Annotated in this window: 46 protein-coding genes, 1 tRNA gene and 2 pseudogenes; 23 read left to right on the forward strand and 26 right to left on the reverse strand. The window is 41.3% G+C overall.

Annotation, left to right across the window (positions count from 1 at the left end; translation table 11 throughout):
• Window positions 1-59: 59 nt before the first annotated feature.
• Window positions 60-1,367, reverse strand: a complete 1,308-nt coding sequence (locus DP117_RS09165) for an RNA-guided endonuclease TnpB family protein (protein ID WP_169218011.1) — start codon at window positions 1,365-1,367, stop codon at window positions 60-62.
• Window positions 1,368-1,424: 57 nt separating this feature from the next.
• On the opposite strand from DP117_RS09165, the gene tnpA reads away from it, so the two are divergent.
• Together tnpA and DP117_RS09175 are read left to right on the forward strand one after the other, a co-directional pair.
• On the forward strand, window positions 1,425-1,829 hold the full coding sequence (gene tnpA / locus DP117_RS09170) for an IS200/IS605 family transposase (RefSeq protein ID WP_169218012.1): 405 nt from the start codon (window positions 1,425-1,427) through the stop codon (window positions 1,827-1,829).
• Between the two features lie 130 nt (window positions 1,830-1,959).
• Window positions 1,960-2,685, forward strand: coding sequence for a 16S rRNA (uracil(1498)-N(3))-methyltransferase (locus DP117_RS09175; protein WP_169218013.1), 726 nt, complete (start codon window positions 1,960-1,962; stop codon window positions 2,683-2,685).
• Between the two features lie 40 nt (window positions 2,686-2,725).
• On the opposite strand, the gene DP117_RS09180 is transcribed toward DP117_RS09175, so the two are convergent.
• Together DP117_RS09180 and DP117_RS09185 are read right to left on the reverse strand one after the other, a co-directional pair.
• Window positions 2,726-2,798 (reverse strand) — tRNA-Phe (locus DP117_RS09180).
• Between the two features lie 77 nt (window positions 2,799-2,875).
• Entirely contained in the window at window positions 2,876-3,745 is an 870-nt protein-coding gene (locus DP117_RS09185) for a metal ABC transporter permease (RefSeq protein WP_169218014.1), read from the reverse strand.
• A gap of 96 nt (window positions 3,746-3,841) precedes the next feature.
• On the opposite strand from DP117_RS09185, the gene DP117_RS36915 reads away from it, so the two are divergent.
• On the forward strand, window positions 3,842-4,255 hold the full coding sequence (locus DP117_RS36915; RefSeq protein ID WP_169218015.1) for a metalloregulator ArsR/SmtB family transcription factor: 414 nt from the start codon (window positions 3,842-3,844) through the stop codon (window positions 4,253-4,255).
• Between the two features lie 383 nt (window positions 4,256-4,638).
• Here DP117_RS36915 and DP117_RS09195 read toward each other — a convergent pair whose 3' ends face one another.
• The 4 genes from DP117_RS09195 to DP117_RS09210 form a co-directional block, all read right to left on the reverse strand.
• Complete coding sequence (locus DP117_RS09195; RefSeq protein ID WP_169218016.1) at window positions 4,639-5,517, reverse strand: carbohydrate ABC transporter permease; 879 nt, start codon at window positions 5,515-5,517, stop codon at window positions 4,639-4,641.
• Window positions 5,518-5,645: 128 nt separating this feature from the next.
• The gene (locus tag DP117_RS09200; RefSeq protein ID WP_169218017.1) at window positions 5,646-6,296 is read right to left on the reverse strand and encodes a Uma2 family endonuclease; all 651 of its coding nucleotides are present in this window, start codon (window positions 6,294-6,296) and stop codon (window positions 5,646-5,648) included.
• A gap of 111 nt (window positions 6,297-6,407) precedes the next feature.
• Entirely contained in the window at window positions 6,408-7,316 is a 909-nt protein-coding gene (locus tag DP117_RS09205) for a sugar ABC transporter permease (protein WP_169218018.1), read from the reverse strand.
• Between the two features lie 354 nt (window positions 7,317-7,670).
• Window positions 7,671-8,909 (reverse strand): ABC transporter substrate-binding protein, encoded by a 1,239-nt coding sequence (locus tag DP117_RS09210; protein ID WP_339381131.1) that lies wholly within the window; start codon window positions 8,907-8,909, stop codon window positions 7,671-7,673.
• 271 nt (window positions 8,910-9,180) lie between these two features.
• Between DP117_RS09210 and DP117_RS09215 the strand changes: the two genes are divergently transcribed.
• Window positions 9,181-10,695: an MFS transporter gene (locus DP117_RS09215; protein ID WP_169218019.1), complete on the forward strand. Its 1,515-nt coding sequence runs from the start codon at window positions 9,181-9,183 to the stop codon at window positions 10,693-10,695.
• Window positions 10,696-10,924: 229 nt separating this feature from the next.
• Here the strand turns inward: DP117_RS09215 and DP117_RS09220 are convergent, their stop codons facing one another.
• From DP117_RS09220 to cofH, 5 genes are all read right to left on the reverse strand, one after another.
• Window positions 10,925-11,659: an alpha/beta hydrolase gene (locus tag DP117_RS09220; protein WP_169218020.1), complete on the reverse strand. Its 735-nt coding sequence runs from the start codon at window positions 11,657-11,659 to the stop codon at window positions 10,925-10,927.
• A gap of 126 nt (window positions 11,660-11,785) precedes the next feature.
• Window positions 11,786-12,301 (reverse strand): flavodoxin FldA, encoded by a 516-nt coding sequence (gene fldA, locus DP117_RS09225; protein ID WP_169218021.1) that lies wholly within the window; start codon window positions 12,299-12,301, stop codon window positions 11,786-11,788.
• An 858-nt stretch (window positions 12,302-13,159) separates the two neighbouring features.
• A complete protein-coding gene (locus DP117_RS09230) occupies window positions 13,160-14,659 on the reverse strand; it encodes a family 10 glycosylhydrolase (RefSeq protein WP_169218022.1) in 1,500 nt (499 codons plus the stop codon).
• Between the two features lie 650 nt (window positions 14,660-15,309).
• A complete protein-coding gene (gene psb27, locus DP117_RS09235; RefSeq protein ID WP_169218023.1) occupies window positions 15,310-15,708 on the reverse strand; it encodes a photosystem II protein Psb27 in 399 nt (132 codons plus the stop codon).
• 240 nt (window positions 15,709-15,948) lie between these two features.
• Window positions 15,949-17,085, reverse strand: coding sequence for a 7,8-didemethyl-8-hydroxy-5-deazariboflavin synthase subunit CofH (gene cofH, locus DP117_RS09240; protein WP_169218024.1), 1,137 nt, complete (start codon window positions 17,083-17,085; stop codon window positions 15,949-15,951).
• A 113-nt stretch (window positions 17,086-17,198) separates the two neighbouring features.
• On the opposite strand from cofH, the gene DP117_RS09245 reads away from it, so the two are divergent.
• Entirely contained in the window at window positions 17,199-19,025 is a 1,827-nt protein-coding gene (locus tag DP117_RS09245; RefSeq protein ID WP_248277596.1) for a glycosyltransferase, read from the forward strand.
• Here the strand turns inward: DP117_RS09245 and DP117_RS09250 are convergent, their stop codons facing one another.
• The 3 genes from DP117_RS09250 to DP117_RS09260 all read right to left on the reverse strand — a co-directional run bounded on the left by DP117_RS09250 (window position 19,026) and on the right by DP117_RS09260 (window position 21,317).
• Window positions 19,026-19,610: a YdeI/OmpD-associated family protein gene (locus DP117_RS09250; protein WP_169218097.1), complete on the reverse strand. Its 585-nt coding sequence runs from the start codon at window positions 19,608-19,610 to the stop codon at window positions 19,026-19,028.
• Window positions 19,611-19,747: 137 nt separating this feature from the next.
• Window positions 19,748-20,353, reverse strand: coding sequence for a DUF3318 domain-containing protein (locus tag DP117_RS09255; RefSeq protein WP_169218026.1), 606 nt, complete (start codon window positions 20,351-20,353; stop codon window positions 19,748-19,750).
• Between the two features lie 247 nt (window positions 20,354-20,600).
• Window positions 20,601-21,317, reverse strand: a complete 717-nt coding sequence (locus tag DP117_RS09260; protein ID WP_169218027.1) for an SDR family oxidoreductase — start codon at window positions 21,315-21,317, stop codon at window positions 20,601-20,603.
• A gap of 110 nt (window positions 21,318-21,427) precedes the next feature.
• Between DP117_RS09260 and DP117_RS36070 the strand changes: the two are divergent.
• Window positions 21,428-21,742, forward strand: a pseudogene (locus DP117_RS36070) (helix-turn-helix domain-containing protein); the annotation flags it as partial.
• A 57-nt stretch (window positions 21,743-21,799) separates the two neighbouring features.
• Window positions 21,800-22,150, forward strand: a pseudogene (locus tag DP117_RS36075) (response regulator); the annotation flags it as partial.
• 84 nt (window positions 22,151-22,234) lie between these two features.
• Here DP117_RS36075 and DP117_RS09270 read toward each other — a convergent pair.
• The 3 genes from DP117_RS09270 to DP117_RS09280 form a co-directional block, all read right to left on the reverse strand.
• Complete coding sequence (locus DP117_RS09270) at window positions 22,235-22,684, reverse strand: response regulator (RefSeq protein WP_169218029.1); 450 nt, start codon at window positions 22,682-22,684, stop codon at window positions 22,235-22,237.
• Between the two features lie 39 nt (window positions 22,685-22,723).
• Window positions 22,724-25,018 (reverse strand): ATP-binding protein, encoded by a 2,295-nt coding sequence (locus DP117_RS09275; protein WP_169218030.1) that lies wholly within the window; start codon window positions 25,016-25,018, stop codon window positions 22,724-22,726.
• A gap of 169 nt (window positions 25,019-25,187) precedes the next feature.
• Window positions 25,188-26,735, reverse strand: coding sequence for a serine/threonine-protein kinase (locus DP117_RS09280; RefSeq protein WP_169218031.1), 1,548 nt, complete (start codon window positions 26,733-26,735; stop codon window positions 25,188-25,190).
• Between the two features lie 228 nt (window positions 26,736-26,963).
• Here DP117_RS09280 and cbiT point away from each other — a divergent pair, with 228 nt between their 5' ends.
• A complete protein-coding gene (cbiT, locus tag DP117_RS09285) occupies window positions 26,964-27,566 on the forward strand; it encodes a precorrin-6Y C5,15-methyltransferase subunit CbiT (protein ID WP_169218032.1) in 603 nt (200 codons plus the stop codon).
• A 104-nt stretch (window positions 27,567-27,670) separates the two neighbouring features.
• Complete coding sequence (locus tag DP117_RS09290; RefSeq protein WP_169218033.1) at window positions 27,671-28,558, forward strand: phosphatidate cytidylyltransferase; 888 nt, start codon at window positions 27,671-27,673, stop codon at window positions 28,556-28,558.
• A gap of 46 nt (window positions 28,559-28,604) precedes the next feature.
• On the opposite strand, the gene DP117_RS09295 is transcribed toward DP117_RS09290, so the two are convergent.
• The 3 genes from DP117_RS09295 to pilM form a co-directional block, all read right to left on the reverse strand.
• Window positions 28,605-29,366 carry a pilus assembly protein PilO gene (locus DP117_RS09295; protein ID WP_169218034.1) on the reverse strand — a complete coding sequence of 254 codons (762 nt, stop codon included), beginning with the start codon at window positions 29,364-29,366 and terminating at the stop codon, window positions 28,605-28,607.
• Entirely contained in the window at window positions 29,363-30,133 is a 771-nt protein-coding gene (locus DP117_RS09300; protein ID WP_169218035.1) for a PilN domain-containing protein, read from the reverse strand. The genes DP117_RS09295 and DP117_RS09300 overlap by 4 nt, the downstream gene beginning before the upstream one ends.
• 121 nt (window positions 30,134-30,254) lie before the next feature.
• Entirely contained in the window at window positions 30,255-31,370 is a 1,116-nt protein-coding gene (gene pilM, locus DP117_RS09305) for a type IV pilus assembly protein PilM (RefSeq protein ID WP_169218036.1), read from the reverse strand.
• A gap of 146 nt (window positions 31,371-31,516) precedes the next feature.
• Between pilM and DP117_RS09310 the strand changes: the two genes are divergently transcribed.
• Window positions 31,517-32,815, forward strand: coding sequence for a sugar ABC transporter substrate-binding protein (locus DP117_RS09310; RefSeq protein WP_169218037.1), 1,299 nt, complete (start codon window positions 31,517-31,519; stop codon window positions 32,813-32,815).
• 130 nt (window positions 32,816-32,945) lie between these two features.
• On the forward strand, window positions 32,946-33,203 hold the full coding sequence (locus DP117_RS09315; protein ID WP_169218038.1) for a hypothetical protein: 258 nt from the start codon (window positions 32,946-32,948) through the stop codon (window positions 33,201-33,203).
• Window positions 33,204-33,645: 442 nt separating this feature from the next.
• Here the strand turns inward: DP117_RS09315 and mgtE are convergent, their stop codons facing one another.
• The gene (gene mgtE / locus DP117_RS09320; RefSeq protein WP_169218039.1) at window positions 33,646-35,046 is read right to left on the reverse strand and encodes a magnesium transporter; all 1,401 of its coding nucleotides are present in this window, start codon (window positions 35,044-35,046) and stop codon (window positions 33,646-33,648) included.
• A gap of 561 nt (window positions 35,047-35,607) precedes the next feature.
• On the opposite strand from mgtE, the gene DP117_RS09325 reads away from it, so the two are divergent.
• A complete protein-coding gene (locus DP117_RS09325; protein WP_348982994.1) occupies window positions 35,608-36,786 on the forward strand; it encodes a PAS domain S-box protein in 1,179 nt (392 codons plus the stop codon).
• Window positions 36,787-37,480: 694 nt separating this feature from the next.
• A complete protein-coding gene (locus DP117_RS09330; protein ID WP_169218040.1) occupies window positions 37,481-37,858 on the forward strand; it encodes a hypothetical protein in 378 nt (125 codons plus the stop codon).
• Between the two features lie 200 nt (window positions 37,859-38,058).
• Here the strand turns inward: DP117_RS09330 and DP117_RS09335 are convergent, their stop codons facing one another.
• Window positions 38,059-39,603: a mercuric reductase gene (locus tag DP117_RS09335; protein ID WP_169218041.1), complete on the reverse strand. Its 1,545-nt coding sequence runs from the start codon at window positions 39,601-39,603 to the stop codon at window positions 38,059-38,061.
• Window positions 39,604-39,907: 304 nt separating this feature from the next.
• Here DP117_RS09335 and DP117_RS09340 point away from each other — a divergent pair, with 304 nt between their 5' ends.
• The 4 genes from DP117_RS09340 to DP117_RS09355 all read left to right on the forward strand — a co-directional run bounded on the left by DP117_RS09340 (window position 39,908) and on the right by DP117_RS09355 (window position 44,267).
• Window positions 39,908-40,426, forward strand: a complete 519-nt coding sequence (locus DP117_RS09340) for a pentapeptide repeat-containing protein (protein ID WP_169218042.1) — start codon at window positions 39,908-39,910, stop codon at window positions 40,424-40,426.
• An 81-nt stretch (window positions 40,427-40,507) separates the two neighbouring features.
• Complete coding sequence (gene mtnC, locus DP117_RS09345) at window positions 40,508-41,236, forward strand: acireductone synthase (RefSeq protein WP_169218043.1); 729 nt, start codon at window positions 40,508-40,510, stop codon at window positions 41,234-41,236.
• Between the two features lie 208 nt (window positions 41,237-41,444).
• Window positions 41,445-42,680, forward strand: coding sequence for an LL-diaminopimelate aminotransferase (locus DP117_RS09350; protein WP_169218044.1), 1,236 nt, complete (start codon window positions 41,445-41,447; stop codon window positions 42,678-42,680).
• A gap of 714 nt (window positions 42,681-43,394) precedes the next feature.
• Window positions 43,395-44,267 carry a hypothetical protein gene (locus tag DP117_RS09355; protein WP_169218045.1) on the forward strand — a complete coding sequence of 291 codons (873 nt, stop codon included), beginning with the start codon at window positions 43,395-43,397 and terminating at the stop codon, window positions 44,265-44,267.
• A 147-nt stretch (window positions 44,268-44,414) separates the two neighbouring features.
• On the opposite strand, the gene DP117_RS09360 is transcribed toward DP117_RS09355, so the two are convergent.
• From DP117_RS09360 to hemF, 3 genes are all read right to left on the reverse strand, one after another.
• Window positions 44,415-47,552: a plasmid replication protein, CyRepA1 family gene (locus DP117_RS09360; RefSeq protein ID WP_169218099.1), complete on the reverse strand. Its 3,138-nt coding sequence runs from the start codon at window positions 47,550-47,552 to the stop codon at window positions 44,415-44,417.
• Between the two features lie 106 nt (window positions 47,553-47,658).
• On the reverse strand, window positions 47,659-48,027 hold the full coding sequence (locus DP117_RS09365; RefSeq protein ID WP_169218046.1) for an STAS domain-containing protein: 369 nt from the start codon (window positions 48,025-48,027) through the stop codon (window positions 47,659-47,661).
• Between the two features lie 354 nt (window positions 48,028-48,381).
• Complete coding sequence (hemF, locus tag DP117_RS09370; RefSeq protein WP_169218100.1) at window positions 48,382-49,419, reverse strand: oxygen-dependent coproporphyrinogen oxidase; 1,038 nt, start codon at window positions 49,417-49,419, stop codon at window positions 48,382-48,384.
• Between the two features lie 796 nt (window positions 49,420-50,215).
• On the opposite strand from hemF, the gene DP117_RS09375 reads away from it, so the two are divergent.
• The 6 genes from DP117_RS09375 (at window position 50,216) to DP117_RS09400 (ending at window position 57,203) form a co-directional block, all read left to right on the forward strand.
• Window positions 50,216-50,740, forward strand: a complete 525-nt coding sequence (locus tag DP117_RS09375; protein WP_169218047.1) for an SRPBCC family protein — start codon at window positions 50,216-50,218, stop codon at window positions 50,738-50,740.
• A gap of 419 nt (window positions 50,741-51,159) precedes the next feature.
• On the forward strand, window positions 51,160-52,230 hold the full coding sequence (locus tag DP117_RS09380) for an Mrp/NBP35 family ATP-binding protein (protein WP_169218048.1): 1,071 nt from the start codon (window positions 51,160-51,162) through the stop codon (window positions 52,228-52,230).
• A gap of 110 nt (window positions 52,231-52,340) precedes the next feature.
• Entirely contained in the window at window positions 52,341-53,654 is a 1,314-nt protein-coding gene (gene rodA / locus DP117_RS09385; RefSeq protein ID WP_169218049.1) for a rod shape-determining protein RodA, read from the forward strand.
• A 99-nt stretch (window positions 53,655-53,753) separates the two neighbouring features.
• Window positions 53,754-53,951 carry an NAD(P)H dehydrogenase subunit NdhS gene (locus tag DP117_RS09390; protein WP_169218050.1) on the forward strand — a complete coding sequence of 66 codons (198 nt, stop codon included), beginning with the start codon at window positions 53,754-53,756 and terminating at the stop codon, window positions 53,949-53,951.
• 295 nt (window positions 53,952-54,246) lie between these two features.
• Complete coding sequence (locus DP117_RS09395; RefSeq protein WP_169218051.1) at window positions 54,247-54,906, forward strand: HAS-barrel domain-containing protein; 660 nt, start codon at window positions 54,247-54,249, stop codon at window positions 54,904-54,906.
• 146 nt (window positions 54,907-55,052) lie between these two features.
• Window positions 55,053-57,203, forward strand: coding sequence for a cation:proton antiporter (locus DP117_RS09400; protein ID WP_169218052.1), 2,151 nt, complete (start codon window positions 55,053-55,055; stop codon window positions 57,201-57,203).
• The last annotated feature ends 468 nt before the right edge of the window (window positions 57,204-57,671 follow it).

Raw genomic sequence — 57,671 nt, forward strand, 5'->3', positions numbered from 1 at the left:
CATCTCATCGCTCCCCTTCGGGTGAGCGAGAGGCTTCTGCTGCTTAAGCTAAAAATGAACTACAAGCTAGCCGCCTTCGGCTGAGCTAGCTGTTTCTGACGCTTCACTTGAGCAACTTGCTTGAAACTTCCGCACCAAGTAGAGGTTGACTCATCTACGTCTGTAGAGGCACGTTCCATACCTCTTGCCCTTACGGGTTCGGCAGTTGCTTCACTTGGGGAAACCCCAAGACCGCACTGCCTCACATAGTTGAGCATTACCATTGCTGCCGCTACATCTCTATCGCATTGGTAGCCGCACTTTTCGCAATGATGTGTTCTTTCTGCTAGCGTTTTTTTCTTTTGATGACCACAATTAGGGCAAGTCTGAGATGGCTTAACCTTGGTTGTCGGTACTTCTATATAGAAACCTCCAGCCTCGGTAACTTTGTACTTAATCAAGTCTTTGAGATTGCCAATTCCAACGTCAAGTAACGAACGATTAAGTCCTGACTTTTGACGTTTTCTCTTACCTTTAGACTTGCGAGTCATCCCTTTAAGATTTAACTTCTCAGTCGCTACCAAGCTATAACAGCTAACTATTTGTGTAGAGACCTTGTGTTGCCAGTCAAGTCTATGACGTGCAACTTTAGATTGTATTTTAGCTACTGCTTTATTCGCTTTTCTCCAGCGTCGTGAAGGTTTAACACCTCTTTTTGGTGGTCTTTTTCTACGACTGGTTTTAACTATTTGATTAATTTTGGTTTGAGCGGCTTTAACAAATCTGGGATTCTCAATTACATTGCCATTAGAATCTGCAATAGCATGGTAAGTACCAAAATCTAAACCAATAGCACCTGTATTAGTTTGAGGACGGAAAGGAACACAGTCAACAGTGATTGAAGCATACCATTTCCCTTGCTTAAACATGATTGTGCAAGTTTTAGGCTTACCCCAATCTCTAGCTTGACCGCGCATTTTAACGTTACCTAGATTAGATACTTTTAGATAACCGTTTTTTCCATTTGTGCAAGCTTTCCATCCTGCTGAACAAGGATAAGTCCATCCTTTATAATGACGACTGGGTTTAAATTTGGGATACCCAGACTTGAGTTTAAAAAATCGCTGAAACGCAAAATCTACGCGCTTAACAGTATCTTGCAATGCATGGCTACCAAGCTCTTTGTACTCTTCCCAACACTCTTTAAACTCTGGTAAACAGTTTTGTTGATCAAAATAATCGACAGATTTGCCAAACTTCTTGTAAGAGGTTTTGCGATGCTCAACACAAGCATTATATAAATCCTTATGAAGTCGTCGCCAGTAATGCATTTTATCAGATTGTACCTTTGATGGGTAAAGCCTAAAGGTAATTCGCTTGGTAGCCATAACATATCGACCTGTTTGTTATACTGCGATTATCTCATGCGATTGTAGGCTGTCAATATGACTGCTAGAAAAGGTTCTCATAGTGTTTTTAGTGTGCGGTTACACTTCGTGTTTGTCACTCACTACAGACGAAAAGCTTTAAACGCAGTAATGCTCGACCGATTAAAAGAAATGGTCGAGCAAGTATCGAATAAGATGGACTGTCAATTAATTGAGTTTAATGGTGAATCAGACCATGTACATATCTTGTTGGACTTCCACCCTAAAAACTCGATTGCCGCAGTGGTGGGAAGCTTAAAAAGCTCAACTGCAAGAATGTTAAAAAAAGAATTCCCCGAAGAAGTGAAAAAGTATTATTGGGGTGATGTTTCGTTCTGGTCAAATTCTTATTATGTTTCCTCTTGTGGCGGTGCGCCAATAGAAGTTTTAAAGAAATATATCCAAAATCAAGCTCGACCTTGAAGCGCTATCCTTCCCTACCCCGCCTATGACTAACGTCACGCTAGTCCCTAAGAGGGACGCTACGCAAACGCTATCGGCTGAGGGTAGGGACTGTCGCGCAATACGTTCAAAAATCTAAAATTCAAAATCCATGTCTCAACTCCAACGCATAAGCTTAGTACCCTCCCAACTTCAACAAGAGCAAATTTTGCTCACGCCTCAACAGCAACATTATCTGGGGCGTGTTTTGCGTTTACGAGAAGGCGATCACTTTATTGCAATGGATGGTAAAGGTAAATGGTGGCTGGCGCAGTTACAAGGAGAAAAAGCACAAATTTTAGAATCACTCACGGTGGAAACTGAGTTACCCGTATCCATAACACTGATGGTAGCTTTGCCCAAAGGAAATGGATTTGATGATGTGGTAAGGGTTTGTACTGAGTTGGGGGTTGCTGTTATTGCACCTGTGGTGAGCGATCGCACTTTACTTCATCCTAGTCCTCAAAAACTCGAACGCTGGTTACGCATTGCGCAAGAAGCCGCAGAGCAATCAGAACGCGCCTTTGTGCCTACGATATTAGAACCTGTTTCTTTTATCACTGCTCTTGCCACAGGAACTACAAGTCATCGTTACATTTGTGAGGCTCGTGGCAATTATGCTCATTTAAGAGAAGTAATCAATCAAGTTTCTACCACATCTGAGATGATCATTGCCACCGGACCAGAGGGAGGATGGACTCAAAAAGAAGTGGAGTGCGCTATTGACGCTGGATTTCAACCTGTTTCCCTTGGACGTCGTATCTTGCGAGCAGTCACAGCCCCTATTGTTGCTTTATCTATTGTGGCAGCACAGTTAGAATCAGTGTCACTCAATTGAACACCTGAAAACCAAACTTTTTTGACTACTTTATATAATATGCCAGGAACCAGACTTGAACTGGTGACACGAGGATTTTCAGTCCTCTGCTCTACCAACTGAGCTATCCCGGCGTGGAATCGTTTATTTCCCACGATTACTTAATGTAGCAAAGTCAGATTAATTTTGCAAGTCTTTGCCGAAAAAAAATTTACGCAGCTTTGATTCTCAACTTAACCCAGCTAAAAACTGCCAAAAAGACCACAAACTGAACAAGAACGATACTAGGACCAGAAGCAAGGTTAAAAAGACCCGATACGATTATGCCAGCAATACTGCTTACGGAACCGACAAGCACAGACAGCAACAGGAAAATGTTAAAGTGATGACTCATCAGTTTGGCACAAGAGGCGGGAATCACCAAAAAAGCGTTGACTAATAAAACGCCAACAGCTTTAATTGCCACAGCCACAGCTAATGACAGCAATACAACAAATCCATAACGGTATAACTGAACTGGAATACCCTGCACCTTTGCCACAGCAGGGTTAAGCGTTAACAAAATTTGCTGCCTAAGGGTTGATAATAAGAATAGACTACTTGCAACAAGCACAAGCAGAGTCAAAACCAAATCTGTCAAGTCAATAGCGAGAATATCGCCAAATAGCACACTCATGAGATTACCGCGATATCCTTGAATTAGGCTACTGAGAATCACGCCGACTGCTAACGCGCCTGACAGAACAATACTCAAAACGCTGTCACTCGCTAAATCGGTTTTCTCCATAAAGTAGAGAACAACTAACCCAAAAATAAGTGTGAATGGTAGCAGCATCCAGGTGGGATTTAACTGTAGTATGACACCTAGTGCCACACCTACCAAAGCCGCATGACCAACAGCATGACTAAAAAAAGACAACTGACGTAAGGTGACGAAACTGCCTAGTAAACCGCCAAGTATTCCCATCAAAACAGCACCTGCAATCGCACGTTGCATGAAGGGAAACTGTAGCAATGTCACCAAATCATTGACATTGGCGATCGTAAACTCAGCTATTTGGCAATTATTCAAAAAAATCATATGTTATTTTTTAGGTAAAAATCTAAAAATAGTTTGAGTATATAAGATTTCTTTTTTACTAAGAAATAACTATCAAGTCTTTACATTATTAATAATATGTCAGCCAGAGATACTTTTGCCTATAATGTCACCAATTCTCATTCTCAAAAAGAAACTAGTGAGTATAATTCAGTACCAAATCAACTAGAGAGTGATCATGTGCAATCTGTATCACATGAGGTTCTCAATAGCGATAAAGCTCAACGCATGGCAGAATTTTTTAGCTTTTTAGGCGATGCGAATCGCCTGCGAATTCTCTCTCTTTTGGCTAAAAAAGAACTTTGTGTGAGTGATTTAGCAGCAGTCCTAAATATGAGTGAATCTGCTGTTTCCCACCAACTGAGAAACTTACGGGCGATGCGTTTGGTTACTTATCGCAAGCAAGGTCGTAATGTTTTTTACCAACTACATGACAGTCATGTTCTGCATCTTTATCAAGCTGTTGCTGAACATTTAGATGAACAGGAGTGAAAGACAACCGCACTAAACTTTTAACCAATTCATCAAGTTTCAGACACTCAAGCGCACCTGCGTTATAATGCCTTGACGCATTTTGTGCTGTCGCTTCAACCAAGAATGCCGGATTGTTTTACGAAGTAATATGAAATCCGGATATATACTTACTGTATAGTTCTGTTGCAATCATCGGGTGATACCAAAACGAATTTCAATTCTCCCACATCACGAATTGGATGAGTTAGAAACACGCTACCGTATTAGTATTTTTCGGAAATGTCTAATGATGACGTGTACTAAGTGCATAAGTTGATGAGAGTAAGCACTTACTAACAAGCAGTATATATATTGTATCTTGCGTTCTCATTAATGTATCAAATAAGTCATATTATTTCAGCCTAACCCTTCCCTCCCGTAAACGTTACACTCTCAATAAAATACCTGTTAAAAAATGCATAAATTGCCAAAGCCGGTAAAGTAAACACCATAGAAGCCGCCATAATATAATTCCAATAGCTAATAAATTGACCTTTAAAAGTATTCAATCCCAAAGGAAGAGTAAACATTTCTGGATCAAACACAATAACTAAAGGTAGCAAGAAATTATTCCAACTCGCCATAAATACAAAAACTGCCTGTGCTGCAAGTGCTGGTTTTGCTAGAGGTAAAACAATATGCCGAAAAATTCCCCAAGTATTCAATCCATCCAATTGAGCCGCTTCTTCTAATTCCTTAGGAAAATTCACGAAAAACTGTCGCATCATAAAAATAAAGGTTGCATTCACCATGCTGGGAACAATCATCCCTTGATAAGAATTCAACCAACCTAAGGCTTTCAAAATCAAAAATGTGGGAATGAGAGTTATCTGAGCAGGAACTGCTAATACTGCCAAAATAAGAAAAAACCAGAAGCGTCTACCTCGAAAACGCAATCTTGCCAAAGCATAACCTGCCATTGAGTTGAACAACAAGTTTAATCCAGTGACACTGATAGCTATAACTACGCTATTGAATAACCAGCGAAGAAACAACGGTTCTTGGAAAAAAATTTGCTTGTAGTTGTCGAGAGTAAAGTTTTTAGGTACAAAATTAGGTGTACCGCTAACAATTTCAGAAAGCGGCTTAAAGGATGCTGATAATGCCCAAAGGAAGGGAATAAGGGTGACAACTGCATACAGCGTTAGCAGAATGTATAGCAGTGCTTTCCAAGTTGAGAAGAAACGTATTAAGTTAGTCGGTACAAATAAAGTGTACTCGTTAAGGCTGTCATTAGTCATTAGTCATTAGTCATTGGTAAGGGTTTCAGGTGTTTTTACAAATCTTTATATAGCTCGATTTATTTGCACCTTATTTGCACCTGTCTACTTATCATTTGATTCAGTGTATTCAACGACATCAATATACTCTAAAGTTTTTTGTTAATGAGTTCTCTTACCCAAGCTCGGAAAGCTTTCATACTCTTGTTTCTACCCACAATTTTGCACTGTTGGAGATATTCAGGGATAACTTGATGAAGTGGAAAGTGAGGGAAGATTGGGCTATATGTAGACTCAATATATTTACCGTTTTGCAAAACATTAATTTCTAATTTGCCTTTTTCAAAACGCCACAACTCAGGTACTGCTAATGCTTCATAGATACTAGAATGAGTGCGGGAAGTCACATCAATCTCTAACGCTAAGTCTGGAGGTGGATCTACTGTTAAGTCTAGTCTGTCTTTGCCTCTAACGACTACTTCATTTTGGATATAAAAACAGTTATCAGGTTCGATACCTTTGTTCATTAATTGATTTTTAAAAGTTGTAGAACCTAAAGGCAAAAATTCAATATCTAGTTCTTCAAGGAGTACTTTGACTAAATCGCTAAGAATTTCTTTATTACGCTCATGTTCAGGAAGTGGTGTCATAATTTCGAGCAATCCATTCTCATAGGCTATTCTGGCGGCACGATGTTCCCCCAACTCTTCTAGAATGGCTTCAAATTCTTGCCAACTCACTTCTTTTAACAATATTCTTTGTCCTGGTGGTACTTCTAATTGCTTCAGTTCTAATAACATTTTTGACTCCATTGGTTAATAAAAAATAGCTTAGAACTCTGATGATATAAGCATTTTTATCTCCTGAGTACTAAGTACTGACGAATGACTGCTCGCACTAGAAAGTTTATCTTAGATTTTTTCCCCTCCAAAAAACTGCCGCTGAATCAAAGTGACAACAACAATGACTGCTGCAAGCAAAAAGGCGATCGCCGCTGCATACCCCATCTGCAAGTTACGAAAAACAGCCTGATATATCAGTAAAACTACAGTCAAGGTAGCATTATTTGGTCCACCAGTACCGTTAGAAAAAATGTAGGACTGATCAAACAGTTGAAACGTACCAATCACTCCCATCGTTACCACAAAGAAAGTCACTGGTTTGAGTATAGGAATCGTGATATGAATAAACTGCTGCCAGTCATTTGCTCCATCTAGTGATGCAGCCTCATAAAGTGAACGAGGAATGTCCTGCAATGCTGCTAGGTAAATCACCATGTAAAACGGTGCTGTTGACCAAATATTCATGAGCATAATACCTTTGAGTGCAACTGCTGGATCTCCTAACCAGTTGTAAGTAGGTAGTCCAATAAAAGCCAGAAAATCATTGAGTAGCCCATTCGTGTTGTAAATCCACATAAAAATCAGCGTCAAGACAGCTGAGGAGGTGACTGTCGGTAAAAAGTAAAGGACACGCCACCAGTTTTTCCCGCGAATACCAGAATTCAGCGTCACAGCTAGAATTAAAGCCAAGACAGTTTGGCTTGGGACAACAATTGCAACGTATTCGACTGTATTTTTTAAAGCAATCCAAACGCGTTCATCTTCAATCAGTCGTGTGAAGTTACGCAAGCCTACAAATTGATACTCAATACTGCCAAGAAGTTGAACTTTGTGCAGAGAAAGAAAAACAGCCCAGAGAATGGGTAGAACGACAAACGTGCCCAACACCAGAATAGTGGGCATCATAAACATGTATCCAGCAAAGTCCTCTATTAGATTCGACTTGACGTTTCTTTTTTTCCTTATGATTTCAAACACAAATATACCTCCGAACTCACCCTGTACTATCTTGGCTATAGCGATAGGTGATGCATGATTATTTATGGTAACTCTTTTAATGAATGCATTGATCCCTATTTTGTAGAGAGAGCGTTAAAGCTAGTAAATTTCAAATTCTTTGGTCTACCTATTTTGTTACGACTCGTTTAGAATTGCTTGATGCTTGAAAAGTTTGATGAACAGTTTGAACAGCTTTACCTATATCTAAATAGGCATAGCTCTGATATTTCTTTGATTATGTTAATAATCAGAAATCTCTTGCAAAAATGCTTGAAATGTCATGTTGAGCAAGCGGAAACATCTCTTGAGATTCTTTGCTAAACTAACCTTGTGTCAATCAATTGCTATTGCTTTAATCAATTCATTCGCTTCATCTTGTGCGCGTTGCATAGCCTGTTGTAGCGATTGTTGTCCGAGCAAAGCGCTGACAAACTGGTTGTCAAAATTGTTCGTAATTGCTGCTGGATACTCACCCACTTGCCAAGGCACAGCATAATCTACCCCTGCCACAAGTGCAGTTCGTAGGGAATCTTGATCATAACCCAATTTTTGAGCGATAGATTTACGAGAGGGCAAAGCAAAGCCTGTTTTCGTCCACTTTGTCATACCTTCTTTACCCGTGAGATAAGAAATAAGTTCCCAAGCTTCGGCTTTGTGTTGGGTTTGCTTGTTCATCACGTAAGCAACAGTGAAGAACATTGTGCCTTTATTGTTATTAATTTTAGGTAATTCTGCGGTTGCAAATTCTAGTTTGGGAAAGGTTTCAGTCAGGTAGGGAATTGCCCAGTTCCCCTCAATGACCATTGCAACCTTAGCCTGACCAAACATTTCACTACCTGAGTTTGTGCCAACATCGGATTTTTGAGCTGAGGAGTGGTCTTTTTGATACTGGTCTACCGCTAATTGTAATCCTCGCAATCCGGCATCACTGGCAAATACTGCATAACCATTTTGATCTACAAGTTGCCCACCAAAAGCTTTGATTTTGTAAGCCTGACGCGCTAACTCTGGAATTTCTCCAAAACCATATTGGTCAATTCTGCCATCTCGATTACGGTCTAGTGTTAATTTATTTGAGTAAGCGCGTAGTTCCTCCCAAGTTGTTGGTGGAGTGCTTAACCCTGCAGCAGCAAAAGCTTTTTTGTTGTAAAACAGAGCAAGTGTAGAATAATCTTTGGGAAGACCATAAATATGATTATTGTACTTGAAGCTCTCAAGTAGGGTTTCTTCAAAGTCAACTAGCTCAAATTCAGGAGTAATATAGGCATCAAGTGGTTCTAAAACATTCTGGCTCATGAAGAAAGGAGCCTCAAGAGCATCTAAATAAAAGACATCAGGAGCCGCTTCACCAACGAGCCGGGTTTTCATGACATCCATATATTGGTCGTTGATGACTTCATGCCTGATTTTAATATTAGGATGCTTTGCTTCAAAGTCTTGTAGTAGCTCTTTGAGGAGTTTTTGCTCTGCTGGACTTGCTGTCCAACCACCAAGTTTGATGGTGACTGGGGTTGGTGCAGAAGAGGCGCTAGGAAAAGGTAGATTTTGACAACCAATCACCGAGAGGGTGATGCTCCCAAACAGAAATGTCCAAAGGGTAATGGCGCAGAGCGATCGCCCCAAGGAGACGAACGCCTGCAACAGTCCTAAAAATTTCAACACGTTAGTTTGCTTCACGGCTACATCAGAAATTCTGCCATTTTACATATTGCCTGTGTGATTCAAGATTGATTTTTTCTTAATCTAAATTTTTTCTAAATTTTTGTTGAGAAATGCAAGTTAGAATAGCGAAGAATGACGAAAAAAATTTACAGTGCTGCTTTACCCATCTGTGAAAACAGGTATGAAATCTATCTCGCTAGAAACCGCTGCGCCTCTAGCTCCTAAAATACCCCAGATTGCAATTTCGGAACCGAGTGTTGTTTCTACCTCGACACCGAACCCCGCAATTTCAAAGAAGAATGCCATTCGTATCAGCCTCAGAGCCTCCACTATAGATGCTCTGTTTGCGGCAATCTTCTCAATGACAACCACTAACATTTTACTCAGTAATTTTTTGGTGGAATTAAATGCCAGTCCAGTGGTTGTTGGAATGCTGTCTTCGATCCCAATGCTGGTGAATCTCATTCAGCCCTTGGGTGCTTATCTATCTGAATGCACAACCAGTCGCTTTCGATACTCGCTGTTGACAAACGCGAGTGCTCGACTACTTTGGTTATTTCTAGTCATTGGCATCGCTGCTTTAAGCTTTGGATATATAAATTCTCAGCAATTAATAATTCTAACACTTGTGATTGTCTTGTTCAGTCATATGTTAGCAGGATTAGGAACTGCATCGTGGCTAAGTTGGATGGCACTTCTAGTTCCTCGACAGCTACGGGGAAGATTTTTTGGATTGCGTAACAGTGCTGCTAGTCTCACTAATTTGATTTATGTGCCTTTAGCGGGTATGGCTATCTCAAAATGGCCGGGTGGAACTTTACAAGGTTACGGAGTGCTTCTGCTATTCGGAATTGTGTCGGGACTGATGAGTTTTGGTTGTCAATACTTTCAAGTAGACGTGAATCCACGGACTCAGCACACTTCTGCCCTCAGTTCTTTTGTGAAAAATACCATTTCCAAAGAGACTGATAATTCTTGTAATACTACTGATATACAGCCAGAAACTACAGAAAATCACATTCAGTCTGCAGCTGATTCAAGTGCCATAAAAGGTATATTAAAGAACTCTAATTTTTTAATATTTCTGCTCTATTTCAGTTTGAGGATGCTTGCCTGTAACTTGAGTGCTCCTTATTTCAACTTCTACATGTTAGAGACTATGCATCTGGATGTCAGTTTGGTGACAGTCTACGGCAGTCTTCAGGCAGGGGCAAACTTGCTAATGCTGATTGTCTGGGGCAAGTTATCAGACAAAGTAGGTAATCGTCCAATCTTGATATTAGTTGGGATTTTACTTGCACTCATACCTTTATTTTGGCTGGGGATTGATGTTAGTTTCCTTAGCATTTGGCTGTGGTTACCGCTCCTACACATGCTAATTGGAGCAACTTGGTCAGCAGTTGATTTATGCAGTAATAACATACAGCTAAGCATTGCGCCTGTCAAACAACAATCCATTTATTTTGCAACGGCTGCTGCCGTTGGTGGGATTAGTGGTGCTTTAGGTACAACTATCGGTGGTTTGATTGCACAAAATCCCTTATTAGGAAGTATCCCAGGAGTATTTGCTGTATCTTTTGTGTTCCGACTTGGCTCAATTATTCCCCTTCTCTTTGTTCAAGAACCGCGAGGAAACTCTTTTACTCAAATGATACAAACTCTCTGGATATTTCGTAAAAAGGTAGTTCAGAATTAGACATGGTATCGTGCAACCACTCACCTTTGTATCATTGATGATCAAAAATACATAGCGCTTTATATAGTGCTTTTCAACTCACTTAAATAAACGTGAGTTCGACGGATAGGAAAGTGCAAAAAGCCTGCTATATATGAATTTACTCAGCTGGGCAACAGCAGGCGATAAGCCTCCGGCTTATCGCCTCAAACACCTCCACTTTGTGACCAAAAAGTCAAGAACCTCAAGCTTAAACTTTCAAGCTGGAATAAGCTAAATCTGATGGATGTAGAGATTTCCAAAAGTCGAGAATTTGTTCTCCTACAGGTTGAGGCTGAAAGAAGTGGAAAAAGTGCCGTCCTTGAGGAGATTCCCATAGGCGATCGCCCTCCTTCAAATACGGTAACCATCCTTGCAAGACATCGGGTTCAACAATAACGTCATCTTTACTACCACATACCATTAAGGGAACTGGGACTGGACTTGGAGGCAAACTGAGTTGTTTGAGCAACGAATGAGGCGATAGCGAGCAGTCTAAGTCTTGCTCTAGGATTTTTGTAAGACGTTTAATTGTACATTCATTTTGATAGCCAAAAAGATTATACACAAAAGTCGTAAGAGTTTTCTGGCGATTTAACAAAAATGGATAATGACTATAATAATGAGCTTGCCAGTCAACGGCTGCATCAACACCCACAGCTAACAGAATCAGAGACTTGACTTTTTCTGGATATCGACGTGCATAGAAAAGTCCTAGTAATCCTCCCGTGCTGTGACCAAGAATATGAATAGGTTTGGTGATAGATTTGAGATAATCATGCAGTAGTTCAACGGCAACATCTAGGGAACTTGGTTCATCCTCAGTTTGGCAATATTCCCATATGGCAATTATCGCTTCTTGTGACAGGTAACGTAGCAGCGGTTGAGCAAAACATTGCAAACTAGAGCTTGTATTTAACCAAAGGACATCTGGCTGTTTAGACATAAAATGTACCTGCAAGTTATTAGAGTTGTGAAATTTTCGTTAACAGTGTTAATCGCTAATAGCTATTGAGTCAGAGCAAAAAAAAGCAATTAGCTCTTAACTATTAGCCATTAGCGATGATTTCAGCTAGACACCAAACTCTTTTTTCAGTTGAGCCACCCACGCTTTAATACGCTTACCAGTCAAATCAGATTGGTTATCTTCATCGATAGCCAAACCAACAAATTTCCCATCTCGTAATGCTTTTGAGTCACTAAAATCGTAGCCATCTGTAGACCAATATCCGACTGTAGTTCCGCCACGTTCGGTAATTTTTTCTTCCAAAATGCCTATTGCATCCTGAAAGTTATCAGCATATCCAACTTGATCACCTGTTCCAAAATAGGCTACTTTTTTACCCGTGAAATCAATATTATCTAGCTCTTCATTAAAGTAGCCATCCCAATCGCTTTGTAATTCACCAACATCCCAGGTAGGGCAGCCAATAATGATATATTGATAGTCCGCAAAATCACTATTTTCTGCATCTATGATATTGTGCAAAGTCACTACACTTGCCCCACCAAACTCTTTCTGAATATCCTCTGCTATGGACTCAGTTTTACCTGTTGTTGAGCCAAAAAATAGACCGATTTTTGACATTTTATCCTCCTAAAGTTACATGAAATTCTGATTTTTCTTGACGTAGAGTTCTACATCTGGAGAACTTACGCAAAACTTACCCGGTTTCTACCAAAAATTGTCTGTTTTGCAACTAAATACGAACTCACCAAACCGGGTTTTGGCAGATAGTGCGTAAGTTTAAATCTCTAGGCAATTCAATCATTTAACAGTTAACACTGAACAGTTAACAGTTGTCAGTTACTTGTGATAACTGTTTTGATAGTTTTTTGCTATTAACGAAATCAGGAATGACTGCTGTTATTTGCTACTTTTCTTAAGAAAACTGGCGTTATTGCAGCACTATGAAATGGCAATTCATGCAATTGTCATTTTACACCTACTTTTTTTTGAGAATTTTATTCAACTATTCTAGGAAAAAGCTTACACTAAAATCTAACTTAATGAAAGATAATTTCATTAAAACTTTGCAGTTATAGGGAGTGACGACTTAGCCAAGACGGGGAATTTTCTGCTTTGCGCGTTTTGGGGTGTAATTCTGTGGAGAGACGTTGCATCCAACGCAATACGGTTCGGATAGCCGGGACACAAACCCGGTTTCTAAAACAATACCTTCGCCAAAATTAGAGGGTTAGGGCTAGACAAAAAAGCTAAATTCCTCAGACGGTAAGGGTTTCAGGCTTTTGAATTTGGGTTGAAACCCATAGCCCGAAACCCGCATTCTGCAGGCGTTCCAAAAAATTGGCGCAGGTATTGTAAAAGAAACCGGGTTTTTAAGCACGCCAACTACCCTTAACCGAACTGTATTGGTATCCAACGTCTCTACATGAGTGAAATTTCCAAAAACAATTAACAGCAACGGTATCGTCGTACAGCTGACTACTGCACGCGACAGAACTTACGCTGGTTATCATGTTGTGGATCTTGCCAAGAATAAGCAAAATGACTGACTCCTCTGATTTGCGGTGCAAGTTGGCGGAGTGCTTGCATTTGCACTTCTAATGAAGGACGATTGCTTATTGATTCTCCCCACTTACCAGCTAAAGCTGGAATCACTTGGGTACCAGGTTTTGCGACGTTCAGAACCCGCTGCACCTGTGCTGCAATACAATCAGCACTAGCGCAATTTGCATAAGACATCGGATGCCATTCTATTGTGTTTGGGAACTTATCCCAAGGTTGTAAGCGGGAATCGTATCCTTGACCTACCATTTGGTTACCATCAGGGAAAAATACCGCCCCCACTGGAATATTTCGTTGTTGTGCTGGATAAGCAGCGAGGGCTAAAAAATCTATAATGCCTTGCATTGCGTGAGCAACTGCTAACTGCCACAATTCAAATTGTAGTTGTGGTTGCCTTTGAGCTGGAGGAAGGATTGACTTTTGCTCTTGGGGTGGAGTGCGACCTTGCCACAAAGGTTCTCCTTCTAAAGGATAGAGTTTATCAACCTCATTGACATCTCCAGCTGTGATGTATCCCTTACCCAAAAAGCGTCTAATTAATTCTAATCCTTTGGAATTCAGTGCTCGTCGGAATATAGCTTGTTGGGTTGCTTCACTATACAGCCATAAATCTGTGACTTTCGTGGCGATCGAATCACTACCAGCTTGTCGTGGATAGCGTACGTAGTCGAAGAGTACCCCATCTGGGCGACGGCGCAGCATCTCCTGTAACATTTGATAGTAATCTCTTTTGGCTTGCAGGTTGTAGGGATCGATAAAGACCTGAGAACCATTGTCTACAACATAAAGGCTAGTTTGACCCTTACCATTGCGAGCGATCGCCCTTTCTCTATCTGAACGCTGGGCGTAAGTATAACCAAAATTTGTGGTGAACATCCAGGCGTAGACTTTCAGACCACGTTCCCGCCCTTTTTGAATTGCAGTGGCGAGCAAATCTGTCTTTTCTGTTCCCGGTGTACGAATCACAGAAGGCCAAACAGTCGGGTTAGATCCAGTGGGTAAGAGTACCTGACCATCGTAAAAAACTTCCAAATAAACTTGGTTATAACCTCGGTTGACAATCCTATCCATAAGTTGGTCAACTACACCAGGCTGAACATCACAAGGATACAAACGCAACCAAATTGCTTGTAACCCAGGCCAAGTACGATTACGGCATTCCTGCAATATTTGTGCATGTTGTTGCAACAACTGCTGGTAGCGACTTTGTGCCTTTTGATCGCCTTTGAGTGCTGACAAACGTAAGTTTTCTTTTTCTTGCGCCTGAGCGGTTGATAACTGGCAATACTCAGGAAGTTGGGCTTTTGCTGGCTGATTCTTCAAAAATGGAATTAGCAAACTACTGCTAAAAATAGCAGCAACAAACAGGCGTTGCCAAAAGAATATTTTTGCAACATTCAAAGGACAGTTGGACATACGTACAAGTAGAAAGACAAAACAGCAATCAATCCTAACTTAGGTTACGTAGGATAATGTGTATTAAATTTCATGATTTATAAGTAGAGGGTTTTGAAGCCCACACAGTATTGACTCCCAAACCCCTGTTTCTGTTGCCACATTTTGTTATTCAGTTTTAATCACAAGCAGTTTTCATACAACGTTTTAATGTACAGATTGTTTGTTATGTTGCCATAAACAATCTTGTGGATACCACAAGCCCCTATAGTACCAAATTTCAAAGTATGCCTGTAGCACGCACAGCGATCAAAAATCAAAATCCAATTTATATAATTTTTTTGACTAAATGATGTGACTAAATAAGTAGTCAGAAGTCAGCAGGAGCCAGTGCGGTGGACGGGTCCCCCGGCATAAAGCACCTGGCGTTCAGGAGCCAGGAGTTAGAATCAAGAAGGTGCCCGTGGCGGATGACTTGGGTGTAAGCCCCATCATGACGGCATGCATGGAAGAATAGAGGAGCAAAGCATCTGTGCTGAAAGCCCCAAATTCATTCGTAAAGTGATTATGAATTCTTCTTCATGAAATCATCACGAGTCTAGAGTGAAAGTTCAGCACTCAAAACTTTGAAATCTGGACTCATAACTCTAGACTCTACGTGGAGGTTATGTTTAAGCACCACGCATTAATGCGACTTCTACCCGATCAAACTCCTGCTCTAAGCGCTCTTTGAGTTTTTGTGGTACAGGACGATTTGGATAAGAACTATAGTGTCCAGCTAGAGAGTTAAGAGCGGTTCGCATGGTTGTAAAGGAAGCCAAACCAGAGACAGATCCATCCCGCTGGTAGCGAGCTGCAAAATCATTGATTTTCTTACGCGCTTCTGCTTCAAGTGATACTCTGTCTGGAGAATCTTGTGGTAACTCTATAGCAGTCCTTAATGTATTAACGACAGCTAGAGTATCTTGGCGATAATCTCCTGTTAAACCACCTGGACTACTGTTACAGCCCATCAAACCAAGAACAACAACTAAAACCAGGGCAAGCAGACGTGACCAATAGTGCTTCATAAACTTTAAGTGAAACAATACCTAAATCAACGTCCATCGTATCCTGGATTGGTATCATGGGGATCAGCTCATCGGAGGACACTCCAAACATGAGCATATGCAGGATATGAGCCACTGACAATCAAAATTTTGATCGCTCCGCCGGACGCAGTCCCGGATTGAATTTTGAGAGAAGTTGGAGCGGAGGTTTCCTCCGATCCAATCTTCGGTGATTTTGAATTTTGAATTAATTTGTCCCTCTCATCGGACTGTTTGATACAAAGTATCTCGTTGTTGGTAAGGACGTCCTAGCTTGGTAATCGCAGCTTGCAAGGTTTCAACTTCCATATTTGTACCACCTTGAGCACCTGCCATTGTCGTAATATGTTCTTCCATTAATGTACCACCAATATCGTTGCAACCCCACAACAGAGCTTCTGTTGCACCCGCTAAACCAAGTTTTACCCAACTTGGTTGATGATTAGGAATCCAGTTGCCCAAAAAAATTCGTGCGACAGCAGTTAGTAGCAGTGCATCTGCCAAAATAGGTTGCTCGTGTCTGACACGACGACGTAGAGGTAATGGTGCTTCTTTGCCAACAAAGGGTAATAAAATAAACTCTGTTATGCGAGCAGGGTAGTTTTGATCAATGGCTCTTTGTTGGAGCGATCGCAATTTTTCCAAATGTCTAATTTGTTGTTCTGGCGTCTCAATATGCCCTGATAGCATAGTGCTCGTGGTATGCAAACCTAGGCTATGAGCTGTACTCACAATTTCCAACCATGTTGCTGTATTAATTTTTTCTGGACAAAGAATGCGCCGCACTTTATCATCTAACACTTCAGCGGCTGTTCCTGGCATCGAATCAACACCAGCAGACTGCAAAGCCACAATCACATCGGCATATTTGAGTCCATCTTCTCTTGCAATGAATTGCACTTCTTGGGGAGAAAAAGCATGTAGATGTAGGTGGGGAAACTCTTGCTTAATCTTTTCCACAAGCTTGAGGTAGTAAAGCAAAGATTTTCCGTGTACCTTTGCTTGTGGATTTAAGCCTCCCTGGATACAAATTTCTGTTGCGCCCCGTTGTACCCCATCTATCGCTTTTTCTAAAATATGTGTCCAATCTAACCAGTAAGCACCAACCTCTTTTTCGTCTCGCCGGAAAGCACAAAAACTACAGTGTTGCTCGCAGATGTTGGTAAAGTTAATATTGCGGTTAATAACGTAGGTAACTGTGTCCCCAGCTTGCTGTTGACGCAGTTTATCGGCTGTCGCGTGAATAGCATCAATTGCACTTTGGTCAATTTGTTTTAATAAAATGACTCCCTCTTCAGGCAATAAATCATACCCACTCAAGGCACGAGCAAGAATAGCATCAACAGTTATAGTAACCACAGTTTATCAAAAGCAAACCACACTTCTTATTTTTACAAATTTTTTTCTATAGATAGAAGGGAACAAATAGTGATGAATTATGGGTTATAAGTTATAAGTGTAAATCATAGTTTATGAATTTCATACTTAAAACTCAAAACTCAAAACCTTGCCTTCGAGTGAACACAAGGGTCAAAACTTTATTATTGCTTACGATTTGGCTAGTGATTGGCGTCGGCTTGCGCTTCACTAACTTGACAGCTAAACCTCCTTGGACTGACGAGTTTTCGACTCTAGTGTTTAGCCTCGGCAATAGTTTTTTGCCAGTACCGTTAGATCAGCCTATTTCTGTCGATGTTTTATTACAACCACTACAACCATTACCGACAGCCGGCATACAAGACGTATGGCAACACTTATCAACCGAAAGTAATCATCCGCCGCTTTATTTTATCCTCACTCATTGGTGGATGCGGCTGTTTCCTACAGATGAGGGTTTAGTGTCGTTGTGGGGAGCGCGATCGCTCGCGGCTCTTTTCGGTGCAGCATCTATTCTGGCTGTTTATGCTTTAAGTCAGTTAGCATTTCGCTCCCGTCTTGTCAGCCATTTAGCCGCTGCAATCATGGCGACTTCACCCTACGGCATTTTTTTAGCACAAGAAGCCCGTCATTACACTTTGGCAATTTTGTGGGTGATTGCTTCTGTTGCCTGCTTAGTCATTGCCAGTCGCCACATTCAAAATCAGACTCAAATACCTATCAAGATAGCACTCTCGTGGGTAGGAATTAATGCTCTTGGTATAGCGACTCATTACTTTTTCACTCTCACCCTCTGCTGTGAAGCGTTGGTTTTGCTCTTTCTTGCTTGGCGACAGTGGACAAAGAAGACGAGGGAAAGAGGCAAAGAGGGAAGGAGAGAGGGAGGGAAGGACATTTTCTCACACTCTCTCACTCTTTCACTCCCTTACTCTCTCACTCACCCCATCAACCCCTGGTTCCGCATCTACGCTGTTGCGGTAGGTACATTTATAGCAGGTTTAGTTTGGGTGCCAGTGTTTTTACAGAATAGTTATGGCGGTAAGTTGACAGAATGGATTCAAGGTCCACGTACTGGAATGGCTTGGATTAACCCAATTTTTCAAGCGTTGGCAGCATGGATTACGATGATTTCTTTGCTACCAGTCGAAGCATCACAGTTAGCAGTTGTGATTGTTTCTGGACTATTGATGCTGATTTTTTTCATTTGGGCAGTACCAATTTTGTTACGTGGAATTAAAGTTCATTTTAAACAACCAGAAAACCGTTTGATGGTTCAAGTGTTTACTGGTTTAATTACAGGAGCTATAGCTTTATTTTTTCTTTTTACTTACTTTTTTGGTATTGATCTCACACGAGGTGCTCGTTACAACTTTGTTTATTTTCCTGCTGTGATAGTGTTACTTGGAGCAAGTCTGGCTGTTTGTTGGCGTACTCCGATTTTGGAAAAGGTGAGATGGGGAATAAATGGCAAAAAAGCTGTGATCATTATTTGGTTGATGACATTGATGAGTGCGATCACAGTTGTTTGCAATTTGGGTTATCAAAAGTACTACCGTCCAGATTTGTTTGTGCAACTTGTTGAGCAAACATCCGATGTCCCTGTACTTATTACTACAACTCAGAAAACTCATGTACAGATTGGGGAAATGATGGGGATAGCAAGGGAATATAAAATAAAAAATTCAATACAAAATTCCAAATCCACATCACCGCTATTTTTGCTTGCTCATCAGGACGAAGATCCTAAAACTTCCACCTTTGCCCTCCAAAGTACATTAAAGACACTACCACGTCCTTTTGACTTATGGTTAGTAAATTTTTATGCTCCTCAACCGGAGGAAGTCAAAAACTGTGTTGCTGAAACTCAATCTTTAAGTGCGGTAAACGGCTATGAATACAAACTGTACCATTGTGGTGATTAGTCACCGTGCTAATGGACTTTTGTTTTCTGCTGCTGAACTGATAGTTTGCTCAATTCTGTTCAACCTTGTTTGAGGACGTTTAGCACTGTCAATCCAAAAGAGGATGTTCTTTTTGGATGAGTTACTAAACGTCTCAAAATACTTATTGGCAGTTTCGTTTGCTTCCAATGCTTGCTTTAAGTCTGTCGGGATGATTAACGCTTCGATTTTATCTAACGTAGTCCATGAACCATTTTGTTTTGCAACTTCAATCTTGTTAAAACCAGCCTCAGTCATCAAATTTTGTTCGATGAGTTCTTGAATATATTGCTTATTTAATTTTGACCATACACTTTTTGGTTTTCGGGGTGTAAATATTTGCATGTAACGTTCTTTGTCTATGGATTTCACTTTACTATCAATCCAACCAAAACATAAGGCTTCTTTGACAGCTTCGCTATACTGAACGCTTGGCTTACCACTTTTAAGTTTGTAGTAGATCAACCACACACCAACACAAGTGCGATGATTTTTCTCCAACCATTCCCGCCATTTTTTGCGATCTTCGGCGTAAACGGTTTCTAGTTGCTTATCAAATTGCGACAAAACTCCGAACTTCTCTGAGTTTAGATCATCTATCATAATCCGCTCTCACATTACTTTGACAGCAAACAAACTTAATGCGAAAGGTGAACAAACAACTCATCGACTAGCGTCTGCACGGATAGCCTAAGCCGCCTAACTCACTTATCAAAATTTTCCTGAACACTCACTGATGACAAACCAGCGATCGCCCGTAAATTTTGACTACGAATCAACTCAGTGAAGTCTAATCCAGAACGCCCTTCAATTTTTGCCACCGCCTCAACAGCAGATAATAAGTGCTGTGCAGCTTCAGCTTCTGAGTAACCCCGTCGTTGTGCGACACGAATAGCGGCTTGATCAGCGTTTAATTCTGTTTCTTGGGATCGGTTAGTCCGCCAAATACGAAGTGCAGCCAGCGTAGTTAATCCACCAGCTACAGCTATGCCTACGACATCTGCTTGAGCTGATTCTACAAAAGCGCCTAAAAGACCTGCAACTGCCACACCCTGATAAATGTCAGGTTTAAACCACTTAACTCCTGTCAACCAACTAACAGTCCGTAGTAGTAACATATCGCGCTGTGGTTTCGTTAGGCGACGCCATAAATCGAAATTTATAGAGATAGGTCGTTCTCTATCCCAAGGAAATGGAAAGGAAGCGTCAATGACTTTTGCCTGTTCCGGCTTGAGAACGATTTTTGTCATCATTCTACCAGAGGCAGGCATCACATCTAGCAAACGGCGAATTTCAACGTTTGATTCCATGTTAGCGTTCAGCTTTCAGAAACCTTTTCATATGTGCTTATGCTAAGAATACCTGGTTTACAGGCTTTTAACCAATTCCGCGAAATTCAAAAATCTTAGTGCGGTGGGCGAGGTTGCCGATGAAACAACGAAATCATCCGATGTTCTGACCATAAGCGCCTGTAGAGGCGGTCTGCAATCAGGCGGAGTATAAAACCACACCTGATTGATTCTGATTTCTGTATTCTGGTTTATGGGTTATGAGTGACTATGCTGACTGATTCGCTGGTGTGATCAGCAGACGACCAATATTTACGTTGCTGGGTTGCTCTAGCAGGAATCGAATTGCTCTGGCGATGTCCTCTGCAACAAGCGGTTGTTCTATGGCAACCATTTGCTTTTCCTCTTCGCTCCAGTTTTGGTAAAGGTTCGTCGCTACCTTACCCGGTTCAATACAGCCAACACCAACCCCAGAACCCGCCAATTCTAACCGGAGGCAATCGGTAAACGATTCTATAGCATGTTTGGTACCACAGTAAGCTGCCATTGTGGGGTAGTTCGTCATCCCTGAAATGCTAGACAGGTTGACAATAAATCCATTGCCATGTTGTTTGAAGTGCCTTGCAAATACGTAAGCCATGCGAAAAGCCGCTTCAACGTTGATGCGTACCATCTGGCAAAGTGCTTCAATATCAACGGTTTCTACTAAACCAACGACCATCACCCCAGCATTATTAACCAGTGCATCGGCTCGACCAAACGAGCTAACTGCGTGCTCTAACAACCGTTTGGGTAAGTCTGGATCCGTCACCTCACCAGCAACAAACGTAGCATGGGTAAGACTGGTAGCCAGCTTGCTGAGTTTGTCCTCACTCCTAGCGGTAAGGACGAGATTCATTCCAGCAGCATCCAATTCGCGAGCAGTCGCTTCACCGATACCGCTGCTTGCTCCGGTAATGATTGCAGTTTTGCCCTTTAATTCCATGATAAAAATTTCCTAAATTTAGGTTGACAACCGTGTTTTTTGCAAATCTATCTTGGTAAGAGATACCACAGGCAATCAATAGTTACCAAATAGATACTAATGAAGTTGTTATGAGAGCATCACAGTTGGCAACAGAATATAACTGTCCTGTTGAGGTTACCCTTGAGGTGATTGGTGGCAAATGGAAGTGTGTCATCTTGTGGTGGCTAAGACGAGATGCAAAGCGGTTTAGCGAATTGAGACTTTTGATTCCTGGAATGACTCAGAAGGTTTTGACTCAAAAGTTACGTGAACTGGAACGAGATGGGCTAATTCGTCGAGAAACTTATCGAGAGACACCGCCTCGGGTTGAATACTCGCTAACGCCATACGGTGAGACAGTTCGACCAATCACAGAATTGATGTGTGACTGGGGTAAGTCTCATAGACCAGAGTACAACTTTGGCTATCTTCGGCTGAAAGGCTTACAAATATTGGTGGTGGCGGCTGAGGCTGATGTACGCAATCGCCTACGCACAGTGCTTGAAAAACGTAATGCCCAAGTCATTACAGTTGCCTCACCTCATGCAGCACTCGAAGTGTTGCTTCAACAGCCACCACAAGCGCTAGTCGTTGATATGGGAGCATCGAGTGAAGACAGTTACGCTCTCATGCGTCAAGTTAGAAATCTTTCCGTGGAGCAAGGCGGACAAATTCCAGCGATCGCACTAACTGATCATAATTTAGATCGCTCGCAACTTATTAGAAAGGGGTTTGAGGTTCATTTAGTCGAACCGTTCGATCCCGTGGAATTGGTTGCCACCCTCGCTAGCCTCACTAGTTACTCCCAATGATAGTGTGATTTTGCGACGATTTGTGCTGTTGAGAATTCTTGCTAAGCCTTAAGAACAAGGCTTAGGAGAATCTGAAACAAGTAATTAATCTACACTTGGAGGAGTATTTACCTCCAACCAGTAATCTACAAAAGCCTGAATTGTCTTTTGCAGTTCTTGAGCATCCATTGGCTTGATCAGATAGCCATTTGCGCCTTTCTGGTAGCAAAGTTCAATATCTTTTGGGTTAGATGATGTGGTAAAAACAACAATCGGGATTTCTCTAAAGCTCTTATCTTGCTTCAGCCGTTCCAGGATGTCACGACCATCAATACCTGGCAAATTAAGATCAAGCAAAATAACAGAAGGTCTTGGTGCTAAGTCAGGATCTTGATAATTTCCCTCTTGATAGAGAAACTCTAAAACCTCATCCCCATTAGTACAGCGATATATAGGGTTCGGGACAGCCATCCGCCGCATAAAGCGTTGCAGCATCCTAAAATCCTCATTGCTGTCCTCAACAACCAGCAGTGGTTCATTGAGTTTTGCAGTCATCACTTCAAAAATCGTATTAAAAATAAATATTTTGTTATGTTATTTTACATCATTAGATAGCGTAAAATAGAAGACTGAGCCAATACCTACAATCGATTCAACCCAAATATGACCACCGTGGCGCTCAACAATCTTCTTAGAAATGGCTAATCCAGCACCTGTACCCCCACCGTACTTTTCTTGAGAGTGGAGCCGCTTAAAGAGCTTGAAGATATTTTGGTGGTGGTGTTCTGGAATACCAATGCCGTTATCCTGTACATAGAAGACAACAGGGACTAAGGTTTGCTGTTGATGTTGGAGCAACCTTTTTTCTAACTGTTCATTGATATCCAAATAACCAATTTCAACCCATTTGTCTGGCTTATCATTGTATTTCAATGCATTAATAATTAAGTTACTAAAAACTTCGCTCACAAGAACTGGATCACATTCAATCGTTGGCAAAGGTTTGGAAATACGAATATCTAACTGAGCTGGTGAACGACTGGCACGTATAACATTAATCACTTGGTGGAGCAGTTCGTTGAAGTCAGTTGCTTGCAGGTTGAGTTGGGTTTGTCCCAGCAGGGAAAGTCTCAGGAGTGAGTTAATCAGAGTTTCCATGCGTATGGATAAGGATACCACGGTCTGTAGGTACTCAACTCCATCCTCATCTAGTAGTGGAGCGTAATCTTCCAGCAAAACATTTGAGTAGTTGTAAATACCTCGCAAAGGTTCCTTTAAATCATGAGAAGCAGCGAAAGCGAAAGATGCGAGTTCGCGATTGCTGCGCTCTAACTCTTGATTGATTTTGGCTAATTCATCTGCTTTAGAAAGTACAATGCCCACAATTGCATTCCGCAGGGCGATCGCACTGTCAAGTTCACATGACATCCACGCAAGCGAAGTCAACCGCACTGTTTCTTGCCACAGTTCAAAGGATGCTCGCGGACAAAGGGTCATGCTACCATCAGCATTAATCTGAATTGATTCATTTGGTTGACCTGCCCAGTTTATCGTTTGGATAACTTCAGGACGAAACCACAGGATATAATAGCGCCGAACTTTAGAAATTCGCAACAGCAGCAAACCACTTGCAGTATCTTTGAACGCTATAGCCTCTGGGTAAAGCTTGGGCAGAGAATCTGTGGAAAAGAGATTGTCACTAATTTGAGTATCTACCCACTCTATAAGCGTGCGAACTTCCTCAATATTTGGTGTTGCAGCAACAAGTGTAATGTCATTATCTAAACAAACTGCTGCTCCTTGAGCATTGACGACATCTAGTAAACGAGGCTTGGGGTTAACAAGTGCTTCTCTAAAGTTGTCTGCTTTAGATATGGACTCTATAAAATCTGCTTGTAGCGATTGAAGCTTGATTTTATAGTCTAATTCAGACTGATTGACTTTGTGTTCTAATTCCAATGACACAATCTGTCCTAAAAACTCGCAAATTTTCCGCGTTTCATAAGGAATATACTTGGGTGTTAGATGATGGCACGCAATTAAACCCCAAAGTTTTTGTTCCTTAATGAGCGATATCACCAGGATGGCAGCTACACCCATGTTTTGATGATATTCAACACAGCAAGGGTGAGTACTCCTGAGTACGGACAAGCTTAAATCAATAGGTGTAGAATGCGTTTCAAGATTTTCAGCCGCAATCACTTCTACAGTAGGGGTATTCATATCGGGAATGAATCGAAGTAGACAGCGCTTATAAAGTTCCCTAGCTTGCTGGGGGATATCTGTAGCCGGATAATGTAGTCCTAGTAATGGTGATAAATCCGAACGTTTTACTTCGGCAACTACGGTACCTGCTCCTACATTATTGAATTGATAGACCATCACCCTATCATAATCTGTGACTTTTTGTACTTCTGATACGACGAGATGCAAAAAATCACTCAGGTTTGATGTGTTCCTCATTTTGGCGATCGCCTCTGTTGCCAAAGCATGGAAACTCAAAAAGCTGATTTGGTTGAGAGAATCAGTTGGTTCTAGCTCAAGAATCACAGTACTTCCTGTACGATGAGCAATGCCGTCAAAATATTGCTCACCTTTCAATGTCTGAATTGATAGCTTGAAAGAATTGACGTAACCTTCCTCCTGTTGAAAAAAGGACTCAATAGCTTTCACTTGTTCTGCGTTCAGCAGAGTGCCCAGAGGTTGATCAAGTAGATGGTGTGGCTCTTTACCCAAAAATTCCTGAGTATTATTGCTGACCTGTAGAATTTTGAGCTGAGGACTAAGCGCCAGTAGCACACCATAAGATTGGATCGAGCTAGGTAGATGAATGAGTTCGTGGTGAATCAGGTTAGTAGCTTGGGTATGGGTAACATCTGATTGGCTCATAGCTTGACTTACAAGAACCAAACTTATTTGCTTGACGATACCGTAAGTGAACTACTATATAGTACAGAATAGTACACAAGAGTCGTACACTTCCCGAGCTAGTTTCTTCGATTTAGATGATATTCCAGCCTACGGCACGAAGCGCCCCTCCAGGGGCGCTGCGCTAACGCTAACAGTCTTGCGTCAGCGGTAAACCTAGCCAATCGCTTAATTCATGAGCGAGCCATTCAATTTCTGGTTCCGATTTAATCGGACCATGATTACCACCAATTTGATACTTATGCACTCCTGCCCAGATAATTAATTGAGGTAGAATTTCAACTCTGTTACCTCCAGAGTCTGTTGTAAATGTCTTCGGTGAGTAGACTAACTTAGTGATATCCTGTGTTCGCGCGGAAGCAACATGATTGAATTTCAAGCCAAAAAAATCCCAATTGAAGGTAATTTTTTGCCGATTTAAACGAAGGCGAGTTCGTCTGAATAAAGGAAAGAAAATCGAAGACAGCATCGCAAACCCAGCACTCCAAAAGGGAAGCGAAAATAAAGCAAAGGGTATGTTTGCTGGAAAAGGTGCAGCAAGGGCGTTAATTGTCCAAAAAAGAGTAAAAGAATTCCAAGAAATAGCAAACAAAACCATGAATGTCATCGACGGCTGAAAACCAGTCGGTGGAATTAGAATATCTAAAGAATTTTCATCTTTAGATAGTTTAATTTTGCTTCCTACTGGTTTCGTAATTTTGATAGTTAAAGTATCATACCTAGACTCTTCTTTTGTGTTAAGCTTTTGCGGAACCACTTGTATTTGCTGTTCTTGAGTCTTACTAATCCAATGTTGACCGTTCCAATACCACCAAGTTCCTTTCATCCAGTCGGTGGGGTGCATTTCTTCCGGATGAGGTTGTTGTAAAAGCACCGGATGTTCTAAAGCTGTTAGTGCCTCATGCGCAGAACTCAACCTTCGCTCTAAACTAGGTTCGCTCATCCACTTCAACCACTCACTCAAAGTAGGACTCAAAATAGCCGCCTGCTCAAATTGAATCCGTAAGTCCTTTTGAGGTAAATCTGCTGGTTGTGTTCCTGTGACTAAGTAAATTAAAGTTGTACCCAAGCTGTAGAGATCAGATGCAGGAACCGTGCGTCCACCAAATTGCTCTGGTGGCATATAACCGTAAGTTCCAACTACAGTGATTGTCCCACCTTCACCCGCCGCTACAGTCTGCACCGAGCCAAAATCTACCAAGTATATTTGACCTACACTATTACCAGAGCGATTTGTCAGCAAAATATTACTAGGCTTAATATCTCGGTGGATTATGGGAGGTTTCTGCTCATGTAAGTAAATAAGAATTTTTAAAAGCGCTTTAGCTATTTGTTTGACTTCTGCTTCAGTAAAAGTACGCCCAGCTTTGATGTATTGGTCTAAAGTTTGTGCTGGAATATAAGTTTGTACCAGAGCAAATCCTTTGATATTTGAAGAATTGATCTCAAAATAGTCTAAATAGCGAGGAATAGACGGATGTGCTATGTTTTTGAGAGTTTCAGCTTCTCGCTCAAACAGCTTGAGATCATCCCACTCAAAGTCACTGTTAAAAGACAGTAACTTGACAACTACCATTTCACCAGTCAGAAGATCACGAGCTAAAAGCGTCCGTCGCCCAGCTTTTTTGCCCAGTTGCTGCTGTACTTGGTAGCGTTCGCCTAATACTTGACCATTCATTACGATTACTTATGGATATAAATTTAAAACCTTTTTATTTATTGTATTTTTCTAACCTCGACAAATATATATCTTTAACATAATTGTATGCTTCTTTGCCGTTCCACATTCTAAGTGGCACAACAGAGGGTACTGTCCATGCTTGCCAAGCCTAGTTTTTCTAATTTTGTTGGCTCATAGCATTATGGGCATATTTTGAATTTTGAATGCGTGAACTTTGAATTGCCTATGCCCTCCCAACTTTGGCCTTACATTAGTCCTGGTATTCCAGATGATTTGTTTGAACGCTTGCCAGGAATTCCCCTTAGCAAGCGAGAAATTCGACTGCTATTGATTGCTCAACTGCGTCTTTTACCCAATACCGTATTATGGGATATTGGTGCAGGGACAGGAACGATTCCAATAGAAGTAGGGTTACTCTCTCCAAATGGACAAATCTTCGCTGTAGAACGAGATGAAGAAGTCGCCAACTTGATCCGGCGCAACTGCGATCGCTTTGAGGTGAAGAATGTCGAAGTCATTGAAGGGAGTGCTCCAGAGTGTCTGTATAATCTAAAAGTTGCTCCTGATCGCGTTTGTATTGAGGGAGGACGTTCCATCCAAGAAATCATGAAAGCAGCTTGGCATTACTTGCTACCATCAGGTCGAGTTGTCGCCACAGCTGGTAATCTAGAAAGTCTGTATGCAATTTCTCAAAGCTTTGCCCAGTTGCAAGCGAGAAATATTGAAGTCATCCAGTCGGCTGTGAACCGTTTGGAGACGCGAGGTTCTTCTCAAACTTTTACTGCCGTCAATCCCATTTTTATTCTCAGTGGTGAGAAACTAGATTAGAAAACAAAATAATTGAAGAAAGAGGTACGAAGAAACGAAGATACAAAAATTTCCTCAATCTTCAATCTTCATTTTTTACTCTTCATTTTTTCCTTCTTTTGCCCATGCCTTGGTCTCGAATTGTTAGTGGAATTATTGCAATAGCCCTTGCTTTGACTGCAACCCTTTTAGGTGGATGGTATTACACTCTTTTGTTTGCGGTGATCATTTTTCTCGGTCAACTAGAGTATTTTAATTTGGTGCGAGCAAAAGGCATGGCTCCTGCTGCTAAAACCACGATGTTTGTTAGCCAAGTCTTGCTGATCATTTGCACTTTAGACGGGAACTTAGCTGATGCTGTGATGCCAGTGGCTGGTACTTTTATTTGTTTTTACCTACTATTTCAGCCAAAAATGGCAACAATTGCGGATATTGCCGCTTCTATTTTGGGGCTATTTTATACAGGGTATTTGCCGAGTTACTGGGTACGATTGCGATCGCTCGATGGTGCGACACTCAGCAACCTACCTGTCAGTGATTACCTGTCCACAATTTGGACAAATATAGTACACCGAGACTTTAGCTCTTTACCTAATGGTCTCACAGCAACAGCACTTACATTTGTATGTATTTGGGCTACTGACATTGGTGCTTACATCGTTGGTAAATTTTTTGGGAAAACTCCTTTATCAGATATTAGTCCGAAAAAAACAGTCGAAGGAGCTGTGTTTGGTATTGCTGCTAGTGTTGTTGTCGCTGTGATTGCAGCATATTATCTCAATTGGTCTAAATTCCCGTTGACTGGTGTCGCAATAGGTTTGCTGATTGGCATTGCTGGTTTATTGGGTGATTTGACCGAATCTATGCTCAAGCGTGATGCTGGAGTAAAGGATTCAGGGCAGTTAATCCCCGGTCATGGAGGTATCTTGGATCGTACAGATAGTTATATTTTCACTGCTCCTTTGGTTTATTATTTTGTTACTCTCTTGTTGCCACTAGTAGGAAAGTATTAAGCCATACTAAAGCAACTCTAACTGAGGGAGCGAGTAAACCGAGATGCTACTTAGTATTTGATTGTCGTGCTTTAGCAGCAGCAATTTCCTCTTGACTAAGTGGCATTAATGCCTGTAACTGAAAAGATGTACTAATAAGTGTTGATCCAACCCTACGCACCACAACTTTGTCTTGTTGAGTGACTTCTTCCGGTGCCAAAGTTGATTGATAATCTTTCACCATTAATAAAGGCTGTAACCGCTCTATATTACGGAGAATAGATTGTGTTTGTTCGTAGGTTCCTAAAATTTCAATATTGATACTGCGGCGTTTTAGTTTGTCATTAACCAATGAACCAAAACTACTATCAGTAATAGGTTCAGCCTTTCCAATAGGCACATACTTCCTCAGTTTAGCTTTGACTGCATGAGGAGGAAATTGAGTATTACTAGACTCAACCAAGCGATTTAAATCTAGTAGTAATGTGTCCAAGGTTTTTTCATTAGCAAATAGAGCTAAAACCTGGAGTTGTTGCTGTTTAGAAAGTGCTTGCTCCTGTTGTACTTTGTCAATTTGTTTGATGTCAGATTTCTTTTGGTCAATAGTCTGCTGTAATTCATTTTGTTTTGTTTCCTGCTGTTGAATATTGTCCCATATTGGTATGACAAAATTCATCAGCATATAAGCTGCTCCTGCAAGTCCTAAAACTCCTAAGATAATGCCGCTTACTTTTGGTGTTAAGGTGATGCCAAAAACAACAGGATAACTTGAGGAAGTTGTAGCAAATTCAGTATCTTCTACAAAATTGAAATCATCACCCAGCGTCATCTTGGAATGACTCCTATCTGTTGCATACTGCGAACCCGAGTGACGAGTCCGACTGTACCTTTTTGCTCTAATTCACGAATGAATTCAGAAGCGGGAATATCACTCAAGCTTGATTGAATTGTGTATTTGACAATTTGAGGTGGTTTCATTTGTGAGGTATTGGTAGATTTCGCGCTGGGCGGTAAGGGTGCATCTACTAACTCTGCTGTCACAATTTTTGTTTGTGCAGCTTTGAAGAAACGAGACTGTTGCAAAGTCAACATGAAATCATTGACATCACTAAAAGAGCGAGCAAACCCAGAAATTTCTATACCTCCAGCAGGATTAGGCGCTGATTGTTCTTGTGTTGGTGTAGTGGGTGCAATTTGTTTGATGCTATCAATTTGGACTGTTGTAGGTATGCGATCGCGCACCTCTTGCAACATAGCTGACCAAGGGCGGATTTGGTCAAAAACACTTACTAAAGCTTGAGTTTCTTGTTTAATTTTGCTTGTTTGTGCTTCTATTCTCTGAATATTTTTTATGTTGATTTCTAAGCTTTGGTTTTCCTGCTTCAGTTGTGCGATATTCTGCTCTAATGCACTATTTTTTGTTTGTAAAAACCACCAAGCTGTTCCCACTAAAGCAGGAAACAATAGACCAATGACGACTCCTATATAAACTGGAGTTAAATTGCCAGTAGGTAGAGATATTCCTAATTGTTTTTTTTCAAAATTCTTTTGGTTAGTTTGGCGATTCTTGAGAAAGTTAATATCTATACTGTACATTTTGTATCACCTATCATGCATTCAAACTACATATTGTAAATTTCCAGGATACTTCCAAACATACATTTCTGTTTTTAAATTTTTATCGCTCTGCGGGACGCAGTCCCTAAGTGAATTTTTCTCACACTTCTCGGATTCCTAAACCAAGCACTATACCTAATCCAGAACGTTCGATTGTAGAGTATTTTTCTTCGTCAATTTGCAATGACAAAGCCGCTATTGGATCGATTTGACAGGTTGGCAAATTTAATCGTTGTGTAAAAAACTCATCAAGTTGTTTCAGTCCACCTCCAGGTCCAGCTAGCATAATCTGCGCTACCTCTAAATTTTCATTTTGGTTGAGATAAAAATCGATGGAACGGCGTAGTTCATCTGTGAGTTCTCCCAACACCCTCATCATTGCGGTCATATCTGGATTGATTTCAGAAATATCATCATCGACGTCAGTTTTTCCTGCATTGATAGAAGTTAAAGGAATAGATATTTCATATAAATTTTCTAAATTTTGTGAAACCTGTAAGTCCATTGCAGCAGATAAAGCTGTTTGCATTTGATAAACTCCAATAGGAACTGTACGTGAAAATTGTGGCACTCCATTAACAATGATTGCGATTTCAGTGCTGTCGAATTCTATATCCACAAGCACGACTGCTTCTTGCGCTCCAAATTGTCGAAGTGGTTCGCGAAGTGTGCGAATGAGAGCAAAACTGTTAGTTTCTAAAAAATCGATTTGTAATCCTGCTTGCTCAAACGTATTTATATAGATGTCAGTAATTTCCTTGCGTGTTGCAACTAAAAGTATCTGTACTTTTTCAATGCCATCCTCATCTATAAAGTATCCAAGTTTCTGATAGTCTAAATCAGCTTCTTCACGAGGTAATGGTAAATGTAAACTAGCTTCGTGGTTTAATACCATCTCCCGTAGTTCTTTGTCGTCTAACTCGGCTGGTACGGATATGATGCGTATAATTGATTCTCGCCCAGGTACAGCAGTAGCAACACGAGAAGCTTTGATGTTACTTTCAGCTAGTGCTTGCTGAATAACTTGCGCCATTGTTGAAGAATCAATAATTTGACCATTGACAAAAATCCCTTTTGGAACAGAGACTGATGTTAAAGTTTCTAGTTTTAAACCTTGCCGTAGCTTACGCAACTGAACTAAATTCACGCGTTGTGGTGACAGTTCTATACCAACTCTTTTCTGGAATTTACTAAACAAACTATTAAATAGCTTCACTACAGTTTTGCCCGTTGGATTGTCAATTGAAAAGTGACATGATATTAAGGATTGATGTCATTGCTCAGAAATTGTTTTAGCTTATAATCTCCACAATTGTTGCATAAGTACCTCACCGCGATAGAGTTAAATCAAATACAAGCATCATGGTTAAAATTCAAAAGTTTAAAAGATTCATTGTTTGGGCGTTACTCGGTGTATTGACCAGTTGGATTGTGAGCTGTGGTCCAATAAATGTTGGCTTTAACACAAAACAGACATCATCAGGAATAGCAAATATTGAATTTTGGACAATGCAACTCCAGCCTCAGTTCACGAACTATTTTAAAAGCCTAATTACGTCCTTTGAGTCACAAAATTCTGGTATAAAAGTGACTTGGGTTGACGTGCCTTGGACTGCAATGGAGAGTAAAATTTTAACGGCTGTTTCCGCAAAAACACCACCTGATGTTGTCAACCTCAACCCAGATTTTGCTTCTCAACTTGCTGGAAGAAATGCTTGGTTAAATTTAGATGCAAAAGTTCCAAATGAAGTACGTTCCTCCTATTTACCGAATATCTGGGAAGCAAACACGCTCAATGGCAAGAGTTTTGGAATTCCTTGGTACCTCACCACACGGCTAACCATTTATAACACTGATTTATTAAAACAGGCAGGTATCAAGAAAGCACCTGTTACTTACACTGAATTAGCACAGGCGGCTCAACAAATTAAAGACAAAACTGGTAAGTATGCCTTTTTTGCAACGCTCGTTCCTCAAGATTCAGCAGAGGTGTTAGAGTCGTTTGTACAAATGGGGGCAACTCTGGTGAATGCTGAAGGTAAAGCAGCTTTTAATTCCCCACAAGGTAAAGCGGCATTTCAATACTGGGTAGACTTATACAAACAAGGACTTCTTCCAAAAGAAATATTGACACAAGGGCATCGTCATGGAATTGACTTGTACCAAGCTGGAGAAACAGCTTTCCTATTTTCTGGAGGGGAGTTTCTTGAGAACATTGCTAAAAATGCACCAGCCATAGCCAAAGTTTCTACCACAGCACCACAAGTCATAGGTGACAATGGCAAGAAAAATGTCGCTGTCATGAACGTTGTTATCCCCCGTGATAGCAAACAACCCGACGCCGCCCTCAAATTCGCCTTTTTCCTCACAAATAACGAGAACCAACTTACCTTTGCTAAAGCAGCAAATGTTCTTCCATCGACAGTGAAGTCCCTTGCTGACAGCTACTTCAAAGACACACCCACGAACGCCTCGACTTTAGATAAGGCGCGAGTCATCAGCGCACAAGAACTGCAACAAGCAGAGATCTTAACGCCAAGGCTTAAGGATATAAAACTTTTGCAAAAGGCAATTTACGAGAACTTGCAAGCGGCTATGCTAAGCGAGAAAACAGTAGATCAAGCAGTGGAGGATGCAGCACAAGAGTGGAACAATAGGTAGAGCCGAAAGGATTGTTTTTGGAGATTTCACATGTGTCTTGTAACCTTCCTAAACCATTAGGGGGATGCATTAACACTTGAACTCATTGATAATCTACCAAAGAAGCATTAATAAAGTCATAAAAACAGATATGGCATCTCAAACACCACTCAAAGGCACTGAATTAGTAGATTGTGCAAGAGCAAATGCCAAGCAGGGAATCGAAACTGCTGCTTACCAATGTGGCTATGGAGATGACCTCAATACTTTTGCACAAGAGTTACGACAAGCATGTGAGGAAATGAATTTACAAGTTAAAGAACTCACAGACCTGATTACTGATCAGGACATCATACTAAATGTGGGAATTGGTGAAATTATTGCCCCAGATACAGCTTCAAACTTGTGAAAGAAATTAGGAATTATGAAATTTTTTATGAATCATAATTCCTTGTTTCTTAGGGCTTACGCACCATCTGCCACCAAAGCGGTTCGGTGAGTTCGTATTTGGTTGCGAACCAGAGGATTTTTGGTAGAAACCGGGTAAGTTTTGCGTAAGTCCTGTTTCTTTATCGTAAATTAAAGGGTTAAAATCTCCATCTGTTCGCGTAGCGTGCCGCAGGCATAACTGTCTTCAATTTTGAATAAGCGAATGTGTGAATTGTTATTATTTATTGATAACTGTTCATTGTTCATTGACTTTGACGGCTACTTAGAACATAAAGTGACAAAAGAAGAATTCAGAATACAAACTTCAGAATGATTGCTACTGAGTTGTGTGACTCCTACACCAAGAGCAATGCTTGCGCTTCACCTTTTTGTAGAGCATATTCTGAGTTCTTCCTCGTAACTCATACTTGTAAAATAAACCGTGCCAAATTGAAGTAAATCAACACACCCAGCACATCTACTGCTGTGGTGATAAATGGTGCTGACATCAATGCTGGATCTAAACGGAGTATGCGGAACAAAAATGGTAAAGCAGAACCAGAGACGGACGCTAAAATAGAAATAGCCACAAGACTACTTCCGACCGCGATCGCCACCTGTAAATTCTTTTCCAAAAGAAAAGCCCATAGTGTGGCGATAGTTCCCAAAATTCCTCCAAGCAATAAACCTGCAAGCGCTTCCCGTCCAACAACTTGCAATGGTCCTAAAGCACGAATTTCATCTGTGTTCATCCCGCGAATCACCACTGTAGAAGACTGTGCTCCAACATTACCGCCAGTACCAGTCAGCAAGGGAATAAACGCCGCCAGTGACACCACTTTTGACAAAATATCCTCTTGAGACTTAATGATAGTTCCTGTAACAGTGTTGGTTACAAGTAAGACCAACAACCACACAACTCGCTTGCGAGCTACTGAAATTAAACTCGACTGAAAATAGCTGTCGCCTCCAGCTTGTACCCCACCGCCCAAGGCGTAGATATCTTCAGTCGTTTCCTCTTGTAAAATATCTATAACATCATCAACAGTTATAATACCTACAAGACGCTGTTCTCGATCCACCACAGGTACCGCCAAAAAGTCATATCTTTGTATCAATCTAGCGACTTCTTCTTGGTCTGTATCAGTATAAACAAAGACTGTTTCACGAACCATAACATCGCCAATCTTTTGCTCAGGTTGAGAAGTCACCAACTCTCGCAAGGATAAAATTCCGGTCAAGCGCCTGGCTGCATTGGTAATGTAGAGATAATAAATCATCTCGCTCGCATTAGCGACAGTGCGAATCCGCTCCAAAGTTTGCGCCACTGTAAAATCTTCTTTAAGCGCGATTAACTCCGGCGTCATGATCCGTCCAGCAGTTCCAGCTTCATAACCCAACAGTTGAGATGTCGCTTGGCGTTCGTTCGGGCTGAGTTGTTCTAGCAATCGATTAACGATTGTTGCTGGTAATTCGTCAAATAACTTGGCTCGGTCATCTGGCGACATTTTGTCAACAATATCAAGGACTTCCTGACTTTTTAATTCCTCAAGGAGTCGTTCTTGGACGCTGTAGTCGAGATATTCATAAACTTCGATAGCTTCTTGTTTAGAAAGCAAGCGAAACGCCAAAGCATGCATTGTTTCTGGTAAGCCTTCAATCGCCGAGGCGATATCCGGCGCTTGTACTGGTACCAGAATAGATTTTGCTGCTTGCAAGTCCCCCGCTTCCAGCAGCATTTTTAATTGAATTCTAACAATGTCTCGCAATTCCCTGCGCGTTACGTCCTGGAGGGTAGAAGTCATACCATTTGGAGTTTGCATAAGATACAACGAGGGTGATGCGAAATAGTATATTGTACCTAATTTATAGGGCACAACAGGTTCTGTATAAATCTCCAGTCAGAATGGAAAATCACCGAATTGAATGAAAAGGTTTTTGTGATAAATCTTAGTAGTAAAGTGGAGAAATAAAACGTTCAATCTGTTATTTTCATATAGGATGCCTAAATCCCAGTACTCTCTCGCTAGAGATAGAAGCGCTGTTTAACTGATTTGCTCTACTGTACTTTTGTTAAGGAGTTTTCAAAAGTGTAAGACACTTTTCAAAAAATGACTCTTACGAGCTGCTCGACCTTAGCACTTTCTTGGAAAATGTTGTGGATGATTGGAAACTGTAGAAAACTTTGAAACTTAACTTTATCAAGTGATTTGTTCATCGATTTTAGCATAATAACTTTCCATTGCATCACTTGATAGCTGAGCGCAAAACAGTCATTTTTGCGAGAATTACTCTGTATGTATTTTTGACTGACATTGGGTTCATTTTACACTTTACTTCGTTTTTCTAGTTCAAGATTGTAAGCCGTGGAGTGGAATTTGCAGGTGAATATAGACAAATTAGAAATCGACAAATTTACCAAACGCGTACAGGGAATGCACAGGCGTTTGACAGATTTATACGACAATCTAAATACAGTCCCTGTCATGCCAAATGTGCTACCACAAGCTCTTGTCGAACTTGGCAGCGCCTCAGAAATAGTACATATAGCGACAGAGGAACTCCGTCAGCAGAATGAAGAACTTTTACAAACACGAAGTTTATTAGAAACGGAACGCCAACGCTACCAAGATTTATTTGAATTTGCACCAGACGCGTATTTAGTGACAAATACTTCAGGGATAATTCGAGAAGCCAACCGTACTGCAGCAATACTACTGGACATCTCACAGCATCACCTGATAGGCAAACCAATGACTAACTTCGTGGCGCTTCCAGATCGTCAAAGCTTTCGCGCTCACCTCATTCAACTCAGCGAATCCAATAAAGTCAAAGAGTTAATTGTACATATTCAAAAACGTAATGGTGAGTTATTTGACGCCGCCATGACAGTGGGAGTTGTCCGCAATCAAGAGCGTCAGCCAATAGCACTGCGTTGGTTGATACGTGACATAACTGAGCGCAAGCAAGTAGAATTAGCAGTGTTGAAAAATGACTGCGACTTGAGTCAAAATCGCCTTTGGCACAAATGTAGCAAAGGAGACTTTATCCCTCTCAAACCAGGCATAATTTGGTATGTGTGTCAAGGTTGTGTCAAGCTAACTACACTGTGTGAAACAGGTGAGGAAGTCATTGTTGGGTTGGCTGGAGAAGGAATGGTTTTTGGCTCAAGTCTGACTGGATTACACACTTACCAAGCAACAGCTCTATCGAATGTGGAATTAGTGTCAATTCACCTTGCAGAAATTGCAGCTTCACCAATGTTGAGTTACACGCTGTTACCAAAAATCAACCAACGGTTACAGCAAACAGAATCTTTTTTGCTGATTGCTGGTAGACGACGAGTCCAAGATCGCTTTCACCAATTGTTAGTACTTTTACAACAGGAAATTGGTCAAGCAGTAGAACAAGGAACTCGCTTGAGTATTCGCCTGACTCATGAGGAACTGGCGAGCGCTTGTTGCACAACTAGGGTAACAATTACAAGACTTATCGGTCAGTTACAACAACAAGGCAAAATTAGTTTTGACTCTAGGCACCATATTATTATTAAGAACTTATGACCCCATGACGACTTCTCAAAAGTCTTGGCTCTAAATAACCACATTCTATTTGCAGTCACAAGCAAGAAAGTTCCCGTATCTGCTAACACTGCAACGGCTAAGAGATGATTTATAAAGTAAACCTTAAATTGTAGGGTGCGTTAAAGCAACGCGTAACGCACCGCATCTAGTGGTGCCCTGCGGCTCATTCCTACTCTCTAAAGACGCTTCATACCTTACCGCATTGTCCCCTAATTTTTGGGCAAGGGAGCCTTCGGCACGCTAGCCCCGTTCGGGGGCGCTACGCAAACGCTAACAAAGCCCCACGATTAATCATGGGGTCGAGGTCTAACACGTTTGCGCAGCGCCCCGTTGGCGCAGCCGCCCTGAAAGGGCTAGGGGACAAAGTGCGTGGACAAGACGACTATCGTATTCAGCGAGAAGTTTGAGCGGAGGTTCCCTGCGATCAAATCTTCGGTGTTGCCCAAAAATTTCGTGTTAGACCCCGTTACATAGCCGTAACACACCCTACTTAATATTTAGTTTATAAATGACCTCTAACCCTGGTGCAAGATATAAGCCAACTACCCCAGAATGAGGTAGTTGCTGAGTGGTGTACATTGTCGAACTAGATGATTTCAGGAAAAAACTCACTTGACCTTTAGACAGTCAATGGAATAACCTGAGCGCTCAGACACGTTTTTTAAACAAACCCATGAACAAAAAACTGATACTGAATTTGCTTTCTAGTTCTTCCATTTTTGTATCGCTGATGTCTACGGTGGGAATCATCAATCCTGCTCACGCTGCTAACACCACCCAGCGATTAACGCATACCAGCGACAATCGTACCTGCATAACACATCCCCACGGTGGTTACACTCTTGTATGCATTAAAGATTCCGAAAGAAATCCAAAAGCTCCGCCTGTACGTTCAGCAACCATTACCACAGGGAAATCACAGCAGAATGTTGCTATGCTGAACTTTACGGAGGAGGAAAGCAACGCTGCAATTCAGTTATTTAGCTGCGACTGTCCATATTGTGTAAATTCCTTACGTCAATTGCGCGGTACTGGGAACTTGGTTTACTAATGAGCTTATTCCTACTAAGGCTCTGACTAGTAACAGATACTGTTGGTGAATATATTACAAATCCTTCTGCAGGTTCAACAAACTACAACATTTCAAACCACAGACTTACACAGATTAACACAAGTCATTTCTCTATGTGCATCTGTATTTATCTGTGGTTTCATTTTCATTCTTCTTGACTTTTGCAAGTGGCTTGTTGATCACGAAAACTTGTTCACCCACGCTAAGAATCTTTTAGTGTTTGGTGTAAAAGCAGTAGAGAGATAATAAGCGTCTGCAGCCTTCCTAATAGCTTCAGCCTGAGTTGGATAAGGATGAATCACTTGAGTGAGTTTATTCAAGCCAATATTACCGACAATTGCCGTTGTGATCTGTGAAATCATCTCACCTGCATGGCGGGCAACAATAGTTGCACCCAAAATTTTATCAGATCGCTTTTGATGATGGATTTTGACAAATCCTTCTTCTTCTCCATCAGCAACTGCACGATCTACATCAGTAAAAGGAATTTTAATCGTCGCGACATCAATACCCATTTGTTGCGCCTCATGTTCATACATTCCCACATGGGCAATTTCAGGATCAGTATAAGTCACCCAAGGCATAACTAAACTGCTCAGTTTTTGTCGTCCTAAACCAAAAGGAGAAAACAGCGCATTTCTAATCACTATCCGAGCTGCAGCATCAGCAGCATGGGTAAACTTCCAATTCATGCAGATATCACCAGCTGCATAAATTTTAGGATTTGTTGTTTGAAGATAATCATTCACCTTCACACCTCGGCGTTCGTCATACTCTACTCCGACTGTATTTAAATTTAGACCTTCTACATTCGGGGCGCGTCCTGTACCAACTAAAATTTCATCTACTGTGACAGTATCTTGCTTACCATTGCTCTTGAAATAAAGCGTTTTGCCTTCGTAAGTTTTTTCTACATTCTGTATTTGGCAATTCAGTCTCAAGCGAATTCCTTCTTTGGTAAAAACTTTTTGAACAATCTCGGCAGCCTCAGTATCTTCTTTATTAAGAAGATGAGAACCTTTGTGGAAAATTATGACCTCACAACCCAGGCGTCGAAAAGCCTGTGCTAATTCGCAACCAATGAAACCACCACCAATCACCACTAAACTTTGTGGTTTTTGAATCAGAGAAAAAACAGTTTCATTGGTTAGATAACCCGCCTCTTCAATTCCTGGGATAGAAGGTTGCATAGGTCTAGTTCCAGTAGCAATAACTGCTTTTTTAAAGCGGATAGTTTTCTCATCAACTTCTACAGTATCACTGCTAGAAAATTGAGCGTTTCCTAAGAAGACATCCACTCCCATCTTTTGAAAACGTTTTGCTGAGTCATGATGACTGATCCCAGCCCTGACTCGTCGCATCCGCGCCATGACTTCAGGAAAATCAACATCAACATATTTGGGCGCACGAATTCCATATGTTTTGGCATTCCACATTTCGCCAACCACGCGAGAAGATCGGATAAGACACTTGGATGGTACGCAACCAAAATTCAAACAATCTCCACCCATAAGATGCTTTTCAATCAAGGCAACTTTTAAACCCCCACCCACAAGCGCTGCACCTCCAGCCACTACTAATCCTGCTGTACCTGCACCAATAACCACTAAGTCATAACAATCAGCAGGTTGAGGATTAACCCAATCAGGTGGATGTACGTAAGAAACCAATGTCTGGTTATACTCATCCATAGGGCGAACTGTCACTCTTTCAAATTCTGACATTGGTGTACCTCTTTTGCGAATGAAAATACAAAATTCTTATGGAAACTGCTTTTGCACGGTAAAAAGATAGACTACTAACTTCACAAAGATGGCAACCTTTGCAATTGCCTGTAAGTGATAAAATTGACAGACACTTTCAAAACATTTCCCTACTAAACTAGAGAGAATGCAATTTTAATACTCTGATTCCAATTTAAGAATACCTTTTGAAGACACTATCTCCAATCGCGACATCAAACTAAAATATGACTCAAGCCCTATCGGGGCTAGTATCTGAATGGAAAATGTATTCTGTATCATATCAATGAAGCTCAAAGAGAAAACTCGCTTACAGTCTGTTTTTAGCGTCTTGCTCGTTTTTTGGTTGACAGTTTGGTGCTTACTCTTGAATACCCCCGCTGTTCTGGCTCAAGACAATACCGTCAACTACACCTTTGCTGATTTACAGTATCAAGATTTTTCTAATAAAGATTTACATGGAACGTCCCTTGCAGGTGGAAATATGCAGGGAGCAAACTTCCGAGGAGCAAATCTCAGTGGAACTATTCTCACCAAGGGATCATTCCTCAAGGCAGATTTGAGCGGAGCCAATCTTACAAAAACATTTGCCGATCGCGTTATCTTTAGTGAAGCAAATTTAACCAATGCTATCTTTACTGATGCTATGCTCAGCAGTAGTCACTTCTTTAACGCGGTGATTACAGGAGCAGATTTCTCTGATGCAATTGTTGATCTCTATGAAGTGAGGTTGATGTGCAAACGTGCTGATGGAGTTAACCCCGTGACAGGTGTGTCAACTCGTGACAGTTTAGGGTGTCGCTGAATTGTTAGTTATCAATCAGCAGTTATCAGTTAACAGTTGTTAGTGTTAACTGATAACTGTGTACTGTGTACTGATTTCCTTATGACCACACGCTATTGTGATACCGCAGATGTTATTCTCCTGGATATTGAAGGTACGACGACCCCGGTTGACTATGTTTTCGGGGTATTATTTCCATTTGCCCGTGACCATGTAGCCGATTTTCTCACAATTCATCAGCACAAAGCAGAGGTGCAGACTGATTTGCAATGGTTAAGGCAAGAATATGAAACTGATTTAGCACAGGGATTGTCAGTACCTGATTGGAACTTCACGGAGGTGACGGCGGCTGTTCCTTATATCCATCATTTGATTACTATTGACCGCAAATCAACGGGGTTAAAATCATTGCAGGGCAAGATTTGGGAGCAGGGGTATCGGGATGGTATACTGCGATCGCAAATATTTGCAGACGTAAAACCCGCGTTTGAACGTTGGACAACTGCTGGCAAAAAGTTGTTCATTTTCTCATCTGGAAGTATCCAAGCGCAACAGCTTCTGTTTCGCTACAGTGAGGTGGGAGACTTGACTGGTTTTCTGGGCGGTTACTTTGATACCCAAACTGGTTCCAAAAAAGAGGCTCAGAGTTATCGCAAAATAGCTTCAGCTATTGGAGTTGCACCAGAAAAAATTCTCTTTATCTCGGATGTCACAGCTGAACTCAAAGCTGCTCAAGTTGCTGGAATGCAGACGCTGTTTTCTGTACGACTAGGAAATCATTCGTCCGAGTCGGAAGGATTTCCAGCAATTGTGAATTTTGATTGCGTTTGAGTATTTTCATACTCAGATTGTGCATGAAGTGAAAAACCGGGTTTCTTGAGAATGCTTGCTCGTATAAACCTTAATTTATGGTTTAGAAACCCGGTTTTTTAAGTCTTATTGAGAATGGTGTAAGACATTGAGTATACAAGCTTTCTTCAACAAATCATTAATCAAATAGCAGTAAGCTGTTTATCTATGACATTTGTATCAATAGACTATGGCAACAATTAACGACAACTACCTCAAGCTGAAAGCAGGTTACCTGTTTCCCGAAATTGCACGACGGGTCAATGCTTTTGCACAAGCGAATCCGGATGCGAAGATTATTAAATTGGGTATTGGTGATGTTACAGAACCATTACCCCAAGCTTGCCGCACAGCTATGATTAAAGCAGTTGAAGAAATGGGCGATCGCACTTCCTTCAGAGGCTATGGTCCAGAGCAAGGCTATACTTGGTTACTGGAAAAAATAGCAGCCCAAGATTTTCAAGCGCGGGGGTGCGAGGTAGATGCATCTGAAATTTTCATATCCGATGGTTCTAAATGCGACACCGGTAACATTCTCGACATCTTCGGTGACAACAACATCATCGCTGTTACTGACCCAGTTTATCCTGTGTATGTTGATACCAACGTCATGGCGGGACATACTGGACCAGCAAATGATCAAGGCGAGTTTGAGGGCTTAGTTTATCTGCCAATTACCGCCCAGAACAACTTCACTGCCGAAATTCCTTCTCAAAAAGTCGATTTAATTTACCTCTGCTTCCCTAATAACCCCACTGGCGCTGTTGCAACTAAGGAACACCTCAAAGCATGGGTGGACTATGCTAAAGCAAACAGCTCTATCATTTTCTTTGATGCGGCTTACGAAGCTTATATCACCGATGCTGAACTTCCTCACTCGATCTACGAGATTGAAGGAGCAAGGGAATGTGCAATTGAGTTTCGTTCTTTCTCTAAAAATGCAGGCTTTACTGGAACCCGGTGTGCGTTCACCGTTGTTCCGAAAACGCTAACAGCAAAAGCAGCCGATGGTTCCGATGTGGAACTGTGGAAACTGTGGAACCGCCGTCATTCTACCAAGTTCAATGGTGTCTCCTACATTGTGCAACGCGGAGCCGAGGCGGTTTATTCTGAGGAAGGACGAGCTCAAATTCAGGAATTGATTAGTTTCTATTTAGAGAATGCCAGAATCATCCGCGAGAAACTAACAGCCGCAGGATTAGCAGTTTACGGTGGTGTGAATGCACCCTACGTTTGGGTGCAAACGCCAAATGGTTTGTCCAGTTGGGATTTCTTCGATAAGTTGTTGCATACTTGCAATGTTGTGGTCACACCTGGTTCTGGATTTGGTGCAGCAGGTGAAGGTTACTTCCGCATTTCGGCTTTCAATAGTCGAGAGAATGTGGAAGAAGCCATGAAGCGGATTACAGACAGACTCACATCCTAGAACGCCGGTATATTAGTCAACATCAATGAACAATGAACAGTTATCAATGAACAATTAACAGTGACCAGTACACAGTACACAGTACACAAGTCAGGAGTCAGGAGTCAGGAGCGGAGCAAGGAAAGCTCCGCCTCCGGTCAGAAGTCGGAATTCTTTATTTCTTCCTTGGTGAATACTGTATTCAGCAATTCTGCATTCTTCTTCAAACTGGTAACTGATAACTGATAATTGACAATTGATTGGTAACGCATTGGGGTAAAAAACCCGGTTTTTTTGAGTTGAGCGCCAGCGTTAACCCGGTTTTTCAGCAAAAACCGGGTTTTTAGGATTATTGTACAGGTGCTTTAGTGTAAAATCTCTTACCACAAGTTGCTGCCAGAATGCTGCACCGATAACGAAGTTTAGGTATAGGTGACGCATTTTCCCTGGGACTTACGCATTGACAAGAAATCTTAAATATGGTGCATGTATTTGGGGCATTCTAACCTGATTTTGCAATGATCCCAAGGGTTCCAAAGGAGCATCACCGCCCGTGGAGCACTCTGAAGAAAAACTTTTTAATCTCTCACGACTACATACCTACGGTTTACTATCCGGCTCATTGCGTGCTATATAAGCATTATGAAATATACATCTTAAAAGTATAGATATTTTTAAAAACAATTTTTAGAAACATTTGTTCAGTAGGTACGCTTTAACCTTTAAAGTTGGGCAATGAGTAACTTCCACCGTCAGCAATCAGGTCATCATACCTCTAAAAATAAAAACATACTGTCCTTATCTAAGACGCTGCAAGAACTTGGCGAAACTCTAAGCGAAGTCAGTTCTCAAATCAGTGAGGATATGGTTAGCGAAGTCACAGGCTTAAAGCGAAATATTATCAGGTCAGTTAAGTCGGCTACAGAGTTTGGACAAGACGTGGCAAAATCTGCTATTGATCGAGGGAAAGCAGCACAACAGGAAACACGTCAGTTTTTTGGAGACAAGCTGGAACAGAATCAAGAATCTCTAAGGAAGAAACTAGAGGAAAACCAAACAGCAAAAGAAGCCGCCGCAAGAGTACATATTGAACAGATTAATCTAGATGAAATCGAGACATTTGTCGCTCATCTTTGGAAAAAATTTCCAAAAGCAAACCCCGAACAAATTGCTCAACGTCTCCTTCGCCGACAGCTTTTGCGCGTGAGCAGAACTTCTGCAGTGATGAGTGTTGTTCCAGATAAAATGGCAGAGTCTGTCGGGGTTGATTATGTTGAAATTGCTCTCATCCAAGCTGAAATTATTTTTCAGATTGCAGCCGCTTACGGTTTTGAACTGCAGACTCCAGAATCTAAAGATGAAGCATTTGCAATTATTGATCGCGTACTCAGAGCTAATAGATTAGCCAGAATTGGTTTGAGCGCAACACAAATGATTCCGTTTGCTGGAGGATTTATCAGGACAGGAAGCGACACCTATTTAGTTTATCAAATTGGAAACACAGCTCAACAGTTCTATAAATCTTTAATTGAAGAAGAGGTTCCAGGGGAAATTCTAGAAGCCTTTATACAAGAGACACAAAGGCGATATAAGCAACGTCTATGGTAGCAGAAACTTATATCAAGTTACAGTCAAATATAGTATTCCGTCCGCAGCGACTGGAACAAAGTAGATGATTGAAGCCCTGGACAATATCATTAGTAGTCCAGGACAAAATCTTCTCAATCTAAATTATAACGACTGACGCCTTAATTCTTACCTCGCTGCACAGGTAGATTTCAATTGTACAGTCTCATTCCAATCTGAAAGATTACCCTTTATCTCAAAACCAAAACTCTTAAAATTAGCTAACATCAACTCATCACGTTGGTGCCAAACATCAAATATTTTTTGCCTACCATCATCAAGTGTTTCAGAGTCAATTTGATAAACTCCATTCTTGACACGCTTCAACTTTAAACCCAATAAATTTAACAACTGTTTAAGTATTGTTGTCGGTGAAATATACTCTTTTTCCTGAAATAAATTAATACCCACTGCTCTTTGAAGATGTTTACTACACTGAAGAGTTATACTTTTCAATAACAATAAATCTGCATCATTTTCAGTAAATTGTCGTTCTGGTTCGAGATACTGAAGCATTCCCAATGCTTTTAAGGTTTCCACTTTAAGTGTATAAGTTTTTAAATCTGGTAGAAACACTTTACCTTCACCCCAAGATAACTGCTGAAACCATTCTTGCTTATCTCTCAGACAAAGATACTCACTATCATGAGTTAAATAATAATGTGTTAATAGTTGGCAATAATATCCTTTCTCGTCACGTAATTTTAACAAGGGACTCACTTCAATTCCATACTTTCGTCTGAGAAGATATTTCTGAATTTGGTTACGTTCCTCTTCAGTCAGTGAGTGTTTAACCAATAACTGGTCATATTCTACATAATCGATATCCTTTGCATGAGCTATAGTTGTTGCAGTTGCCAATTGATTTTTTTGCTTAATTTCTTTGATTTTACAGTCAATTTCTTTTGATTTCTTACGACTTTGCGACCAATCTTTTTGGACTTTAAAAATTTCTAAAACTAATCTTTGACGGGTTGCTAGGTCACTAGGTTCAGTTGCAATCAAGGCAAGTCGTAAATCTCGGATAATATTCATTTGTACATCATGACTTCGTATATGCATTTGATGTCCATCGCTGATAAAACCATCTTTCATAGATTGACGGTAAAAGGTCATAGAAGCATTTACCCTGGCAGATAATTTTGCCCAAGTGCGTAAATGAATAGGGTCATACACTAACGGCAAATCGACATCAATTTTATGTACTGGACTCAGCAAAGCTATATTTTCTTTTTGATTTTCTTGATACCAATAAGATAATGAACGATAATTTGTACTACCACTACCAACTAAGCCAATTCCCCGCTTCGCACACCAGACAATACGTGGTACATCGTCGCGTACTCTTGCTAACGCTTGTCGCGCTTCTGAGTCAGGAATGACTCCTTGAAAAATGCCGTAAACGCGGTCAAAATGTTGGACATCAATACTAATTCCTGTACCAAGACTAGGAGTCACAAAAATAGTGTTGTATTCAGTGACTTTTTCATTAATAGCTGCGACAAAATCAACAGCTTCATGACCAGGTGTACTTGTCGTGTGACTACTAACGACCAAAGTTTTTGGAAATTGCTTTTGCAATCTTTCTAAACGTTCTTGAAGATAACGTTCAATCGTTTCACAACTGTAACGTCCAGAACGACTATCAGTCGTCACGTAACATTTATGCCCTATCATTAAATCTAATTCCAGCTGATGAATTAAGGGAGTTGGGTTAGGTGAATCATAGAAGGTTATATCCCAACCTCGCTCTGGTTTCCATTGATTCACAACAACCCAAGGCATAATTTGAATTCCTGCCAATCCCTGTAAATATTCTAAAGAAACATCTGATAAATCAGCGTCTTGCGCAATCACTAAGCCTCCAGTTGTCAGCACAGTAGAAATGATCTGCTGGAAGACTTTTAAAATTTTAATACGTTTATCTTTACAAGTATTGCTATTAAGGAGATGCCATAAAGATTGTTCTACTTCATCTAAAATAATGATTCCCCCTCGCCAATCATCAGGATTGAGCTTCCAAATAGAATCAACGCATAATCCAAGAGAGTTAGGAAATGAAAAGATGGAGGGAGTGAGAGAAAGTCCTGTGATTCTCTCTCTGTGTTGTTCTTGTTTTTTCTTGCTTTCTTTTCCTATTCCCCATTGCACACCGATTTTTTCGCATAAAAAGCGTCCTAGTTGGATTCTGTGAGTAATAAGTAATACGGGTTGATTTCTGCTTTTAGCTTGATTCACAACAGTTTGCAGTGTTGTGGTTTTCCCTGTTCCTTTTGCAGATTTAACTCCAATTAATCCAGACGAGGGGAACGGTATTTCTCCTAAATAGCGACGGTTGAGGGTGAGTGCAGCAGGAATGGTTAACTCGGTGTGAGGTTTGGTTTGGGCAAGGTAAACTTCTAAATCAACGCTTTGCCGATAAACTGTCTCAAAAGCAGTTGCACCTTTGGCGACGATAAAATCATCAATCCCTTTTTCTATTCCTGGAAGTTTGATGACTTGAATGGGACAATTTTTTTCTTGAAACAGAAATCCTAGCTGGAAGATAGCATTATTAACTGCTGCAACTTTCTTGGGTTGAGTTTCAAAATCAAAGCAAATGTAAAAGATACGCCGAGTGATGGCAAACGCTGCTAAATCTGGGATAAGTTGGCGAGTGATAACTTTGCCAAAGTCATCTTTGATAACGCGGTAACCACTGGTAATTCCAGGGATAGCAAGCGCTGCATATCCTTGTGTCAATAATGCTGCTGCTTTCTTTACCCCTTCGCAAATAATGACGGGTATGTTCCGTTTCATCACCCATTGCCAAAAGCCTTCGGCTTCACCGTTGCAGGCAATGTTGATATTGTTGGGCATGGGTACATTGTAACGTTGAGCAACTTGCCGCCAGATATCCAGTGATACCCGCAGACAAAATATTCGGGTTGGTGTGCTGGGAGGATGTTCATACTTAATCAACTTGCCATTTTCACTTAATCGAGGTTGGTTAGGCTTAAAACATCCCCACTCCATTGCTTGCCAATCATTCAGGGGATCAAGTCCAGAACACCACCAACCACCATCTGTGATGTGAGTGTAACGCTGTAATAATCTGCTTTTGATAATTCCAGTATTTGTACGGGGGAGACTTTCAGAAATTAGCAGGTATTCATATGTGGCTCTGCCTTGTAAAGAAAGAAAATTGAGTCTTGCAAGGTTTAAATCTATACCACTTTCTTGAACTAATTCCTTAAGGTGTTGGGATTCTAGATAGTACAAATGCATCAATTCAGGCGTTAGGGGAAAACAGTGGATTAACACCTTACCATGCATTTGCTGTTTTGAGATGAGGGAGTGTGAAAGACTTGCGATACCTCACCCAGCAATATTTTTAGCTAGCAATACTACGAGATTCACTTTCTAATGCTTCCTCTTCGGTTTCAAAAATTTCAAACACTGTATCCATCATGGTGACTTCAAACACCAATTTTGCATCTGGATGGACACTACAAATACAAAAACTACCTTTATTTTTTTGAGCATCCCGCATTCCAGCAACCAAAGATGTCAAACCAGAACTATCTATGAAATTGACCTGACCGAGATTTACCACGATATGACGACTGAGTTTGGAAATACACTCTTGCAATTTCAAGCGAAATGGCCAAGCAGTGGTAATGTCTAAGCGACCAGTCGGTGTTAAAACAATAACGGTATTTCCGTCTTGGGTTGTATAAGTTTTTTGCTCTATGTGTATCACTGAACTTTCCCTTGACACTCCTTTAGAAAGAGACTACTGTATAGTTTCGCTTTTTGAGAGCAAAAGCTATAACCCTTGTTTTCTCAGCTATTCCGCATTTTTTGTACTGAAATGAGTTATGGGCTGAGTGAGTTAGCGAATCTGTAACAGTCTTGTATGATGCTGTAGCCTGTGATCAAAAAGCTACAGCAACGACTGTCTTTTTTATTGCTAAGTGCATCTCTTTAGTAGTTTAACTCACTAAAGAAGTGGTGAGTGCTGAATACTGAGTAAGGAATTTTTAGATTTAGCCTCTGACAGCAATCTAAACTTCTTGGTGATTTATACTCAGTACTCGGTGATCATGATTTGGGACTACTGAGTTACCCAGTTGACCCAATCTTGAGGTTTGAGGAAGGTTTCGTACAATTGAGCTTCTGGGGAGTTTGGTTCAGGTTGATAACCGTATTCCCAACGAACCAAGGGTGGTAGTGACATCAGGATTGACTCAGTGCGTCCGTTGGTTTGCAATCCAAAAATGGTGCCTCGGTCATACACTAAGTTGAATTCTACATACCTTCCCCGGCGATAAAGCTGAAAATTCCGTTGGCGATCGCCATATTCCATTTTGTGTCGCCTTTCCACAATTGGTACGTAAGCTGGTAAAAAGGCATTACCGCATTCTTGTACAAAAGCAAACAACTGTTCCCAACTGCGTGGTTCTGGTGTTCCAATTTGCTTACTGTAAATAGCCGCTGCACCATCTTTATGAGGACCACGATACAACTCACCTTGACCATCTTGGTAATCAAAAAACAGTCCACCTATACCCCGCGTTTCCCCACGATGTTTTAGGTAAAAATATTCATCACACCAACGCTTAAACACTGGGTGATACTCTGGGTGATGAGCATCACATGCCTGCTTGAGTGTTTTATGGAAATGAATGGCATCTTCGGCAAAGGGATAATAAGGGGTTAAATCCGCACCGCCACCGAACCACCATACTGGTCCTGCCTCAAAATAGCGATAATTGAGATGAACAGTCGGTACATAAGGGCTGCGAGGATGTAACACCATTGAGGTGCCTATGGCATAAAAATCGTGCCCGGTGGCTTCAGGGCGCTGCGCTAATATTGAAGGCGGTAGATGGGAACCCCAAACTTCAGAAAAACCTACCCCAGCTTGCTCAAATATTGCACCTTCACGTAGAACGCGCGATCGCCCTCCACCTCCTTCTGGACGTTCCCACATATCTTCTTGAAATTGCCCCACACCATCCAGTTGTGTCAATCTTTGAGTGATTTGGTCTTGCAACTGTTTCATGAACTGACTGACTCTGGCTTTTGTGTCAGTTGGCAGAGTTTGAGTAGATTGTGCTGGCAAAGTTGGGGTTTGGGAGTTAGTCACCATAGACTCAAGAACCATTTCTTACAATTTTGGGGAAAGCAACAATGTTTTCAATTGAAAATTCATGAGCAACAGACGCCTTAAAGCAGGCTAAAATTGCCCAAAGAGCTATTTTTTCTGTAGTCACGCTTTAATACACTGACGGGCATGACTACAGATAGTTATTTTCTCTCAAATGCGCGTATGCTTGTGTGTTTGTTGATTTTTTTCAAGTTGTTTATGTTTATGTAAAGTTCTAGGATTAATACTAAACTCGCACAAGATTAAGTCTACAAGCACTTGCGGCCAAGGAAACTCAAGCTCTGTCTAAAGGAGAATTTATAACCACATCCGCAGTGAGGAGGCACAGATACGGTACTGACGAACATACATATGAAAAAGATATATACAAAAAAGTCGTTGTTTTTACATGGTTTATACCATAAACTTGAAGATTTAACCAAGTTCTTCAACAAGAGTGCGATGTAAAATCTGATTTTCGCTGCCATCAACCAAAATCCAGTGATGGTTAAGTTAGGATCTGAGATTTTAACGGTGCGCGAGGTATTTTCCTCGCCTTCAGCAACACCTAAAGGCGAATACGGATTGGTTGATACGCTCTACCTCAAGGAGTGTATTTGTTTCATGAAGGTTAGTAAAAAAGTATTAGTTATACTTTTGAGTCCTCAATTTGGCGTATATGTTAAATAGCAACTTACTATACTGAGGGCAAATTTGAGAAATTTGAATGCAAGGGCTGATTACACATGCTAACTATGCCAAAGTTACCAAAAAGCGTGTAGCGAGGAGAAATAGGAAAATGCGAGCTTGGTTATCCAAATTCGTCCAGCGCAAACGTCGCCGGTTTTGCGCTTCTCTGGTGCGGACGTACCGAGAGATCAGTTCTGCTTCTGTGGATGAACTTTGGCAAAAAGTAGTTGACATAGCAGATGTTTCTTGGCATCCATTGCTCAAAAGCACTAACGTTCCATATGGATTAGTACCCAAACCTGGACTCATTTATCAAGCAGTCACACGGTTGTCACCAATTCCCATTCGTATTTTTGTTGAGCGTGTCAATCCTCAGGAGTTACTGAGTTTCAGAGTGCTGGCAATTCCTGGCATAGAGGAACGGGTGACTTATAAGGTAGAATCTACAGTCTGTGGCACTTGTTTGTCATATTCTGTGACGCTACGTGGTTGGTTGTCGCCCTTAATCTGGTCTTTTTCCCGCCCGTACGCGGATCGGGTAGCACGAGCCTTAGTCGAAGCAGTTGAAGGAGCAACCAGACAAGCGGTATCAAGAAAGCGAAAATCTCTCAAAGATGGTTGTTTTGATTTTTAGTCATTGAAAATCACTACGCCCAAAAGAGATCTTCTCCGTTATAACAACTAGTGTTCATTAGTCATTAGTCATTAGTCAAAGAACTACGACGTCGGGCGCGGAAATAAAGCTACCATACCCTGCGGGAAGCCGCCTAACGGCGTCTACAAAATAAACGAAAAGCTTGTAATGTAAGCTTTTCTCCGGATTGCGAATGCGTGATTGCTCCTTTGTGGCACGAAGTGCCATATATTGACTGACTCGGCAGCGGTACTAGTGACTTTGGACTCACCGACTAGAGACTATATGACTATAGACTCGCAATTGTGAACTGTTGATTCTAAACTTAATTAACAATTAACGAGTCGCTAAAAGCTAAGATTCTAGAAGATAACAAAACTTTTGTAAAAAATTATTGAAATAGAAAGACTAAAAACATTATGTATGATGTCCTCGATACTCGTTCAGTCCTAGAAGTGTTGCGACCAGTGCAAGATCCAGAACTTCGCAAAAGCCTGGTAGAACTCAATATGATTCGCAACATCAAAATTGACCAGGGCAAGGTTAACTTTACCTTGGTATTGACAACACCTGCGTGTCCTTTGCGTGAATTTATTGTGGAAGACTGCAAAAAAGCTGTTTTACAGCTTCCAGGAGTTCTAGAAGTCTTTGTAGAGGTCACAGCCGAAACGCCACAACAGAAAACTATAAGCGATCGCACTGGTGTTGCTGGTGTGAAGAATATCATTGCGGTTTCCAGTGGCAAAGGAGGCGTTGGGAAAAGTACCATTGCTGTGAATGTTGCAGTTGCTTTGGCTCAAACAGGGGCAAAAGTTGGTTTGCTAGACGCTGATATCTACGGTCCTAATGACCCTACCATGTTAGGACTAGGTGATGCCCAGATGATAGTACGATCCACAGAAGGCGGCGAAATTCTGGAACCTGCTTTCAATTACGGCGTCAAATTAGTATCAATGGGCTTTTTAATCGACCGGGATCAGCCAGTGATTTGGCGTGGACCAATGCTCAATGGAGTGATTCGCCAGTTTCTCTACCAAGTGCAATGGGGAGAAATAGATTATCTGATTGTGGATATGCCACCTGGAACAGGCGATGCTCAGTTAACATTAGCGCAAGCAGTGCCAATGGCTGGAGCAGTGATTGTCACCACACCCCAAAATGTAGCGCTGTTAGATTCTCGAAAGGGCTTGCGCATGTTCCAGCAGATGAATGTGCCGATCCTGGGAATAGTAGAAAATATGAGCTATTTTATTCCACCAGATATGCCAGATAAGCAGTATGACATTTTTGGTTCCGGGGGTGGGTCTAAGACTGCGGCTGAGTTAGAAGTGCCATTGCTGGGGTGCGTACCACTAGAGATTTCTACTAGAATTGGTGGTGACAAAGGTGTACCCGTAGTAATTGCCGAACCAGAGTCAGCTAGTGCCCAAGCGTTAACGGCGATCGCACTCGTCATTGCTGGCAAAGTATCAGTTGCTGCCTTGACATAACCTGATAGAAAAATTTGAATTTTCGCCTGGTTGAAGTTGCTCAGCCTAGAATAAAGATTTTTAGTGGTTCCCAAATTTAAAATCTCACAATAAAAGTGTAAAAGTATACGATGTTGTTAAAACGTTCGCTTCCCAGAATTCGTTCGAAATACTGGGTCAAACCTTGGCAACAAGTAGATTTGTTGTTATTTTGTTTGCCAATAGCTCTCACTATATTTGGCGGAATCATGATCCGCAGTACGGAATTGAATCAAGGACTCACTGATTGGTGGTGGCACTGGCTCATGGGAGGCATTGGCTTGACGATTGCCTTATTTATTGCTAGAAGCCGCTATGAACATCTGATTCAATTGCACTGGGTGACTTATGCCATGACCAACTTTAGCCTGATCGCAGTCATGGTAGTTGGTCAAAGTGCAAAAGGGGCACAACGATGGATAAACATCGCTGGTGTTGCCGTACAACCTTCTGAATTTGCCAAACTAGGATTGATTATCACCCTAGCAGTGTTGTTACACAAGCGTACTGCTTCTAATCTTGATAATGTTTTCAGAGCTTTAGCAATCACCGCTGTGCCTTGGGCATTGGTCTTCTTACAACCAGATTTAGCAACCTCACTCGTCTTTGGCGCTATTGTTTTGGGGATGTTATACTGGGCAAATGCCAATCCTGGCTGGTTAATACTACTCATTTCTCCAGTGATTGCAGCAATTTTGTTCAGCATAGCTTGGCCGTTATCAGAAGCACCGATAGTTTTGTTCAACGAGATATCTTTGACAGCGTTAGGGTTAATCTGGTCAGCTAGCATGGGATTGGTTGGATTTTTAACTCTGCCTGGAAAACAAAGCATCATTGGTGGTATAGGCGCAATCGGTCTTAACCTTTTGGGTGGTGAATTAGGTGTATTCGCTTGGAACCATGTTTTGAAGGATTATCAAAAACTCCGCATAACTAGTTTTATAGCCCCCGAACAAGATCCCCTTGGCGCAGGATACCACCTGATCCAATCTCGCATTGCCATTGGTGCTGGTGAATGGTGGGGATGGGGTCTTTTCAAAGGTCCTATGACTCAATTAAATTTTGTCCCTGAACAGCATACAGACTTTATTTTCTCTGCAGTGGGCGAAGAATTTGGTTTTATTGGCTGTCTGGTCGTACTGTTTGTCTTTTGCTTAGTTTGTCAGCGCCTATTACATGTTGCCCAAACTGCCAAAGATAACTTTGGCTCTTTGCTCGCTGTCGGTGTCTTATCCATGATAGTGTTTCAGATGATTGTCAACATTGGTATGACCGTAGGTTTAGCACCAGTGGCAGGCATTCCCCTTCCTTGGATGAGTTATGGTCGTTCTGCAATGCTCACAAACTTTATTGCCTTAGGGCTGGTAGAATCGGTAGCAAATTTTCGACAACGGCAGAAGTATTAGTTGGTAATGATTAATCAATAGTATTAGTAAATAGTACTAATACAAAGGTTGCTTGAGAAAGATTAAGCTATTAACAGGAAACAAGCAAAGGAAAAGACGATGATATTACCAGGAGCAACTGTTCGCGTCAAAAATCCACAAGATACCTACTATCGCTTTGAAGGACTCGTGCAACGACTGAGTGATGGCAAAGTTGCCGTCCTGTTTGAAGGTGGTAACTGGGATAAGCTTGTTACCTTTCGCCTTGGGGAATTAGAAGTTGTAGAAACCACAGCAGGACGTAAAAAAGCTAAATAATCATTAGTTTTTAGTGAGCCAGCGCTATACAGAAGGAGAGCCACTGCGCCCTTATTGGCAATCAATGCCCGACACTCACGCATGTGGCGTTTCCTTCCGTAAGCAACGCCTTTGTAAGCGCAAAGTACAAGTCCATACGGAGCCAATTAATGCGCTTGTTTGCATACCCGAAGGTCAAAAGTTAATATTGATTTTTGACTAATAAGCTGTAAGTTATTTCACTGACATACAACCAACACAAAGGAAGCTCGCTAACACTTTTGAATTTTGATTTTTTGCGGATTGCGAATTGCTTATGCGTCTTCCCCTACCACAGTTTAATAGAAGCGATCGCCATCCAAATCATATTGCGGAGGTGATCGAAACATCTAGTTGTGAATTTTTAGCTCAGTGTTTGGAACCCGACGATTTGAGCTTTCCCTCAATGCCTCCCTTCGGAAGCTGGGTACGTTCAGTTGATGAAGAGTCAGGCAATCAAATTTATGCAGTTGTGTATTATGCAACGACTATGCCCGTAGATTCCGTACACCGAGCAGTTGCTCTGGGATTGTCACTGCAGGACTTGCGAGAAGAACAACCTCAGATATTTGCTATGCTAAAAACAGAGTTTCGTGCTGCAATTGTAGGATTTGAGCAGCCAGCAGATGCAAAGAAATTGTCAAATGCTCGGGTGTATCAGTATCTGCCTCCTCGTCCCCCACAAGTTCATCAAGCGGTTTACCGATGTGAAAGCGAAGCAATTATTAAGTTCACTGAACAACTAGATTTTTTGCGGACACTGCTTTCTGTAAATGGTGCTCCTGTGGATGCTCTAACCGCAGCCGCAATTCGATATGTCTATCAGTTACGCCAAGCTGAGCGACAATGGATTATCCAAGTCGGACGTACCCTAAGCGTGTTGCTTAAAGACGATTACGATCGCTTGCGGTTCATCTTGAGCCAAATCCATCCATAGGTCGTTCATTTTTAGATAATCGTTTAGGTAGTCTATATAAAGTTTTTTGATTTTTTTCATTAGGGTGACTTTTGTAATTGAAAAAATAAGCGTGATTACGCTTAAGTAATGAAAGCATCACTATAGCCACTTCGACAGTCCTACCTATGGAACTCATCTTACAAGTTCTGGCGCTGGAACCAACTTCCCAAGTTCTCGGCAAGGAACCCATTGTTCCGTTTGCTATTTTACTGGTAGTTATTTTAGTTGTACCTATCCTGTTTGAGCGGTTGCAATTACCAGGATTAGTGGGTTTGCTAGTTTCCGGAGTAGTACTTGGTCCTTACGGCTGGAATTTATTACAGACAGAATCAGCAATGATGACTCTGCTCTCAGATATTGGGTTAGTTTACTTAATGTTTGTAGCAGGGTTAGAAATAGACACACAGCAATTTCGTCGCACCAGAAATCAGTCACTGGGGTTTGGTGGTTTGAGCTTCTCGATTCCTCTGATCATGGGAATTTTTGTTGGACGTCTTTTTCACTTTGACTGGAATTCGTCAATATTCATTGGCTCTTTGTTTGCATCTCATACACTCTTGGCATATCCCATTATTAGTCGTTTGGGTGTCGTCAATAATAAAGCCATAACTATTACTATTGGATCCACTATTTTTAGTGATATTGCAGCCCTGGTAGTGTTGGCTGTATGTGTAGCCATGAGAGGTGACCAATTCAGCTTTTGGCGACTCATGATATTGGTAAGTTGTTTAATACTCTACTCAATTCTCGTTTTAGTAGGCTTTGATTGGGCGGGTAAAGAATTTTTTCGGCGTTCTGGTGATGACGAAGGCAATCAATTTTTGTTTGTCCTGCTCTGCGTTTTTCTGGCTTGTGTAGGAGCAGAATTAATTGGAGTAGAAAAAATTGTTGGGGCATTTTTAGCAGGCTTGGCTGTTAATGAAACTGTGGGGGAAGGTCCAGTTAAAGAAAAGGTTGTATTTGTTGGCAGTGTATTTTGTATTCCCATCTTCTTTGTGAATCTTGGTTTGCTAATTGATGTGCCTGCTTTTTTACAAAGCATTCATACCCTACAGTTAACGTTTTTTATTATTATCGGTTTAATCGCAAGTAAATTTATAGCTGCTTTTTTGGCAAAACTGATTTATCGCTACAACTGGCAGGAAACGCTAACAATATGGTCGCTATCTGTACCTCAAGTCAGTGCAACGTTAGCAGCAACGTTAGTTGGATATCGAGCTGAGCTGCTTGATTCCAAGGTATTAAATGGCGTAATTGTCCTGATGCTCATCACTTCAACTTTGGGACCAATCATAACCAGCCGAGTTGCTGTGGGTTTGACGAATTCAGCAATGAAAGAGCAAAGAACTCAGGGCGAGCCTGAGCAAAACCCAGACGAAGCAGATAACTCATATACTATCGTGGTTCCTGTCTATAATCCGCAGACACAGCAGCACCTTCTTGAAATGGCAGCATTATTGGCACGACAATCAAATGGCACAATTGTACCACTAGCGATCGCAACTGCTTTTGCTCACATGGATGCACCGCAACTAGATGCTTCTGTGCAAAGAAGCCAACGATTACTGGCAAAAGCGGTAGCGCTGAGTCAAGTGTTGGGAGTGGAAGCACAACCATTGCTGAGAATTGATGATGCTTTTGCTCAGGGAATTAGCAGGGCTTCTCGAGAACAAAAAGCGAGTTTGATTCTCATGGGTTGGGGTAAACGTACTGGATTCAAAGCACGTTTATTTGGTAACGTAATTGATAACGTTTTATGGGCATCTCATTGTCCAGTGGCAGTCACACGTTTGGTAGAATCACCAAGAAAAATTCAGCGGATATTAGTGCCATTTGAAAATTTGATGACACCTTCATTGCAGCCTGTCAAATTTGCCCAAATTTTAGCAGATGCAAATCAAGCTCAAGTGACTGTCCTAAATGTCTGTGAACGTCGTACGAGTTCAAGTAAGATTGCTTGGAGACGCTCGCAACTATCTCTACTTATTTCTAGATTGGCACTGCAAAACCCACCAGAAATCCAAATTATTGCTCATGAGAATACAGCTCAAGCGATTTTACAAGCAGCACGACTATATGATTTAGTCGTATTACCTTTTATGCGTAATCGTACTATTCCTGGAGGATTAGCAATTAGTGACGTCACAACTCAATTGGCAAAGCAACTAACCTGCTCAATTGTCATGCTTGGAGAACCTCAACGTACTCAAGCTGTCATTGTACCAACTGAGGTTAATACTAGTACCACAGCCACTATGTCTGAAGGAATTGTGTGATTTGGGCTGCTTTTATGGCACTTGCGTTGAAATCAAATCGCAGCCGTCACCTCTTGGCTTAATTTGCTCATTCAAAATTATCAATCCCCATACATAAGTAATCTTCTATTGCTTTTGAAGTGACCAAAGAAGTAGTCAGGAGTCAGGAGGAGCCAGTGCGGTGGACGGTGAGACCAGTGCTGCGGGAGGGTTTCCCGACAACAGGCAACTGGCGAACCCGAAGGGGTCCCCCGGCATAAAGCACCTGGCGTTCAGGAGTCAGGAGTCAGGAGTCTGATTTCTTCATTGACTTCTGAATTCTGAATTCTGAATTCTTCTTCATTGACTTGAGGGTACTCACCGCCCCCACCAAATCGAAGATTTGGTGGTCAACAATAGCGTGGCGGGTCACAAGCCCCCACTAATTGCATTCTGATTTCTGACTTCTGAATTCTGAATTCTTCTTCATTGACTTCTGTTTTCTTGCAA

The sequence above is a fragment of the Brasilonema sp. UFV-L1 genome, assembly GCF_012912105.1.
Lineage (GTDB): Bacteria > Cyanobacteriota > Cyanobacteriia > Cyanobacteriales > Nostocaceae > Brasilonema.

Coding starts and splice junctions, on each gene's coding strand:
- DP117_RS09165 (WP_169218011.1), bottom strand. CDS start 1,367: ATGGCTACCAAGCGAATTACCTTTAGGCTTTACCCATCAAAGGTACAA.
- tnpA (WP_169218012.1), top strand. CDS start 1,425: ATGACTGCTAGAAAAGGTTCTCATAGTGTTTTTAGTGTGCGGTTACAC.
- DP117_RS09175 (WP_169218013.1), top strand. CDS start 1,960: ATGTCTCAACTCCAACGCATAAGCTTAGTACCCTCCCAACTTCAACAA.
- DP117_RS09185 (WP_169218014.1), bottom strand. CDS start 3,745: ATGATTTTTTTGAATAATTGCCAAATAGCTGAGTTTACGATCGCCAAT.
- DP117_RS36915 (WP_169218015.1), top strand. CDS start 3,842: ATGTCAGCCAGAGATACTTTTGCCTATAATGTCACCAATTCTCATTCT.
- DP117_RS09195 (WP_169218016.1), bottom strand. CDS start 5,517: ATGACTAATGACAGCCTTAACGAGTACACTTTATTTGTACCGACTAAC.
- DP117_RS09200 (WP_169218017.1), bottom strand. CDS start 6,296: ATGTTATTAGAACTGAAGCAATTAGAAGTACCACCAGGACAAAGAATA.
- DP117_RS09215 (WP_169218019.1), top strand. CDS start 9,181: ATGAAATCTATCTCGCTAGAAACCGCTGCGCCTCTAGCTCCTAAAATA.
- DP117_RS09220 (WP_169218020.1), bottom strand. CDS start 11,659: ATGTCTAAACAGCCAGATGTCCTTTGGTTAAATACAAGCTCTAGTTTG.
- fldA (WP_169218021.1), bottom strand. CDS start 12,301: ATGTCAAAAATCGGTCTATTTTTTGGCTCAACAACAGGTAAAACTGAG.
- DP117_RS09230 (WP_169218022.1), bottom strand. CDS start 14,659: ATGTCCAACTGTCCTTTGAATGTTGCAAAAATATTCTTTTGGCAACGC.
- psb27 (WP_169218023.1), bottom strand. CDS start 15,708: ATGAAGCACTATTGGTCACGTCTGCTTGCCCTGGTTTTAGTTGTTGTT.
- DP117_RS09245 (WP_248277596.1), top strand. CDS start 17,199: ATGAATTTCATACTTAAAACTCAAAACTCAAAACCTTGCCTTCGAGTG.
- DP117_RS09255 (WP_169218026.1), bottom strand. CDS start 20,353: ATGGAATCAAACGTTGAAATTCGCCGTTTGCTAGATGTGATGCCTGCC.
- DP117_RS09260 (WP_169218027.1), bottom strand. CDS start 21,317: ATGGAATTAAAGGGCAAAACTGCAATCATTACCGGAGCAAGCAGCGGT.
- DP117_RS09270 (WP_169218029.1), bottom strand. CDS start 22,684: ATGACTGCAAAACTCAATGAACCACTGCTGGTTGTTGAGGACAGCAAT.
- DP117_RS09275 (WP_169218030.1), bottom strand. CDS start 25,018: ATGAGCCAATCAGATGTTACCCATACCCAAGCTACTAACCTGATTCAC.
- DP117_RS09280 (WP_169218031.1), bottom strand. CDS start 26,735: ATGAATGGTCAAGTATTAGGCGAACGCTACCAAGTACAGCAGCAACTG.
- cbiT (WP_169218032.1), top strand. CDS start 26,964: ATGCCCTCCCAACTTTGGCCTTACATTAGTCCTGGTATTCCAGATGAT.
- DP117_RS09290 (WP_169218033.1), top strand. CDS start 27,671: ATGCCTTGGTCTCGAATTGTTAGTGGAATTATTGCAATAGCCCTTGCT.
- DP117_RS09295 (WP_169218034.1), bottom strand. CDS start 29,366: ATGACGCTGGGTGATGATTTCAATTTTGTAGAAGATACTGAATTTGCT.
- DP117_RS09300 (WP_169218035.1), bottom strand. CDS start 30,133: ATGTACAGTATAGATATTAACTTTCTCAAGAATCGCCAAACTAACCAA.
- DP117_RS09310 (WP_169218037.1), top strand. CDS start 31,517: ATGGTTAAAATTCAAAAGTTTAAAAGATTCATTGTTTGGGCGTTACTC.
- DP117_RS09315 (WP_169218038.1), top strand. CDS start 32,946: ATGGCATCTCAAACACCACTCAAAGGCACTGAATTAGTAGATTGTGCA.
- mgtE (WP_169218039.1), bottom strand. CDS start 35,046: ATGCAAACTCCAAATGGTATGACTTCTACCCTCCAGGACGTAACGCGC.
- DP117_RS09330 (WP_169218040.1), top strand. CDS start 37,481: ATGAACAAAAAACTGATACTGAATTTGCTTTCTAGTTCTTCCATTTTT.
- DP117_RS09335 (WP_169218041.1), bottom strand. CDS start 39,603: ATGTCAGAATTTGAAAGAGTGACAGTTCGCCCTATGGATGAGTATAAC.
- DP117_RS09340 (WP_169218042.1), top strand. CDS start 39,908: ATGAAGCTCAAAGAGAAAACTCGCTTACAGTCTGTTTTTAGCGTCTTG.
- mtnC (WP_169218043.1), top strand. CDS start 40,508: ATGACCACACGCTATTGTGATACCGCAGATGTTATTCTCCTGGATATT.
- DP117_RS09350 (WP_169218044.1), top strand. CDS start 41,445: ATGGCAACAATTAACGACAACTACCTCAAGCTGAAAGCAGGTTACCTG.
- DP117_RS09355 (WP_169218045.1), top strand. CDS start 43,395: ATGAGTAACTTCCACCGTCAGCAATCAGGTCATCATACCTCTAAAAAT.
- DP117_RS09360 (WP_169218099.1), bottom strand. CDS start 47,552: ATGCATTTGTACTATCTAGAATCCCAACACCTTAAGGAATTAGTTCAA.
- hemF (WP_169218100.1), bottom strand. CDS start 49,419: ATGGTGACTAACTCCCAAACCCCAACTTTGCCAGCACAATCTACTCAA.
- DP117_RS09375 (WP_169218047.1), top strand. CDS start 50,216: ATGCGAGCTTGGTTATCCAAATTCGTCCAGCGCAAACGTCGCCGGTTT.
- DP117_RS09380 (WP_169218048.1), top strand. CDS start 51,160: ATGTATGATGTCCTCGATACTCGTTCAGTCCTAGAAGTGTTGCGACCA.
- rodA (WP_169218049.1), top strand. CDS start 52,341: ATGTTGTTAAAACGTTCGCTTCCCAGAATTCGTTCGAAATACTGGGTC.
- DP117_RS09390 (WP_169218050.1), top strand. CDS start 53,754: ATGATATTACCAGGAGCAACTGTTCGCGTCAAAAATCCACAAGATACC.
- DP117_RS09395 (WP_169218051.1), top strand. CDS start 54,247: ATGCGTCTTCCCCTACCACAGTTTAATAGAAGCGATCGCCATCCAAAT.
- DP117_RS09400 (WP_169218052.1), top strand. CDS start 55,053: ATGGAACTCATCTTACAAGTTCTGGCGCTGGAACCAACTTCCCAAGTT.